The sequence below is a fragment of the Tabrizicola flagellatus genome (assembly GCF_046295235.1).
Classification (GTDB): Bacteria; Pseudomonadota; Alphaproteobacteria; order Rhodobacterales; family Rhodobacteraceae; genus Tabrizicola; species Tabrizicola flagellata_A.
Map to the genome: position 1 here is coordinate 36,936 of NZ_JBKBLV010000007.1, position 54,306 is coordinate 91,241.

A 54,306-nucleotide genomic window follows, 5' to 3' on the forward strand; every position below is an offset into this window, starting at 1 on the left:
TGTCGGCGATATAGGTTGGCACGCCCGCCGCCCGGCTCATCGCGTCCGATCCGACGAAGATCCCGGCCACGAAGATCGCCGTCAGCACCACGCCCAGAGGGTGCAGCAGCGCCAGCATGGCGACGATGATGCCCGTGTAGCCGAAGCCGGGCGACAGGTCGGACGACAGGTGCCCCTTCAGCCCCGCCACCTCGGACCAGCCGGCCAGCGCGGCCAGGCCCCCCGACAAGAGCGCGGTCTTGACCAGCACCGTATTGACCGGCATGCCCGTGAATCGCGCGGCCTCGGGGTTCTGGCCCACGGCGCGGATCTCGAATCCCAGCGTGGTGCGGGTCTGGATCACCCAGACCACGACCGCCGCGATGATCGCCAGCGCAAAACCCCAGTGCAGCCGCAGACCAGTCACGATGCGGGGCAGGCGGGCCTCGGGGAACAGGGCCGGGGACTTCGGCCAGCCCATCCCCATGGGATCCTTCATCGGCCCCTCCAGCAGGTAGCTGACGAAGAGGAGCATGATGAAGTTCAGCAGCAGCGTGGTAACCACCTCGTCCACCCCGAGCCGGGTTTTCAGAAGGACCGGACCCAGCAGCAGCGCCGCCCCGGCCAGCATTGCGGCGAGCGCCGACAAGGGCAGGACCAGCGGACTGCCGAGCGCCCCGGTGCCCAGAACGACCGCGACGATCGCCCCCGCATAAAGCTGCGCCTCGGCGCCGATGTTCCACAGCTTCGCCCGGAAGGCGACCGCGACGGCGAGGCCGGTGAAGATCAGGGGCGTCGCGCGGTTCAGCGTCTCGAGGATCGCGAGCTTCGACCCCAGCGCGCCCTTGGCGATCTGGCCGAGGACGGCGAAGGGGTTCGCCCCGGCGATCAGCGCAAGCGCCATGGCGACGCCCAGCGTGGCGACCAGCGCGAGCGCCGGCAGGCCGAGGCGCCGCGCGGCCGAGGGGTTGGGAATGGGTTCAAGCCGCATCCGCATCCCCGAACTTCTGCCCGGCCATCCAGAGACCCAACTCCGCCGCCGTCATCGTCCCGCGCGGGAATCCGGGCGACAGGCGACCTTGAGACATCACATGAATGATATCCGACAAGCCCATGATTTCGTCCAGGTCTTCGGAAATCAGCAGCACCGCCGCCCCCCGGTCGCGCGCGGCGATCAGCTGGCCCTGCACATAGGCGATCGCGCCCACGTCCAGCCCCCGCACCGGCTGGTTCGCGAGGATGATGTCAGGCCCCGGCGCCATGGCGCGGCCCAGGATCAGCTTCTGCATGTTCCCGCCCGACAGGAGACGGATGCGCGTCGATGGCCCCGGGCAGCGCACATCGTAGTCCTTGATGATCCCTTCCGCGAAGGCCCGTGCCGCGCGCCAGTCCATCCAGCCGCGCCGGGAAAAGCGGCTGCGATAGGCCTCCAGCACTGCGTTCTCGGTCAGGTCGAAATCGGCGATCGAGCCCTGGTGGTGCCGGTCCTCGGGGATCCGCGCCACGCCGCGTGCCAGCGCCTCGCCCGGCGACCAGGCCTTCGGCTCTTCCCCGTGCAGCGACAGGTGCCCCGCCGCAGGCACGGCCAGCCCGCCGACGATCTCGGCCAGCGCCGCTTGACCGTTGCCCGACACCCCGGCAAGCCCGGTGATCTGCCCCGCCCGCAGTTCCAGCGTCACCGCCTTCAGCCCCGGCGCTGCCCCGCGGTCGGGGGTCGAGACCCCCTCCAGCCGCATCAGCACCGGTCCCGGCGCCCGCGCATCGGCGCGCGGCAGGGACAACTCTCCCCCCACCATCAGCGCCGCGAGCGCCGCCTTGTCGGTGGCGTGCGTATCGACCTCGCCCACCACGCGGCCATGCCGCAAGACGACGCAGCGGTCGGCGATCGCCATGACCTCGTGCAGCTTGTGGCTGATGAAGATGACCGACAGCCCCAGCGCCGTCGCCTTGCGCAGGGTGGCGAAGAGCGCATCCGATTCCTGCGGCGTCAGCACGGCGGTCGGCTCGTCGAGGATCAGGATGCGCGCGTCGCGGTAAAGTGCCTTCAGGATCTCGACCCGCTGGCGTTCGCCGACCGACAGGCGGCCGACCTTGGCGTCAGGGTGGACGGCCAGCCCGAAATCGCGCGACAGACGCTCCACCTTCGCCCGCGCGCCGCCGTGCGAGCGCGACCAGAGGCTTTCGGTGCCGAGCGTGATGTTCTCCAGCACGGTCAGGTTGCCGGCCAGCGTGAAGTGCTGGTGCACCATGCCCACCCCCGCCGCCAGCGCCGCGCGCGGGGTGCCGGGCGGCAGCGGCTGGCCGAAGACCTCCACCGTCCCCTCGTCGGCCACATAGTGCCCGAAGAGAATGTTCATCAGCGTGGTCTTGCCGGCGCCGTTTTCCCCAAGCAGGGCCACGACCTCGCCGCGCCGCAGGGTCAGGCTTACCGCATCGTTCGCGGTCAGCGCGCCGAAGCGCTTGGTGATGCGGTCGAGGCGAAGGACGACCTCCGCCTCCGCTGGTCCGGTGGTCACGACGACTTCGGCTCGGTGTCGTCGATGGTCACGGTGAAGCTGCCGTCCCTGATCGCGGCTTCCTTCTCGGCCACCAGCGCCATGATCTCGGCCGGGACCTTGCCCTCGAAGGAGCCGAGCGGCGCCAGCGAGCAGCCGCCCGCCTTCATGTAGGAATAGACGCCGTAGTTGTCGGCCTTGAAGGTGCCCGCCTGCACTGCGGCCACGGCGGCGTTCAGCGTCGGCTCGAAGTGCCACAGCGCCGAGGTGACGACGGTTTCGGGGTAGTCGGCTTGGGTGTCGATCACGTTGCCGATGGCCAGCACGCCCCGTTCCTTGGCCGCGTCCGACACGCCGAAGCGTTCAGCATACATCAGGTCCGCGCCGCCATCGATCATCGCGAAGGCGGTTTCCTTGGCCTTGGGCGGATCGAACCAGGACCCGATGAACGAAACCTGGAACTTCGTGTCCGGCTTCACCTCGCGCACGCCCGCCATGAAGGCATTCATCAGCCGGTTGACCTCGGGGATCGGGAAGCCGCCGACCATGCCGATGTTGCCCTTGGTCATCCCGCCGGCGACGATGCCCGATAGGTAAGCCGCGTCCTGGATGTAGTTGTCGAAGACCGCGAGGTTCGGGTTCGCGGCCTCGTCCGGCATGAAGGAGGACCCCAGCAGGAAAGCCACGTCCGGGTATTCCGCGCAGACCTCGCGCGCCTCGGCCTCGGCGCCGAAGATCTCGCCCACGATCAGCTTGACGCCGGCCTCGCAGTATTCGCGCATGACGCGGGGATAGTCGGTGTTGGCCACATTCTCGGTGTAGGTGTAGTCCACCGTCCCGGCGGCCTTCAGCGCCTCGGCCGCGATGTGGATGCGGCTGACCCATTGCTGTTCGACCGGCACCGTGTAGATGCCCGCCATCCTTACCGGATCCTGCGCCATCGCCATGCGCGGCAGGTTCGCCGCGACCGAGGCCGCCGCCCCGCCCATCAAGAGCCCGCGACGCGAGACCGTGAAGCTTCCCTTGGTCATCTTGTTGCCCATCCCTGTTGCTGGTGTCCGGTTATATTTTTACCAAAAGGTAAAACTCTTTCCCGATTCGTTACAAGCAGCAGTTTAGCCGCGCTACGCCCGCCTGCGCGGCGCGGTGTGCAAAGCACCCGACTGGCGAAAATTGTTGCACCGCAAACCGTTGTCTGTCGTCCTGAAAGCAGTTTGTGAAACCGGCTTGCCTCGAAGGGAGGGCATCGACCTGCCCGATGCTCCGTGGCAGGGTCCGGGGAAGGAGACGACGCGATGACCATTCCCTTTGCCGGCCCGCAGATCCCCGCTCTGGTCCAGCGCATCCTGGAGCGGATCGACCTTGGCCAGCTGAACCCCGGCGATCTTCTGGACGAGGCCGAGTTGGCCGAGGCGCACCGGGTCTCCCGTACGCCGGTGCGCGAGGCGATCCTGTATCTGGAGGCGCTTGGCCTCGTCCGGCGCCTGCCGCGCAAGGGGGCGACGATCTTCCGCCCGACGCTGGAAGAGTTCCTGGCCATCCTCGAGGTCCATGCCAAACTGGAGGGCCAGGCGGCGGGCCTGGCCGCGCGGCGCCTGTCGCGGCAGGGGGCCGAGGATCTGGAGGCCGCCGTCCGCGCCTGCGAGGCGAAGGCCGAGGCCAACCCGGACAGCGACCCGGACGGCTATTACCAGCTGAACCTGCGTTTCCATGCCTGCGTCGCCACGGCCTCGGGCAATGGCGTGCTGCTGGAAAGCCTCAAGACCAATGCGCGGCGGCTGCTGGCCTACTACCGGGCGCGCTATCGCTTTGCCGGCGCGATCCCTGCCTCGGCGGCCGAGCATCGCCGGATCGCGCAGGCGATCTTCGACCGCGATGCCGCCGGGGCCGAGGCGCTGATGCAGGCCCATGTCCAGTTCGACCAGGTGACGGCGATGGACCTGCTGGCCGCCCTGTCCTAGCGGTTCGCCTGCTCGAAGAAACGCGCGATCCATTCGGCGAAGCGGGGGCCCTCGGTGCCCTGCGGCAGCGAGGCGCGCGCGTCCCGGCCGACCGGATCGGGAAATTTCGGGGCGAATTCCTCGACCAGCGCCGCAAGGAATCCGGGCGTCATTTCCGGGTGATACTGGGTGGCAAAGACCCGGTCGCCGATCCGGTAGCAGGCCGCGGGGCAACCGGGCGCGCGCCCGATGACCTCGGCCCCCGGAGGCAGGTCCGTCACCTGCTCGCCATGCGCGGCCGCAAGCCGGAATCGGTCCACCGGGTCCATCCAGGGGGCGGAGGCGATGACCTCGGTCTCGGCGGTTCCCAGCACGAAGGGGCCGGGATTCGGCCCCACGGTCCCGCCCAGGGCCTTGGCGATGGCCTGGTGTCCGAAACAGGCCCCGGCCATGGGCTTGCCCGCGGCAAAGGCATCACGGATCAGCTTCAGAAGCCGGTCGATCCAGGCCTCGTCATCATGGACCGATGAGGGGCTGCCGCCGATCAGGAACCCGTCAAAGCCCTGAATATCTGCGGGAAACTCGCCCTTCGGCAGATCGAAGGCCGTCACCGTCCATCCAGGCCGGACCGCATGGATCAGGCTGCGGAACTTCTCGACATCGCGCGGATGGCGGGCCGCGAAGGCGCTGTCGTCGGTGTTCGTGGCCAGCACAGCGATATGCATGAGATTTCCCTTTACATATTTAACATGCGTATCATTATGCAAAAGCAGGGGAGGGGCAAGCATGACGATCTGGGTGCCGAACGATGACGGCTATGCCGACCTGACCAGCCACGACACCTTCGTGCAGGGCGCGCCGCACAACACCTTCGCGCGCCTGCGGCGCGAGGACCCGATGCACTGGACCGACTATGCGCAAGGACAGGGCTTCTGGTCCGTGACCCGGCACGCGGACATCCTGCGCCTGAACGGCCAGCCCGACCTTCTGTCCTCGGCCCGCGGCATCCGGATGGAGGATCAGAGCTACGAGGAATACCTCGCGCGCCGCACCTTCCAGGAAACCGACCCGCCTGAACACATGCTGACGCGGGTGAAGGTGGCGAAGGCCTTCTCCAGGCCGGTGATCGCCGGGTTCGAACAGGCGATCCGCGACCTGTGCACGGCGATCCTCGATGCCGCGCTGGAGAAGGGCACCTTCGACGCCACCAGGGAGATCGCCCGCGAACTGCCGATGCGCATGCTGGGCCGCATCGTCGGCCTGCCGGACGAGGACCTGCCCTGGCTGGTGGAAAAGGGCGATGCGCTGATCGCCAACACCGATCCCGATTTCACCAGCCATGTGCTGGACAAGCTGACGACCGACGAATTCCGCATGATGCCCTTCAACTCTCCGGCGGGGGCGGAGCTTTACGCCTATGCGCGCGACCTGATGGCGCGGAAGGAGGCCGCGGGGGACACCTCGGGCGTGCTGCACATGATCCTGCAACCGGGTCACGACGGGTCGGTGATGCCCGAGCACGAGTTCCGCAACTTCTTCTGCCTGATCGTGGCGGCGGGCAACGATACTACGCGCTATTCCATCGCCGCCGGCATCCAGGCTCTGGCGCATCAGCCCGAGCTTCTGCCCTTGATCCGCTCGGGCGCCGTGGACGAGACCATGGCGGACGAGATCATCCGCTGGGCCAGCCCCACCGCCTATTTCCGCCGCACCGCCACCCGCGATTTCGAGATGCACGGGCGCCAGGTCCGGGCCGGCGACAAGGTCCTTTACTGGTTCGCCTCCGCCAACCGCGACGAGACGGTGTTCGACCAGCCCTTCCGCGTCGATCTGGCGCGCAGCCCGAACAAGCACCTCGCCTTCGGCCAGGGGGGGCCGCATCTCTGCCTCGGCATGTGGCTGGCGCGGCTGGAGGTGCGCGTGCTGTTCCAGGAACTGGCGAGGCGCATCAAGTCCGTCGAGCCGGCCGGAGAGCAGAAGTTCCTGCGCTCGAATTTCGTGGCCGGACTGAAAAGTCTGCCGGTGCGCGTGACGCTGCACTGACCAAGGGGGGATGACATGGCCGACCGCCTGCGCGCGATGTTCTGCGACCACCTCAGCCTGATGCGGGGCAAGTACCTGCCTGCGCACAAGCTGAAATCCGACGGCACGCGGCTGGCGCGGCCGACCTTTTCCGTCCATTGGGACAAGGATCTGATCCTCGACGCCCCCCATACGAAATGTCGCGAGGGCATCCCGGACATGGAACTGCGCTGGGTCGCCGAGGAAATCCGCGACGGCTGGGAGCCCGACACCAGGGTCGTCACCGGCGATCTTTACGACAGCGAGGGCCAGCGCATCCCGCTCTGCCCGCGCGGGGCGCTGAAACGCGCGGTGGCCGACTGGGCGGCGAAGGGTCTGACGCCGAAGGTCGGGATCGAGCTGGAAGCCTATGCCTTCGAGATCGCCGAGGACGGCAGCGTCGCGCCGATGCGCGCTCAGGGCGGCGTCGTCTATGGCACCGGCCCCTTCGCCGATCCAGCCGGCTTCACCGATGCGATTTGGCAGCGGGCCGAGGCGGCGGGCTTCCGGCTGGAGCTGATCACCGCCGAATACGACACGCCGCAGTTCGAATTCACCCTGGCCTATGACGAGGCGGTGCGTGCGGTGGACGAGATGGTCCTTTTCCGCCAGATGGCCCGCGAGGTGGCGCTGGACCACGGCATCCTGTTGACCTTCCTGCCGAAACCGATCCCGGAAAAGGGCGGCTCGGGGCTGCATTTCAATATTTCCTTCGCAGACAGGACCGGGGCGAACGCACTGATGACCGGGCCGAAGGGCGGGCCGGGGCACATGAACGATCTGGCCAGGGGCGTCGTCGCGGGCTGGCTGCATCACCACAAGGGGCTTGCGGGACTTCTGGCGCCCACGGTCGGCAGCTACCTGCGGCTGCAACCCGCATCGATGTCGGGCTACTGGTGCAACTGGGGCGGCGACCATCGCGGCGTCACGGTCCGCGTGTCGGAAGAGGGCGGCCCCAAGACGCGGCTGGAACACCGGATGGCCGATGCCAGCTGCAACCCCTATACCGCGCTGGCCGCGCTGTTGCAGGCCGGCCGGCTGGGGGTGGAGGCGGGCCACGCGCTTCCCGCGCCCGAGGCCGGCGACGGCTTCGACCGCACCGATGCCGGGCATGGCGTGGCCGGGTCCCTCTCCGAGGCGATGGACGATCTGGCCGCCGATACCGCCCTGGCACAGGCGCTGGGCCCCGAACTCGTGGAGCATCACCTGTTCATGAAGCGGATCGAGGTGGACAAGACCGCGGGCCTCGAAGGCGCGGCGCTGCGCGACTATTACATCTGGTATGTCTGAGGGCCCGCGATGCACGCCACCTGGAAACTGGCCGATGGCCGCGAGATCACCCTGGACGTGCCGGAGGGCGAAAGCCTGATGCAGGCGGCGACCCGGCACGGCGTGCCCGGCATCATCGGCGAATGCGGCGGCTCGCTGTCCTGCGCGACCTGCCACGTCGTCGTCGATCCCGCCTGGGCCGACCGCGCCGGCCCGCCCGGCGCCTTCGAGGAGGACATGCTGGACATCACCGAGGCCGGGCGCGAGCCGACCTCGCGCCTGTCCTGCCAGATCCGGATGAGCGCGGCGTTGGACGGGATCGTCGTTCGGGTGCCGCAGGGCTGACCCTTCCCCCGGCATCGCTCGTCGATGCCTTCGGCACTCCTCGCTGGTGCCCCCGACGAGAAGGCGAAGCCGCACGAGGAGGGCAGCTTGTCTTTCGCCGGTGATGTGGTCCAGCTAGCCTGACACGGCCAGCCAGAGGATGCGCCCATGACCGACCCGATCGACCTTGACCGCCTGTCCAAAATCCTGACCGAAGCGGGCACGCAGGCACTGGGCTTCTTCGACAGGCTCGCCGACCGTGCCGTCGCGGCCAAGGCGCCCGGCGACCTCGTGTCGGACGCCGACCGGGCGGTCGAGGCGACGCTCCGCCGCCTTCTGGCCCACGACTTCCCCGGCGACGGCATCCTGGGCGAAGAGATGGGCGGCACGTCGAAGGGTCGCTTCTGGGCCGTGGATCCGATCGACGGCACGGCGAACTTCCTCTCCGGCCTGCCGTTCTGGACCATCTCCATCGGCTTGATGGACGCGGGCCGCCCGCTTGCCGGCGGCATCATCGCCCCGGCGCTGGGATTGATGGCGGTGGGCAGCGCCGGTGGCCCTCTGCGCGAGACTGGCCTTGCCCCCGGCTCTCGCGCCGCGATGCCCGGCTGCATCGGACTTGGCCGCAACCCGCGCTGGCCGGTGGCCGACCGCCATGCCGTCGAGGCCGCCTGCGAGGCCGCGGGCCTTGCGCCGCGCGTGGTCGGCTCCTGCGCGCTGGGGCTGATGCTGGTCGCGAGCGGACGGCTGGCCGGCTATGTCGAGGCCCGGGTCGGCGGTCTCTGGGATTGCGTCGGGGGCCTTGCGCTGTGCAGGGCCGCCGGCCTGCCGACCGCCTTCCGGACCCTTGCAGACGGCACGGTGGACCTTTTGGCGGGCGAGGTGTTCGGGCTGGTCGAAGGCAGGCCCTGGGCCGCGGATCTGGTGCCGGGAGATCTCCAGACTTTTCAAGCTTGAAACATCTTGAGGCCGCCCGGCACTTCCCCTAACCTGCCGGGGCGCGAACCGGGCGGGAAGGACGGGATCACTTGGCCACGAACAGCACGGCGGGGGGCTATTTCCTCTATCATTCCATCGGCATCTATCCGGGCAAGGAGGACGACCTCGCCCGCGCGATGGCCGAGTTCTCGGCGGTCTGGTCTGCCCCGGATGACAGGCAATGGGGCTATGTGCTGCGCAAGCGGCAGGATTTCATCGACCGCTGGCGGCGGCTGATCAACGTCCCCAAGGGCAGCCTGACCACGGTGGACAACGTGACCGAGGGGTTGCAGAAGATCCTCCGCGCGCTGCCGGAAGGGATGCTGTGCGGGAAACGGGTGCTGGCGGCGGCGGACTGTTTCCCCTCGCTGCATTTCCTGTTGCAGGGTCTGGCGCCGAAGCTGGGGTTCACGCTGACCACGGTGCCGCTGTCCGAAGGCCGCGCCTGGGTGGAGACCGAGGACTTTATCGCCCACTGGGGCCCGGATGTGGGGCTGGCGCTGCTGACCTGGGTGACCTCGATCGGCTCGTCGAAGATGGATTATCCGGCGCTGGTCGCGCATGGCCGGGCCATGGGCAGCCTGATGGTCGCCGACATCACCCAAGGCGCTGGGCTGATGCCCTTCGATGCGATGAACCCGAAAGTGGATTTCGTCGTCTCGACCAGCCTGAAATGGCTGTGCGGCACGCCCGGCGCGGGGATCCTTTACGCCGACAAGGACCTGATCCCGATGCTGACGCCGGAAGGGCGGGGGTGGTTTTCGCAGAACAACCCCTTCTCCTGGGACCTCGACAGGTTCGACTACGCCCCCGACATCCGCCGCTTCGACACCGGCACGCCGGGGTCGGTGGCCGCGCTGGCCTCGCTGCCGGCGCTGGAATGGTTCTCGAAGCAGGACCTGACCGAGGTCGCCGCGCACAACCGCCGCCTGGTGGACCGGGTGATCGAAAGGGCAGACCGGTTGGATTTGCCGCTGCACTCTCCACGTGACGCCGACCGGCGCGGCGGCGCGGTGATGATCCGCATGCCCGACAAGGCCGAGGCCGCGGCCTGCGTGGGGGCCTTGGGGGTCGAGGGCTATTCCGTCGATTTCCGCGGCCCGATCCTGAGGATGTCGCCGGGCTTTGTGACCGAGGACCGCGCGGTGGATGCCGTCTTCGACCTGGTGGAAGAGGTGATGGCCCGCCGCCGCAGGCGGTTTGCGGGGCAGGGGGATAAGACGGGCAATCCGGCAGAGGTTCTGTCGGCCCTGACCGCCGGTCTTGCCGGCGGGGGCGTGCGGGTGGTTGACCTGACCGCCCAGCTTGGCCCCGAAACCCCGATCCTGCGCCTGCCCGAGGATCTCGCCCGGAACACGCCCAAGGTCGCCATCCACCGGATCAGCGCCTATGACAAGGACGGTCCGTTCTGGGCCTGGAACTGGCTGGAACTGGGCGAGCACTCGGGCACCCATTTCGACGCGCCGCATCACTGGCTGTCGGGGCGGGACCACCCGGACGGCTTCACCGACACGCTGTCGGTCCAGCGCCTGATCGCGCCGGCCAATGTCATCGACTGTTCGGCCGAGGCGGCGGCGGACCCGGACTTCCTGCTGACGGCCGCGCATGTGAAGGCCTGGGAGGCGCAGCATGGCGAGATCGGTCCCGGCGAATGGGTGCTGATGCGCACCGACTGGGACCGCCGCGCCCATGATGAGACGCTGTTCCTGAACGAGGACCCCGATCCTTACGAGGACGGATCGCATTCCCCCGGCCCTTCGACCGACTGTATCGACTATCTTCTGGGCAAGGGCATCGTCGGCTGGGGCAGCCAGTGCATCGGCACGGATGCGGGCATGGCCGGCAAGTTCAGCCCGCCCTTCCCGGCGCACAACTTCCTGCACCGCGACAACTGCTTCGGCCTGGCGAGCCTGTGCAACCTCGACCAGCTGCCGCCGAAGGGCGCGCTTCTGATAGCGGCGCCGCTGAAGATCCGGGCCGGCACCGGCTCGCCCATCCGCGCGCTGGCGCTGGTGCCCGGCTGAGGGCCGCGTCTTTCGACTGCGTCTCCTCCCCGGCGGTCCGCGAGGAGGGACGCAGTCGCCGACGAGCATTCGCGCTGCCGACCGATGCGCGGCATTGAGGCGCGCGGCAAAACAGGCAATAAGCGGAAGATGTCCGACGATCCCCCTTCCTTCCGCCAGACCCGCCGCTCTTTGCCGATCGCGCTGTTGCGCGCGCGGGAAACGGTGATGGGGCCCTTGCGGCAGATGCTGGCCACATCGGGCATCAACGAACAGAAATGGCGCGTGCTGCGCGTGCTTCAGGAACGCGGTCCGCTGGAACTCAGCCAGGTCGCGGCCGAGGCGGTGCTGCTCCTGTCCAGCCTGACCCGGATGATCGGACCGATGGTCGCGGAAGGGCTGATCACCCGCACCACCCCTCCCGAAGACCGCCGCAAGTCGATCGTCGCGATCACCCCGGCCGGGCTGGCCTTCGTCCAGGCCCATGCCGCGCAAAGCGCAGCGATCCTCGGTCGGATCGAGGCCGAGTTCGGCCATGAACGGCTGGAGCAGCTTCTCGAGCTCCTCGAGGATCTCCAGAAGCTCGACCTGCGCGGTCCATGACGGAAACGGCGCGCGAAACGGGCAAAACCGGTCTGCGTCCGGCCCGGATTGCGCTATCTTTTCCCGCCACGTTCCCAGCCCGGAGCCTCGGCCGATGATCCCGGACCCCGCCGCCTTCCTGCGCCAGCTTTTCGACCGCGCGGTCGAGGTGGCCGACCCGATGCGCTCGCTCGCGGGCTTCCTGCCGGAGAAGCCAGCGGGGCGCGTGGTCGTGGTCGGAGCGGGCAAGGCCAGCGCCCGGATGGCCGAGGCGGTCGAGGCCGTCTGGGGCCCCTGCGAGGGGCTGGTCATCACCCGCTACGGCTATGCGCGCCCCTGTCGCGGGATCGAGATCGTCGAGGCCGCGCATCCCGTGCCCGATGCGGCCGGGGTCGCGGCCACCGCCCGGATGCTCGAACTCCTGCGCGGGCTGGGAGAGGACGACTTTGTCCTGGCCCTGATCTCGGGCGGGGCCTCGGCCCTCCTTTGCGCCCCGGCAGAGGGGCTGTCGCTCACCGAAAAGCAGGCGGTCAACGCGGCACTTCTGGCCTCGGGCGCGCCGATTTCGGCAATGAACACGGTGCGCAAGCACCTCAGCCGCGTGAAGGGCGGCCAGCTGGCCGCCGCAGCCCATCCGGCGCGGATGCTGGCCCTGATGATCTCGGACGTGCCGGGGGACGATCCCGCCTTCATCGGCTCGGGCCCCACCGTGGGCGATGCCAGCACCCCCGACGAGGCGCGCGCGATCCTGGACCGCTGGCAGATCCCCGTGCCCCCGGCCGCGCTGGCCGCACTGGACCGGTCCGGCGTGGTGGCGCCGGGCGATCCGCGGCTGTCGCGCGTCACGAACGTGATCTATGCCGCCCCTGCCCAGTCGCTGGCCGCGGCGGCGGCACTGGCCGCGCCTCTCTCCGAGGTGCGGACGCTGGGCGACAGCCTCGAGGGCGAGGCGCGCGCGGTCGCCCGCGACCAGGCTGCCCTGGCGGTCGGCATCGCGGCGCACCTGCGCCCCGGCGACCGTCCGGTGCTGCTCCTCTCGGGTGGCGAGTTGACCGTGACTCGGCGCGGCGACGGTATCGGTGGGCCGAACGCCGAATTCTGTCTGGCGCTCGCGCTGACGCTGGAGGGCCACCCCCGCATCCATGCCCTTGCCTGCGACACCGACGGCGTGGATGGCGCGGCCGAGGTGGCGGGCGCGGTGATCGGGCCGGACACGCTGGCCACGCCCGGCGCGGCCGAGGCGCTTGCCCGCAACGATGCACACGGCTACTTCGCCCGCGCAGGGGCGCAGGTCGTCACCGGCCCGACCCTGACCAACGTCAACGATTTCCGCGCCCTCCTGATCCTGCCGCCGGGGTGAGTCCTGGTTGCGGGCATCGGCGACTGCCGGTAGGCGACCGGCGGGTCTGCGCCACTCTTCTCTCTGCTCCCGGACAGGCGGCAGCGGCGGGCCGGACCTCGTGCACGCGCGATCGCTTGCCGGCATGTCCTTGCCCAGTCCTGGAACGGGCAAGACAAGACACTTGATTCAAAGCGATTTCAAAGTCAGCCTTGCTCCAGATTTCCTATTGAAGGCATGCGGACCGAGTGGATCGAATGGCAGACGGCGGTAGGCGTGTTGTCCTGTTGCGGGCAAATTCCGGGGTGCGTCTGGTGCCTGATCTTGCGGTCTCGTTTCGGTCCTGCCCCAATCCGGCGGTTTCATGGGTGGAAAGACCGGGTCGGTCCGTCGTGCGTGATCCCCTGATGCGGGCGAGTTGAGGCGATGCTGCCGATCAAACGCGACAGTCTGCGGGACCTGTCCTGATGGCGATGCTATCCTGGATTCCAGCAGTCATTTCCGGCCAGCTGGCGGCAAAGCCCGCGCCGGGTCAGGAATGGGATGTCATCGTGATCGGAACCGGCATCGGTGGCGGTGTCGCCGGCCGCCGGCTGGCCGAAAGCGGCTTGTCGGTCCTGTTCGTCGAGAAGGGACCCCTCGGCTACCGCACGGAAAACCAGAACCTCCGCTCCGACGTGGACGACTATATCGCCCGGCAGATGCGGGGCTTCTGGCCGACCAGGATCGAGGCGCGGCTGGATGGCGGTCAGCCGCAACGCTTTTTCGCGCCGATCGGCAGCGGGGTTGGCGGCACCTCGGTGTTCTACGCCGCCGCGGCCGAGCGGCCCGCGCGGCACGACCTGGAAGGCACCGACAGCATGCCGCATCCGACAGGGGGCTGGCCGGTCGGCTATGATGCCTTCGCGCCCTATTTCGACGAGGCGGCAGAACTCTTGTCGATCCGGGGTGAGGCCGAACCCGCCTCGGGCCTGCCGGCGCCGCCTTTCGCCGCGCCGCCGCTGAGCCTTGCCGAGGCTGCGCTCTTTGAGGACCTGCGCGCGCTCGGCTTGCATCCCTACCGCGCGCACGAGGCGCTGCGCCGGGTGCCGGGCTGTGCGGACTGCCTCGGTCGCAAGTGCCCGTTGCCCTGCAAGATGGACGGTCGCTCGGCCGGGATCGAACCGGCGATGGAAACCGGACGCGCGACGCTGATGGCCAACGCATCAGTGGAGGAACTCATCGAAAGCGGTGGGCGGATCACCGAGGTCCGGGTGCGCCGATCGGGGCACGACATGGTCTTGTCGGCCCCGATCATCGTGCTGGCCGCGGGCGCGCTGCATTCGCCGCGGATCCTCTTGGGATCGACGGGGACGCATGCGGCGGGCTGTGCCAACTCCAGCGGCTGGGTTGGGCGCGGACTGATGTTCCACCTAAGCGAGATGGTCGCGTTGTGGCCCCGGCGCGGCCGGCCTGCCGTGGGCGCGACCCGCAGTCTGGCGTTCCGCGATCTGTATGCGGTTGGGGGCAAGCGGCTTGGACTGGTCCAGTCGATGGGGGTATCGGCAGACGCCGGGCAGATTGCCGCTTATCTGAAGGGTCTGATCGGGCGGTCCCGGCTGTCGCGGGTTCCCGGGATAGGTCGGGTGGCGACGCTGGCGGCCCGGGTGGGCGGCTTGCTGTTCGGCAAGGCCACGGTGCTGGTCGGTGTCCTGGAGGACCTGCCCTATTTCGAGAACCGGGTGCTGCGGCATCCCGAGGATCCCGAGGTGCCGCTGATCGAGTATCGGCTGCACGACGAGCTTCTGGAGCGGCGGGCTTTTTTCCGCCGGGTTATCCGCAGGACCCTTGGCCGGTGGCGGACGCTGCTGCTGGGTATCGGGCCGGATCTCAACTTCGGCCATCCCTGCGGCACCCTGCGCTTCGGTTCCGATCCGAAGACCTCGGTTCTGGATGCCAACTGCAAGGCGCATGATCTGGACAATCTCTACGTTGCGGATGCGTCCTTCCTGCCCACCTCGATGGGGGTCAACCCCAGCCTGACAATCGCTGCCAATGCCCTGCGGGTCGCCGACGTGATCGTGGCTCGCCTGAAAGCCGAAAGGCGGAAGGCGGTTTGATGCAGGACAGTCCGATCAGGCCGGATGCGCCCGACGCGGTGGCGGTGGTCACGGGTGCGGGCAGCGAACTGGGGCGGGCCCTTACCGCAACGCTTGCGTTGCGCGGCGTTGCGGTTGCCGGGATATCCGCCACGCCCTATCAGGCCGAGCATGCCGCGGTCCTGCCCGTCGTCGCCGATGTCCGCGACCCCGTCGCGGTGGCCGAGGCCTTCCGGACCATCCGCGAAACTCTGGGAGCGCCGACGATCCTCATCAACGGGGCCGAGGTCTATCCGCATCGCGACATCCTGGAAGAGACCCCGGACAGCTTCATGGACACGGTGCAGCTCAACCTCGGCGGGGCCTTCAACTGCTGCCACGCTGTCCTGCCGCAGATGGTGGCGTCGGGACGAGGCCGGATCATAAACATCGTGACCTTCGCCGATGTCCGGCCCGCGCCTCTGGCGGCCGGATATTCGGTCTCGAAGGGTGCGCTGCGCATCCTGACCCGGGCGCTGGTCGCCGATCTGGGCGACCGCTTTCCCGGCATCGTCATCAACGACTGGGTGCCCGGAAGCCATACCCCGCGCAAGGGCATCCCCGACGGGGTGGACCCGCGTCTTGCGGCGGAGTGGGGCGCCAATCTGGCGCTTCTGGACGACCGGTCGATCAATGGCCTCGTCTTCCTGCAGGACCGCGAGCACCTGCCGCCGCGCTCGCTGCGCGGCAGGGTCAAGGACCGCGTGCTGGGCCGGGGCAGGGTGCGGGTGCGCCTGAAGTAGCGCCTTCGACAGGACCGGGAGCGATTGCAGAACGGCGCCCATCGCGCTATCCCGGTCCCGACCGCGACAGGGGGAAACATGAGCCGCGCATTCGTCTTTCCGGGGCAGGGCGCCCAGACCATCGGCATGGGCAAGGCAGTCGCAGAGGCCTATCCGGCCGCGAAGGCCGTGTTCGACGAGGTGGATGCGGCGCTGGGAGAGAAGCTGTCCACCCTGATCTGGGAAGGCGACATCGCCGAGCTGACCCTGACGCAGAACGCCCAGCCCGCGCTGATGGCCACCTCGATCGCCGTGCTCCGCGCGCTGGAGTCCGAGGGCTTCGGCATCGACCAGGCCAGTTTCGTCGCCGGGCACAGCCTCGGCGAGTATTCCGCCCTCTGCGCGGCGGGATCGCTGACCCTGTCGGACACCGCGCGCCTGCTGCGCATCCGCGGCCAGGCGATGCAGGAGGCGGTTCCGGTCGGCGTCGGCGCCATGGCGGCACTTCTCGGCCTCGACTTCGAGACCGCGACCGCCGTCGCGCAGGAGGCCGCGCAGGGCGAGGTCTGCCAGGCCGCCAACGACAACGATCCGGCGCAGGTCGTGGTGTCCGGTCACAAGGGCGCCGTCGAACGCGCCGTGGAAATCGCCAAGGCGAGAGGCGCGAAACGTGCGCTGCTCCTGCCCGTCTCCGCCCCTTTCCACTGCGCGCTGATGCAGCCCGCCGCCCGAGTGATGGCCGAGGCGCTGGCGGCCGTCCCGATCCTGAAGCCCGCCGTGCCGGTCGTGGTCAACGTCCGCGCCGAGGCGGTGACGGAACCTGACCGGATCATGGACCTGCTGGTGGCCCAGGTCACCGGATCGGTCCGCTGGCGCGAAAGCGTACTGTGGATGGAGACCGCCGGCGTCACCGAGTTCTGGGAGATCGGTGCCGGCAAGGCCCTTTCGGGGATGATCAAGCGCATCGCCTCCGGCGCCACAACCCGGGCCATCGGCACGCCCGAAGACATCGTCGCCCTCAAGGCGTGAAGGAGAGCCCCATGTTTGATCTGACCGGAAAGACCGCACTTGTCACCGGGGCTTCGGGCGGCATCGGCGCCGAGATCGCCCGCGCTCTCCACGCCGCCGGGGCCACCCTGGGCCTGTCGGGCACGCGGGTCGAGCCGCTGGAGGCCCTGGCCGCTGAACTCGGCAGCCGCGCGCATGTGCTGCCCTGCAACCTGTCGAACCCCGAAGAGGTCGAGGGTCTGGTGAAACGCGCCGCCGAGGCGATGGGCGCGGTGGACATCCTGGTGAACAACGCGGGCATCACCCGCGACGGCCTCGTCATGCGCATGTCGGACGAGGACTGGCAGGCGGTGATCGACGTGAACCTGACCGCGACCTTCCGGCTCTGCCGGGCGGCGGTGCGCGGCATGATGAAGGCGCGCTGGGGCCGGATCGTCAACATCTCCTCGGTCGTCGGCACAACGGGCAATGCGGGCCAGGTGAACTATGCCGCCTCCAAGGCGGGCATGGTGGGTCTGTCCAAGTCGCTTGCGGCAGAGGTCGCAAGCCGCGGCATCACCGTGAACTGCGTGGCGCCCGGATTCATCGAGACGGCGATGACCGACAAGCTGAACGAGGCACAGCGCGGCGCGATCCTGGCCTCGGTGCCCGCGGGCCGGATGGGCACGCCGCAAGAGATCGCGGCCGCCGTCCTCTACCTTGCCTCGCCGGAAGCGGCCTACGTTACTGGGGCGACGCTGCACGTCAACGGCGGCATGGCCATGGTCTGAAACCGAAGCCGCGCAAGTCAGGTTAAAGCGTTTGCCATGCGCGCCGACCCTTGCTATAGGCGCGCAGGATTGAGGCCCGGGCGACCGGGTGGAACGGCAAAGGCCGGGAGTGAGCCCAGGCCAAGATAGAGGAACGGACATGAGCGACATCGCTGATCGCGTGAAGAAGATCGTCGTCGAGCATCTGGGCGTCGAAGCCGACAAGGTGACGGAATCGGCCTCGTTCATCGACGACCTGGGTGCGGACTCGCTCGATACGGTCGAGCTGGTCATGGCCTTCGAGGAAGAGTTCGGCATCGAGATCCCGGACGACGCCGCCGAGACCATCCAGACCTTCGGCGATGCGGTGAAGTTCATCTCGGAAGCCGCCTAAAGGCATTCGTCCTTTCGCGGGACAGCAGGGCACCCTTCGGGGTGCCTTTTGCTTTGGGGCTTGGCCCTTGCCCGCTGCTCGTCGAGCACTTCGTGCACTCCTCGCCGATGCCCTCCCGACGAGTGCACGAAGTGCTCGAGGAGGCGCTTGTTCAGGCGGACCGTCGCCGTCCTGCCCCTGCCGCCTTGCCAGTCCGCCTGACGCCCGCCAGTCTGGCTTGCAGCACGGGAGACCAACATGACCGGAAACTCCGCCCTTGGCACGATGTTCGGCGCGTCGAACGTGGACACCTTCATGGGCCTGCCACGCTGCCGCGACCTGTCGCGCCTCTCGGCAAGGATGGCGCTGATCGGGGCGGATGGCTGCACGCCCTATCCCAGCGTCGGCTTCTACTGCGCGGGCGGGCCGGCTGCAATCCGGGCGGCCGGGGCCCCTTACGCGGCGAACCTTGCGCACATGAACTTCGACCTCGGCGGGCCGGTGTTTCCCGGCGGCGTCTCGGCCGTGGATGCGGGCGACCTGCCGCAGGACATCGGGGACCCGGCGGGCAACCGGGCGCGGATCTTCGGGGCGGTCAGCCAGGTCCTTGACCGGGGCGGGGTGCCGATGCTGATCGGCGGCGACGACAGTCTGCCGACCCCGATGCTCGAGGCCTACGGCGCGCGGGGGCGGGGCTATACGATCCTCCAGATCGACGCCCATATCGACTGGCGCGACGAGGTGCAGGGCGAACGGCTGGGCCTGTCCTCGACCATGCGGCGGGCGTCGGAGATGGACCACATCGACGCGATCATCCAGGTCGGGCAACGCGGCATCGGCAGTGCGCGCGTGCAGGACGTGGCGGATGCGGAAGCCTGGGGCGTGGGCTTCGTTCCGGCGGGCGAGGTAGCGAGGTACGGCACAGCCCGGGCGCTGGACATGGTGGCCGAGGGGGCGGAAGTGATCGTCTGCCTCGACCTCGACGTGCTGGACCCATCGGTGATGCCGGCGGTGATCGGGCGGACGGCGGGGGGCCTTGGCTACTGGCAGGTGCTGGAGCTGATCGCGGGCGTGGCCGAGAAGGCGCGGATCGTGGGCTTCGACATGGTGGAGTTCATGCCCGACCGCGACATCGACGGACAGGGGGCTGCCGTGGCTGCGCAACTTCTGGCGGCCGTGATGGGCATCGTGGCGCGGCAGGGATGAACATGCCGGGCGCGTCAGACTGGGTGCTGCATTTTCTGGATGCTCGCGGCCGGATTGGTGCATTGCGGGCGGATGTCGAGGCCGCCGTCAACGAGGTTCGGGCGGCGCTTGGCTTGGAAGCGCCGTCCGCAGATATCGTAATCAAGGCGGCGGACTGGCCCATGCACCCTGAGTTGGCCGTCTTGGGTGCCAGTCAAGGACCTGGGCGCATCGATCTGCGTCTGGACACCGGGCAGATCGTTCAAGGCTCAGCGGAGCTTAATGCCCGGCTTCTTCGGATCCTTTTCCACGAGGCCCACCATCTGCTGCGCTAGGATGGACCGGGCTACGGGTGCAGTCTTGGTGAGGCGCTCGTGTCCGAAGGGCTGGCTCAAGTCTTCGTGCATGAAATGATGGACTGCCCGCCCGAACCAGGGGAGGTCGCGGTCTCTGCCGAAGGTTGCGAGGCATGGCGCGAACCGGCGCTGGTCGCCTTTGACGCGGAAGGCTATGACCACGAGGCGTGGTTCTTCGGCCGCGGCAACCAGCCTGACGCGCTTGGGTACGCGCTCGGGCGTCTGATGATCCTGCGTGTGCTGTCGCAGGCCCCAGGTGAGAGCGCACTGTCGCTGGCGACCCGGCCAGCCGTGTGGTTCAGGTCCAGCCTGGAGCGGCCGTTCTGAACGACGGCACACTTTTTCGGCGGCGCTCATGGGCATGGTGGACTGGCAAGCGGCAAGACGTTAAGAAACTCTGAATGTCAGAGTGTAAGTTACTGATTGCATTAAGATTGCAGTTTTTGTCCACTGTGGACACACCCGCGCGCCGCCGATCCCGCTCCCCCAAGGTTGCGCGGGTTCGGGGGGCCGTGTATCACCCTGAAAAAGCCTGGGTCCCTGGAGGAAGAGCATGCGTCGCGTCGTGGTCACTGGTCTTGGAATGGTCACCCCCCTGGCATGTGGGGTGGAGGAGACCTGGTCCCGCCTGATCGCCGGCCAGTCCGGGGCGAGCACCATCACCAAGTTCGACACCTCGAACGTCGTGACCCAGTACGCCTGCGAGATCCCGATGGGGGACGGCTCGGACGGGACCTTCAATCCCGACGACTGGATGGAGCCGAAAGAGCAGCGCAAGGTCGACGATTTCATCATATACGGCATGGCCGCCGCGGTGCAGGCTGTCCGGGACGCCGGGTGGGAGAACCCCTCGGAGGATGAGAAGCTGCGGACCGGGGTGATGATCGGATCGGGCATCGGCGGGCTGAACTCGATCGCCGAGACGGCGGTGCTGATCAAGGAGAAGGGGCCCAAGCGGGTCTCGCCCTTCTTCATCCCGGGGGCGCTCATCAACCTCGTCTCTGGGCAGGTCTCGATCCGGTTCGGCTTCAAGGGGCCGAACCATGCCGTCGTCACCGCCTGCTCGACGGGTGCGCATGCCATCGGCGACGCGGCGCGGCTGATCGCCTTCGGGGATGCTGACGTGATGATCGCGGGCGGGGCCGAGAGCCCGATCTCGGAAATCGGCATCGCGGGGTTCAATGCCTGCAAGGCCCTGTCCACGAAACGCGCCGATGAGCCGCAGAAGGCCAGCCGCCCCTATGACGCCGACCGCGACGGGTTCGTGATGGGCGAAGGCGCGGGGATCGTGGTCCTGGAGGAGTACGAACACGCCAAGGCCCGCGGCGCGAAGATCTATTGCGAGGTGCTGGGTTACGGCCTGTCGGGCGACGCCTACCACATCACCGCGCCCTCCGAGGACGGGGACGGCGGTCTCCGAAGCATGTCGGCGGCGCTGAAGCGGGCCGGGCTGGAGGCCCGGGACATCGACTACATCAACGCCCACGGGACCTCGACGATGGCCGATACCATCGAACTGGGCGCGGTTGAGCGGCTTTTGGGCGACCATGCGGCGCAGGCCACGATGTCCTCGACCAAGTCGTCCATCGGGCACCTGCTAGGGGCAGCCGGAGCGGTGGAGGCGATCTTCTGCGTGCTGGCGATCCGCGACCAGATTGCTCCGCCGACGATCAACCTGGACAACCCGGCGGTGGCACCCAAGCTCGACCTCGCGCCGAACAAGGCGGTCAAGCGCAGGATCGACGTGGCGTTGTCGAACAGCTTCGGCTTCGGAGGCACGAACGCGAGCCTCGTCCTGGGCAAGGTCCGCTAGGGATGTGGCGCTCCATCGCCTCGAACGCGCTGACGCTGTTCATCGTGATCCTGATCGCGGTGGCCGCCCTGGTCGCCTGGGGCCGCAATGAGTTTTTCGCAGCCGGCCCGCTGCAAAAGCCCATCTGCCTGGAGGTGGAGCGCGGCGCAACGCTTTCGGCGGTCAGCAGGACGCTGGAGCAGCGCGGGGCGATCACCGATGCAAGGATCTTCCGGATCGGCGCCGAATATGCCGACCGCGCTGATGACCTGAAGTTCGGCAGCTACACGGTACCGGCGGGCGCGAGCATGTCGCAGGTTCTTGAGGCGATCACGGCGGGTGGCAGGTCGACTTGCGGCCGCGATCTGAACTTCCGGATCGGGATCTCGAAGGCTGATGTGGTCCTGAGCGAACTCGATCTGGCGACCAATGCCTATTCCGAGGTGGCTCGGTTCGATGCCGGCGCCACGCCCCTGCCGCCGGAGTATCTGGAAGTCTCGGACGACCCGGCGCTGGTCTTCCGCATCACGGTGGCCGAGGGCGTGACCAGCTGGCAGATCGTGGACGCGCTGAAGAAGGCGGACTTCCTGCAAGGCGCGTTGGAGACCGTCCCACCGGAAGGCAGCCTCGCGCCTGGCGGCTATGAGGTCGAGCGGGGCACGCAACGCGCGGCGCTGATCGCCAGCATGACCGCAAAGCAGGAAGCGATCCTGGCGCAGGCCTGGGAAACGCGGGCCGCAGACCTGCCCTATGATACGCCCGAAGAGGCGCTCATCATGGCCTCGATCATCGAGAAGGAGACCGGCATCGCAGAGGAGCGCGGCCGGGTGGCCAGCGTCTTCATCAACCGCCTGCGGCAAGGGATGCGCCTGCAGACCGATCCCACGGTGATCTACGGCATCACCAAGGGCGAGGGCGTGCTGGGCCGGGGCCTGCGGCAGAGCGAGTTGCGGCGTGAGACGCCCTATAACACCTATGTCATTGATGGCTTGCCGCCGACCCCGATCGCGAACCCGGGGGCCGAGGCGATCAAGGCTGCGATGAACCCCGATGAAACGGACTATCTGTTCTTCGTGGCCGACGGCTCGGGGGGACATGCCTTCGCCGCGACGCTGGAAGAGCACAATCGGAACGTAGCCGCCTGGCGCAAGATCGAAGCGGCACAGGGGGTGACCGAAGAAAGCGGTGTACAGGGGGAGTAAGGTTAACAAAGCCTGAACATGGCGTACGGCAAGCCATTGATATGGCTGCGTTTTGTCTTGACTTTGCGGACGGTCTGATGTAACTGTTCCGGCATGCTGGAAGAAGTGTCGAAGCGGCCCGGGGGCAACCCCGTAGGCCGCTTTTCCATTTCTCTCGTGCGGGGGGCAGCATGAGGGGTGTCGGAACTAGATGACAGTGCGGTTCACGGGGGACGGGCCCACGCCAGAAGAGGTTCTGGGGAGCGCGGAACGGCTTTACGGCATGGCGGTGATGGAGCTGGAGCGCACCATCGACGCGATCCGTGCCGGCGAATTCAACGAGGTAAAGGCAGCGCAGGCAGCCATCCGCGATCTCCGCGCGACGGCCCTCGCCGTGTTGCAGGAAAGGGGAAAAGTTGACCAACTCCGCAAGCAGATCGCCGGCCATGTCGGAGCCGGAGGGGCGCTCGACCTTGACGAGGCCCGAGCTGAGATCGGGCGCCGCCTGGCTTGCCTCCGCGGTGCCGGAGGAGGTGGATGAGTTCCTGTCGGGGTTGAGCCGGAACGCGCTTCTGGCCCTGCCCTGGGTGTTCGAGTTCTGGGCCTTGCCGCACCAGTTGCCGCCGAGGGGGGCCTGGAAGACCTGGGTCATCATGGGCGGGCGCGGTGCCGGCAAGACCCGGGCGGGGGCGGAATGGGTGCGGGCGCAGGTGGAAGGTGCGGGACCTGCGGACCCCGGCAAGTGCAGGCGGGTGGCGCTGGTCGGTGAGACGGTCGATCAGGTGCGCGACGTGATGGTGCTGGGGGAAAGCGGGATCGTGGCCTGTTCTCCGCCCGACCGGAAGCCGGAGTGGCTGGCCTCGAAGAACCAGCTTCTGTGGCCGAACGGGGCGATGGCGCAGGTGTTCTCGGCCCATGAGCCCGAGGCGATGCGGGGGCCGCAGTTCGATGCGGCCTGGGCCGATGAGCTGGGCAAGTGGAAGAAGGGGGCGGAAGCCTGGGACCAGTTGCAGTTCGCCTTGCGGCTGGGCAGGAACCCGCAGCAGGTGGTGACGACGACGCCGCGCAATGTGGCGGTGCTGAAGGCGATCCTGAAGAACCCCTCGACGGTCATCACCCATGCGCCGACCGAGGCCAACCGGGCCTACCTGGCGGAAAGTTTCCTGGCCGAGGTGCAGGCGCGCTATGGGGGCACGCGGTTCGGGCGGCAGGAGCTGATGGGGGAGCTTATAGAAGAGGCCGAGGGGGCCTTGTGGACCGCCGCGATGCTTGAGGCGGCGCGGGTGGACGAGGTGCCTGTGGTCAATCGGATCGTGGTGGCGGTGGACCCTCCAGTCACGTCGATGAAGTCGAGCGACGAATGCGGGATCGTGGTGGTCGGCGCGGACACGCGCGGCGAGCCGAAGGATTGGCGCGCGGTGGTGCTGGAGGATGCCTCGGTCAAGGGCGCCACGCCCGAGGGCTGGGCAAGGGCGGCGCTGGCGGCGATGGAGCGGCATGGGGCGGATCGCCTCGTGGCCGAGGTGAACCAGGGTGGCGATCTGGTGGAGCGGCTGGTCAGGATGATCGACCCGCTGGTGCCCTTCCGGGCGGTCCATGCGACACGGTCGAAGATGCTCCGGGCCGAGCCGGTGGCGGCTTTGTATGAGCAGGGCCGGGTCCAGCATGTGCCGGGCCTCGGCGCGCTGGAAGAGCAGATGGGCAGGATGACGGCGGTGGGCTGGCAGGGCGCGGGGTCTCCGGACCGGCTGGATGCGCTCGTGTGGGCGCTGACCGACCTGATGCTGGCCCCGTTGCATGACGGCCGCCCCAGCGTTCGGTCGCTTTAGCGGATTTAGGGAATTGGCGGGTCATATGGCCGGGCGCATCAGGCAGCCCGGGTCAGTCGGGCACGGTCCCGGGGCATGAAGGAGCACGAGATGTTCGATTTTCTGCGGAAGGCGCCGGTAGAGGCGGTTCCGGAACGCAAGGCAAGTGCCGTGGGTCGGGTGATCGCCTGGGGCAATGCGGGCCGCGTGGCCTGGAGCCCGCGGGATACCGCCAGCCTGACGCGGACGGGCTTTCAGGGCAACCCGGTGGGCTTTCGCGTCGTGCGGCTGATCGCCGAGGCGGCGGCGGCGCTGCCGCTGGTCTGCCAGACGACGGAGCAGCGGTTCGATACGCATCCAGTGCTGGAACTGATCTCGCGGCCCAATGGCGCGCAGGGCAGGGCGGAGTTCCTGGAAGCGGTCTATGGCTATCTGCTCCTGTCCGGGAACGCCTATGTCGAGGCGGTGCCGGGGGCCGGCGCGGTCCCGGGCGAGCTGCATGTGCTGCGGTCGGACCGGATGAACCTGGTCCCCGGCGCGGATGGCTGGCCGGTGGCCTACGACTATACGGTCAGCGGGCGGACGCATCGCTATGACGTGACCGGCGAGATGAGCCCGATCTGCCATCTGAAGACCTTCCACCCGCAGGACGACCATTACGGCTTTTCGCCGATGCAGGCGGCAGCGGTGGCGGTGGATGTGCATAACAGCGCGTCCAGCTGGTCCAAGGCGCTGTTGGACAACGCGGCGCGGCCCTCGGGGGCAATCGTCTACAAGGGCGCGGACGGAGCGGCGAGCCTGTCGCAGGAGCAGTACGACCGGCTGGTGTCAGAAATGGAGGCGCACCACCAAGGGGCGCGGAATGCCGGGCGGCCGATGCTGCTGGAGGGGGGGCTCGACTGGAAGCCGATGGGCTTCAGCCCCAGCGACATGGAGTTCCAGAAGACCAAGGAAGCCGCAGCGCGGGAGATCGCGATTGCCTTCGGGGTGCCGCCGATGCTGCTGGGGATCCCCGGGGATGCGACCTATTCGAATTACCAGGAGGCGAACCGGGCTTTCTACCGGCTGACCGTGCTGCCGCTGGCGACGAAGGTCATGGCGGACCTGGCGCACTGGCTTTCGGGCTTCGCCGGGGAAGCGGTGGATCTGAAGCCTGACCTCGATCACGTCCCGGCCCTGGCCAGCGAGCGGGACCAGCTTTGGTCGCGGGTGGCTGCGGCCGATTTCCTGACGGTGGCGGAGAAGCGGATGCTGCTGGGTCTGCCGAAGCTGGCGGAGGAGGAATGACGACGCGGCGGGGCGAGGGCGGCTCGCGGTTTGTCTACGACAGCTTCGATGCCGCGGCAGCGCGGATCGAGGCGAACGAAAGGGTCGCGAATGAACGCTGGGCGGGGCTGGAGTATCGGCTGGGGCTGATCGAGGCGACGCTGGAGCGGCTGGAGAAACGGATCTGGGTCGGCGTCTACGGTGTGGCGGCGTTCCTGTTGGCGCAGATGGCCGAGACGGTCATCAGGGCAGCGATGAGGTGAGGCGATGACGGAATTCGGGGCTCCTGAACGGAAGTTCCAGCAGGCCGAGGCGGGCCTGGTGGTGACCGAGGGCCATGTGGTCGAGGGCTATGCCTCGCTGTTCGGCAAGACCGACCAGGGCGGCGATATCGTGCAGAAGGGTGCCTATGCGGCGAGCCTCAAGCGGCTGGCGGCCAAGGGAGGGCGGGTCAAGATGCTGTGGCAGCATGACCCCGGCCAACCCATCGGCGTCTGGGACGAGGTGCGCGAGGATGCCACGGGCCTATGGGTCAAGGGGCGCATCCTGACCGAGGTGGAGAAGGGCCGCGAAGTGGCGGCGCTGGTCCAGGCGGGGGCGATCGACGGGCTGTCCATCGGCTACCGGACAGTAAAGGCGGAACGCGACGGCAAGGGCAAGCGCCTGTTGTCGGAGCTGGAGCTCTGGGAGGTCTCGCTGGTGACCTTCCCGATGCTTCCCGAGGCGCGGGTCGCGGCCAAGGCGAGCGCCTCGGACGACGACTGGCGCGACATGGCGGCGGTCTTCGAGGACGCGCGCCGCAGTCTGGCCGGGCGATAGCGCGGGCCGTCCCAACTGAAGAGAAGGATGATGAGATGACCGAGACGAAGGCTCGGGCCGGGGAAGGTTTGTCCCAGGCCCAGACTCTGACCAACCAGTCTCCGGCCGCCGAGGCGAAGGCGGCCATGACCGGGTTCCTGAACGAATTCAACCGCTTTCAGGACGAAGTGAAATCCACGCTGAAACATCAGGAAGAGCGACTGACCATGCTGAACGCAAAGACGATGTCCTATGGCCGCCCGGCGCTTTCGCACCGCGCGGAAACGGAGGCCCCGCATCAGAAGGCGTTCAACGCCTATCTGCGCACGGGCGACGATGACGGCCTGCGCGGCCTGACCCTGGAAGGCAAGGCGATGTCCACCGCCGTGGCCGCCGATGGTGGCTATCTGATCGATCCGCAGACGGCCGACCGCATCCGGTCAATGCTGTTCGCGACCTCGTCGCTGCGGTCGATCGCCAATGTCGTGCAGGTCGAGGCCTCGTCCTTCGACGTGATCGTGGATCGATCGGAAGTCGGTTCGGGCTGGGCCACGGAAGCGGCAGCGACCACCGAGACCGCGACCCCGATCATCGAGCGCATCTCGATCAAGCTGCACGAGCTGGCGGCGATGCCGAAGGCCAGCCAGCGCCTGCTGGACGACAGCGCCTTTGACGTGGAAGGCTGGCTGGCCGAGAAGATCGCCACCCGCTTCATCCGCGCCGAAGCGGCGGCCTTCATCAACGGCGACGGTGTCGACAAGCCGAAGGGTATCCTGCTGCCGACCAAGGTGGCGAACGCGTCCTGGACCTGGGGCCAGATCGGCTATATCCCGACCGGCGCGGCGGCGGATTTCGCGGCGACGAACTCGGTCGACTGCATCGTGAACCTGGTCTACGCGCTGGGCGCCGACTACCGGGCCAATGCGACCTTCGTGATGAACTCGAAGACCGTGGGCGCGGTGCGCAAGATGAAGGACGCCGATGGCCGCTTCATGTGGTCGGATGGCCTTGCGGCGAACGAGCCTGCGCGTCTGATGGGCTATCCGGTGCTGGTGTCGGAAGACATGCCGGACGTGGGGGCGAACACCTATCCCATCGCCTTCGGCGACTTCCGCGCGGCCTACACCATCGCGGAACGCCCGGACCTGCGCATCCTGCGCGACCCGTTCTCGGCCAAGCCGAATGTCCTGTTCTACGCCAACAAGCGCGTCGGCGGCGACATCACCGACTACTCGGCGATCAAGCTGCTGAAGGTCGCGGTTTCCTGACGAGCCTGGCCCGGTCCCCATCCGGGGGCCGGGCCGCACCTGCCTCAATATCCCGGCCGCTGGCGGAGATCAGATCATGATGTTGACCGAAGAAACTCCGGTGCCGTCGCTGGCGCTGCCGGTGGAAGAGATGAAGGACCATCTGCGGATGGGGTCCGGGTTTGCCGATGACGGGATGCAGGACGGGCTGATCGAGACCTACCTTCGCGCCGCGATTGCGGCGATTGAGGGGCGGATCGGCAAGGTGCTGTTTCAGCGCCGGTTCCTGTGGGTGCTTGAGGGATGGCGCGACGACGAGCAGGCGCTGCCGGTCGCTCCGGTAGCTGGCATCGCGAGCCTGACCTTGGTCGATGCGGAGGGAGGGGAGAGCATCGCCCCGCCGTCGAGCTATCGCCTGGTCAAGGACACGCATCGGCCCCGGCTGGCGGGGAGGGGGACGGCGCTGCCCACGATCCCGACCGACGGTGCGGTGAAAGTCGTTTTCGACGCAGGCTTCGGGGCTGCCTGGACCGACATTCCGGTGGATCTGCGGCAGGCGGTGCTGCTGCTGGCCGGCGAGTATTACGAGCATCGCCATGACGACGGCGCCCAGACTGCCGGATTGCCCTTCGGAGTGGTGACGCTGATCGAACGCTGGCGCACGGTGCGGATCCTCGGCGGGGGCAGGACATGAACGCGCCACACCTGAACCGCGCGCTGGTGCTGGAGGGTGTCGTCAGAACCCCGGACGGCGCGGGCGGCTTCACCGAAGCCTGGACGGTCCTGGGCACGCTCTGGGCGGAGGTCCTGCCCGGTTCCGGCAGCGACACGTTGGGCGAGGAGCGGATGCTGTCGGCGGTGCCCTACCGCATCACAGTGCGGGCCGTCCCGGCAGGGTCTCCGTCACGCCCGAAGGCCGGGCAGCGGTTCCGCGAGGGAATCCGGCTGTTCCTGATCCAGGCGGTGACCGAGCGGGACCAGTTCGGCCGCTACTTGACCTGCTTTGCCCGCGAGGAGGTGCCGAAATGAGCTATGGAGCAGCCCCCGCCTTGCAGACGGCCGTATTCCAGCGGCTGTCGGGCTGGCCCGCGCTGGTCGGAGTTCCGATCCACGACGCGGTGCCGCCGAACGTCACCGGGACCTTCGTGCTGATCGGCCCGGAAGAGACACGCGACCAGTCCGACAAGTCGGGCGCGGGCGCCGAGCATCAGCTGGTCATCAGCGTCATCACCGATGCGACGGGCTTTCTGTCGATCAAGACGATCGCCGCCGACATTTCGGACGCGCTGGTCGGGGCTCCGCTGACTCTGAGCCGCGGCGCGCTGGTCAGCATGTTTTTCCTGCGGGCCTCGGCGCGACGGATCGAAGAGGGCGAAACCCGACGCATCGACCTGACCTTCCGGGCGCGGGTCCAACTCTGACGCCCCTGAACCTTTCTAGTGGAGAGCGAACATGGCTGTGCAAAGCGGCAAGGATCTGCTGATCAAGATCGACCAGACGGGGGACGGCCAGTTCGTCACCATCGCGGGGCTGAGGGCCACGCGGATCAGCTTCAACACGGAGTCGGTGGACGTCACGAGCCTGGAAAGTCAGGGCGGCTGGCGCGAGCTTCTCGCCGGGGCGGGTGTCAAGTCGGCCGTCATATCGGGCTCGGGCGTGTTCCGGGACGAGGCGACCGACGAACGTGCCCGGCAGGTGTTCTTCAATGGCGAGATCCCGGATTTCCAGGTGGTGATCCCGAGCTTCGGCGTGATCGAGGGGCCTTTCCAGATCACCTCGATCGAATATTCGGGCAGCCATAACGACGAGGCCAGCTACGAGATGGCGATGGCCTCGGCCGGCGCCCTGACCTTCACGGCGCTCTGACATGGCGAACCCCTGGGCAGGCGAAGTCGCGATTGTCCTGGATGGGCAACGTCATCTGGCCAAGCTCACGCTGGGAGCCCTGGCCGAGCTGGAAGGGGCACTGGAGGCTGGCTCGCTGCTGGACCTGGTGCAGCGGTTCGAGGAGCGGCGGTTTTCCACACGAGACGTCCTTGCGTTGATCGTGGCGGGGCTGCGCGGCGGCGGTTGGCAGGGCACGGCGGCCGACCTCCTGCGGGTCGAGATCGGCGGCGGTCCGGTCGAGGCGGCACGGGCGGCGGCCGAGTTGCTGGCGCGGGCCTTTGCGCTGCCGGAAGAGCCATGAGCGCCGGCGCGCGCAGGATCGACTGGCGCGGGCTGCTTCAGGCCGGCCTCCACGGGCTGAGGCTGGAGCCTGCGGTGTTCTGGCGTCTGACGCCGGTGGAGTTGCGGATCATGCTGGGGCGGGAAGGTCTGGTCCCGCCCCTGACACGCGCGCGGTTGGCCGAACTGGCCGCCGCGTTCCCGGATGTGAGGAAGGAAGAACGCGATGGCGGATATCGGAACGATGCAGGAGCAGCTCCAGGCGCTTGAGGCGCAGCTGGGGTCATCGGTGTCGATGGTGGCGGCATTCGATGGCGAGCTTGCGCGGATGCGGGAGACGATGACCTTCACCGGCCGCGAGGTGAATACCCTGTCGAGCGGGATCAGTGGCGGCCTGCGGAAAGCCTTCGACGGGCTGGTCTTCGACGGCATGAAGCTGAACGACGCCCTGAAGAGCGTCGCCAGCACCATCTTGGACACGGTGTATACCATTGCGATGAGGCCGGTGACTGGCGCCCTTGGCGGATTCCTCGCGCAGGGCGTGGCTGGCCTGATGGGGGCAGGGATGCCCTTTGCCAAGGGCGGAGCCTTCAGCCAGGGCAAGGTGATGCCCTTTGCCAAGGGAGGGATCGTCGGCGCCCCGACCACATTTCCAATGCGCAGCGGCATCGGACTGATGGGGGAGGCCGGTCCCGAGGCGATCATGCCGCTGGCGCGGGGGCCGGATGGTCGGCTTGGCGTGCAATCCGCCGGCGGACGGGCGGTCAATGTCGTGATGAACATCACGACGCCTGACGTCCAGGGCTTTCAGCGCAGTCAGGCCCAGGTCGCGGCGCAGGTGAACCGGGCGCTGACGCGCGGACAACGGAACCGGTGAGGTAGAGACATGGCCTTTCATGAAATACGCTTTCCAGCGAACCTGAGCTTCGGCTCGGTCGGGGGGCCGGAGCGCCGCACCGAAATCGTCACGCTGGCCAACGGCTTCGAGGAGCGCAACACGCCCTGGCAGCATTCCCGCCGGCGCTACGATGCAGGGGTCGGCCTGCGGTCGCTGAACGATGTCGAGACCCTGATTGCGTTTTTCGAGGCGCGGGCCGGACAGTTGCACGGGTTCCGCTGGAAGGACTGGTCCGACTACAAGTCTTGCGCCCCTCTCTCGACCCCGGCGCCGGACGACCAGCTTGTCGGCATCGGTGACGGCGCGACGACGGTCTTCCGGTTGTCGAAGACCTATGTGTCGGGCCTGCAAAGCTACACGCGACCGCTCCTGAAGCCCGTTGAAGGGACCGTTCTGGTCGCAATCGAGGGCGACCAGAAGATCGAGGGCCTCGAGTTTTCGGTGAATTCTGCTACCGGCGAGGTCACCTTTGCTCTTCCGCCCGACATCGGCACCCGGATCACCGCGGGCTTCGAATTCGACGTGCCCGTTCGTTTCGACACGGACACGATCCAGACTTCGGTTGCGTCGTTTCAGGCGGGTGATGTGCCCACCGTTCCCGTGGTGGAGATCCGGCTATGACGCGGGAAGCCTTGCTGGAGCATCTGGCCGGCGGCACGACGACCGTCTGCCGCGCCTGGACCCTCCGGCGCCGTGACGGCACCATTCTCGGGTTTACCGACCACGACCGCGAAATCGTGGTTGATGGCGTCTTGTGCCGCGCCGATACCGGGATAACGGCCCGGGTGCTGCAACAGACCACCGGCCTGTCGGTCGACAACACCGAAGCCTTCGGCGCGCTGAGTGCCGCTTCGATCTCGGAAGCGGATCTGCTGGCCGGTCGCTTCGACGGGGCAGAGGTTCGCGCCTATCTGGTCAACTGGCAGCACCCGGATGATTTCATCGAGCAGTTCCGCGGCTATCTGGGGGAAATCACCCGGTCCGGTGGTGCCTTCAAGGCTGAACTGCGCGGTCTGAGCGAGCGGCTGAACCGGCCGCACGGCATGGCCTATACGCCGCTCTGCTCTGCCGTGCTGGGCGACAGCAGATGCCGGTTCGACCTGGACCAGCCTGGCTTTACCGTCACCGCAACCGTGGAGAGCGTGCATGACGGCATCGGATTTGTTCTTTCCGGTGTCACCGCGTTCGACGACCACTGGTTCGAGGGCGGACGGTTCGAGGTCCGTTCGGGTGCGGCTTCCGGCCTGGTCGGCGTTGTCAAGAATGACCGGCAGGACAGCACCGGGCGCAGGATCGACATTTGGCAGTCGATTTCGGCCGAAGTCATCACAGGGGACATGGTCACCTTGCGCGCCGGCTGCGACAAGCGGCCTGCGACCTGCCGCCTCAAGTTCTCCAATTTCCTGAATTTCCGAGGTTTTCCGCATATTCCCGGAGAAGACTGGCTGGCTTCCTATCCAGTTCCCGACCGACCTGCCGGCGGGCCCCGCAGCGTTGGCGGGGGTGGCCCATGACCGTCTCGCAGACTGTTCTGGCCGAGGCCAGGCTCTGGATGGGAACACCCTATCAGCATCAGGCAAGCGTCCGCGGCGCCGGAACCGATTGCCTTGGTCTGCTTCGGGGAATCTGGCGAAGACTCTATGGCGAAGAGCCCGAACCGGTCCCTCCCTATACCGAGGATTGGGCGGAGCCGGACCACCGGGAGCTCTTGCTGGCTGCTGCAAGCAGGTGGCTGCGGGCCAAGGATCCTGCAGACGCCGCAGAGGGCGACGTTCTGCTGTTCCGGATGCGGGAGGGGAGCATCGCCAAGCACCTGGGCGTGCAATCCGCTGTCGGGGCGCATCCGAAGTTCATTCACTCTTACACGGGTCACGGCGTGGTCGAAAGTTCGCTTTCCATGCCGTGGCAGCGCCGGATCGTGGCGCGGTTCTGCTTTCCAGAAGGAGCCAGATGAATGGCGACGCTGCTTCTTTCCGCCGCCGGGGCTGCGGTTGGTGCCGGTTTTGGCGGATCCGTCCTTGGACTGTCGGGGGCGGTAATCGGACGGGCGATCGGCGCAACCATCGGCCGTGCAATCGACCAGCGCGTCCTTGGCGTCGGGTCGGAACCGGTCGATGTGGGACGGATCGAGCGGCTGCGCCTGACCGGGGCAGGGGAAGGAGCTCCGATTGGCCGGATCTGGGGAAGGATGCGGGTCGCGGGGCAGGTGATCTGGGCAACCGAATTCGTCGAGACCGTGCGCCGCCGCCGGACGGGGAAGGGGGCTCCGAAGCCCAAGGTGAACGAATACAGCTACTCGGTCAGCCTCGCTATCGGACTGTGCGAGGGCGAGATCCTGCGTGTTGGCCGCATCTGGGCGGACGGGAACGAAATCTCGGCGCTGGACCTGAACATGCGCGTCTATCCGGGAAGCGAAACGCAATTGCCCGATCCGTTGATCGAGGCGGTGGAGGGCGCGGGGCTGGCTCCTGCCTATCGTGGACTGGCCTATGTCGTGATCGAGGGGCTGGAGCTTTCGTCCTATGGCAACCGGGTGCCACAATTCAGTTTCGAAGTGGTCCGGGCCGCGCAGGGGGCTGCCGAGACCCTCGATCAGATCATTCGTGGCGTGGCGCTGATCCCCGGCACCGGGGAATACGGGCTGGCCACGACGCCGGTTCATTATGCCGAAGGTCCCGGGCGCAACCGGAGCGCGAACGTCCATTCGCCTTCGGGCAAGACCGACTTTGCGACCAGCTTCGAGCAACTGAAGCAGGAACTGCCGGCGGCCAATGCCGTATCCCTGGTCGTTTCCTGGTTTGGTGACGACCTGCGATGCGCATCCTGCACCATACGGCCGAAGGTTGAGCAAACCCTGCTGGACGGTGTCGGCATGCCGTGGCGGTCCGGCGGCATTTCGCGCGCGCAGGCACAAGTGGTGCCAAAGGTCGAAGGGGTGTCGATCTATGGTGGGACACCGTCGGATGCATCAGTGATCGAAGCGATCCGCGCGATGCGGACTGCCGGCAAGGATGTCATGTTCTATCCGTTCATCCTGATGGATCAGGTTTCCGGCAATACCCTGCCTGATCCCTGGACGGGTGCCCTGACCCAGCCAGCATTGCCATGGCGGGGAAGAGTGACGCTTTCGACGGCCCCCGGACGCCCCGGATCGCCGGATCGCACGACTGCCGCTGAAGCGGAGGTTGCTGCCTTCTTCGGGACAGCCCTGCCGTCACACTTCACGGTCAACGGCGAGACCGTGATATATTCCGGCCCGAATGAATGGGGCCTTCGTCGGTTCATTCTGCACTACGCGCATCTCTGCGTTGCAGCCGGCGGAGTCGAGTCTTTCTGCATCGGCTCCGAAATGCGTTCGCTGACCCAGATCCGTGGTGCGGGCGATTCCTTCCCTGCCGTCGCGGCGCTTCGTGCGCTTGCGGCAGATGTCAGGTCGATCCTGGGACCCGGGGTCAAGATCAGCTATGCGGCAGACTGGTCAGAGTACTTCGGCTATCATGCCGACGGCAGCGTCTACTTCCATCTTGACCCGCTTTGGGCCGACCCGAACATCGATTTCATCGGCATCGACAATTACATGCCCATGTCGGATTGGCGTGATGGCGAAGATCATGCGGATGCAGATTTCGGATCGATCTACAATCCGCTCTACTTGACGGCAAACATTGCCGGCGGAGAGGGGTTCGACTGGTATTACGCCGGCGCAGAGGGGGCGCAGGCCCAGCGCAGGCTGCCGATCAGGGATGACGCATACGGAGAGCCTTGGGTCTTCAGGTACAAGGATATCCGGTCCTGGTGGTCGAACCTTCACCATGATCGGCTGGATGGCGTCCGATCTTCTGTTCCGTCGAGCTGGATTCCCGAAATGAAGCCGATCCGGTTCACGGAATATGGCTGCGCGGCGGTTGACAAGGGCAGCAACCAGCCAAACAAGTTCGTGGACACCAAGTCCTCGGAATCCGGTCTGCCTGCCTGGTCAAACGGGCGGCGGGACGACCTGATCCAGATGCAATATCTGATCGCGATGTCGTCTTTCTGGTCCGATGAGGGCAACAACCCGGTGTCCTCGATCTACGCCGGTCCGATGATCGACACAGAGCATGCCTACGCCTGGGCTTGGGACTCTCGCCCTTTCCCCGAGTTCCCGGGACAGGTCGATGTCTGGAGTGACGGAGCGAACTACACCCGCGGTCACTGGCTGAATGGTAGGGCATCAAACCAGCCGCTTTCGGCGGTCGTAGCCGAAGTCTGCCGGGGCTCAGGCGTCGAGGCAATTGATGTCCGATCGCTCTTTGGGCTGGTACGTGGCTACCAGCAGGCCGATCTAACAACAGGACGAGCAACGCTGCAGCCCTTGATGCTGGCCCTTGGGTTCGATGCTTTCGAGCGCGAGGGTCGCATTGTCTTTCGCAATCGGACCGCCCGGATACAAGCCAAGGTCACGGAGGACGACCTCGCCCTTTCGTCCGACGTGGACGGTCGCATTGAGGCAACGCGGCTTGGGGAATCCGATACCGCAGGCCTGATCCGACTGGGGTATGTGGACGCGCAATCGAGCTACGAAGTCCGTGCCGTCGAGACTCGATACCCCCAGGATGAATCGGCTTCGGTTTCGCAGAGCGACCTGCCCTTGGCCCTGACCAGACTTGAGGCCCTGGGGGTGGTGGAACGCTGGATGGCCGAAGCGCGGGTCGCTCGCGACACTCTTCGCTTTGCCTTGCCGAAATCTCGGCTCGCCCTCGGGGCTGGCGATGTCTTCGGCTATTCGGGGCGCCGGTTCCGGGTCGATCGGGTCGAGCAGGCGGAAGGTCAGATCCTCGAGGCTGTGCGCGTCGAGCCCGGAACATTGCTGCCGTCCAGCCGAGCGGATGAGACGATTTCCGTCCGGCCCTATGTGGCACCTGTGCCGGTCCTTCCTGTGTTCCTGGACTTGCCGCTGCTGACAGGAGAGGAAGTGCCGCACGCCCCGCATGTTGCTGTGGCGGCCCAACCGTGGCCTGGATCGGTCGCCGCCTGGTCCTCGAACGAGGATGCCGGTTATGAGATCAACCGTCTGATCGGTGCGTCGGCTATCGTTGGGGTAACCGAGTCACCCTTGACCGCCCACCGACCAGGTCTGTGGGACTACGGTCCGCCGCTGCGCGTCAGGATTATTGGCGGCGAGCTCTCCTCTGTTTCCGCTACTTCGGTTTTGAATGGGGCAAATGCCTTGGCGATTGGCGACGGTAGCGTCGCCAACTGGGAGATCATCCAGTTCAGGGACGCCCAACTTGTCGCTCCGGACACTTACGAACTCTCATGCCGACTTCGCGGACAACTCGGGACTGACGGAACGGTGCCAGAAGTCTGGCCGGTCGGAAGCACGGTCGTGCTCCTCGACATGGCGGTCGCTCAGATCGACCTGGCAACCTCGGCGAGGGGTCTTGCCAGGTTCTATCGTGTCGGCCTCGCAGCGCGCGGTTACGATGACCCCAACGTGGTCACGCGTGTGGAAGCATTCAGCGGTATTGGCCTGCGACCGTATCCTGTCGCGCATCTGCGGTATTCGGATCAGTCAGGAGACCTCAAGTTTACCTGGAAGCGAAGGACCCGGATCGACGGAGATAGCTGGCAGTCCGCAGAAGTTCCTTTGGGAGAAGAGTTGGAAGCCTACCTCGTGCGGATCACCCTGGGGGCGGCAAACGTTGCCGAGTATGGCGTCAGTTCTCCCGAGTTCACCTATACGTCCACCATGCGGGCTCTGGACGGAGTCACCGGCGCGTTCGACGTCTCGGTCGCCCAGGTGTCGCAGCGTTTCGGCGCAGGACCTTTCCGGAAAATCGGCGTCGCCATGTGACATGGCGCAGCGGCAACGATAATGGTGCCGTGTTTGCCACACTCCGGCCCTCGCAAGGGCTGCCTGGGCCGGAAGCCAACTTCGCGAACCAAGAACTGGCTTGCCGTCATTACCGCCGTTGATCGGTAGTACCACAGAAATGCGTCTCGTCAGTCGTGTCCGATGTGGTATGAAAGTACTACATCGGAGGTTATGGCGATGCTTGAGACCAAGACCAGAGTTACGGCCGTCGATCCCGTTTGGCGCCGCGTCTGCGAAGAAGCGGTAGAAGCCATACGCAACGAGCCGCTGCTCGGTGGTCTCATCCATTCTGGCCTCCTGCACCACTCCTCGATGGAGCGCGCGCTTGCCTACCGCTTTTCCCTCAAGCTCGCCTCGGGAGAGATGAGCGAACAGATCCTGCGGGAGATTGCCGATCAGGCCTATGACAGTGACCCCGAAATTGGCGCGGCGGCGCGTTCGGACCTGATGGCTGTCTACGAACGCGATCCGGCGTGCCACCGGTTCCTCCAGCCGATCCTTTTCTTCAAGGGATATCAGGCTGTTCAAGCCTATCGGATTGGCCACTGGCTCTGGCAGGCCGGGCGTATTGACCTAGCCTACTTTGTCCAGATGCGGGTGTCAGAGGTTTTCGGCGTGGATATCCACCCCGCTGCCCGTGTCGGCAAGGGGATCATGATCGACCATGCCCATTCGATCGTCATCGGCGAAACGGCCGTCGTAGGCGACAATGTCTCGATGCTTCATTCCGTCACTCTGGGCGGCACCGGCAAGGAAGACGGCGACCGGCACCCGAAGATCGGAGACGGCGTTCTGATCGGCGCCGGAGCCAAGGTGCTGGGCAACATCCGCGTCGGTCATTGCTCACGCATTGCTGCAGGGTCCGTTGTTCTTGAGGATGTGCCACACAACACGACTGTTGCCGGCGTGCCGGCACGAGTTGTCGGCAAGGCGGGATGCGCCCAACCTGCGCTGACCATGGACCAGATCCTGAAGTCGGAATGACCAACCTAGCATGATCCCCGTCCTCAAGGCTTTCGCTGCCCGCGTGACGGGGATGGCGATCTCGACCTTCGCGCGATTCATGACCGCCCCGCGCGCCGTGTGGCAGGGGATCGAACCGGCACCGCGTCTGCGTGTGTATTTCGCCAACCATTCCTCGAACGGCGATTTCGTCCTGCTGTGGACTGCCTTGCCGACACCGCTCAGACGGCAGACCCGTCCCGTCGCAGCGCTCGACTACTGGCTCAGCTCACCCCTCCGCGCCTTCATAGGGCGCGAGGTGTTCAACGCCGTTCTCATCGATCGCCGTCCCGAGGCGAGGACCGAGGATCCTGTGGCCCAGATGGTTGCGGCCCTCGATCAGGGATCATCGCTCATCCTCTTCCCCGAAGGCCAGCGCAACAGTTCTGACGCGCCACTTCTTCCCTTCAAGTCCGGGCTTTACCACCTTGCCAAGGCACGGCCCTCCGTCGACCTTGTCCCTGTCTGGATCGCAAACCTGAACCGCGTGATGCCGAAGGGCGAAGTCATCCCCGTGCCTCTTATCTGCACCCTGACCTTCGGCGCACCGCTCCACGTCGAACCCGACGAAACGAAAGAGGCCTTCCTCGTCCGCGCCAGTGAGGCGCTGCTCGCGCTGAAGGGGCCCGCATGACCTCCCCGCACCTCCTGTGGCTCCTCGCCGGCGTCGGCACGATCCTTGTCGTCGCCTCTGTCATCGGCGAGATCCTTCGTGCCCGCCTCTCGCCCGCGGGCGAGAATCCGGTGATCGAGAACCTCAACGCCCGCATCAATGCCTGGTGGGTGATGGTGATCTGCCTCGCGCTGGCGTTCATCGCCGGCAAGCCGGGTGTCGTCCTCCTCTTCGCGCTCTGCTCCTTCGCGGCACTTCGGGAGTTCCTCACCCTCACGACTCACAACCGCGCCGATCACTGGTCACTCCTCGCCTGCTTCTTCCTGATCCTTCCCCTGCAATACTGGTTCCTCGCCACCGACTGGTACGGGATGTATTCGATCTTCATCCCGGTATACGCCTTCCTTCTCCTGCCAGTCGCCTCCGCGCTCCGCGGCTCCACGAAGGATTTCCTGATCCGCGTATCGGAAACCCAGTGGGCGCTTATGATCTGCGTCTATTGCGCCAGCCACGTCCCTGCGCTCCTCTACCTCCAGATCCCCGGATTCGAGGGCCGCAACGTCATCCTCATCGCCTACCTCATCTTCGTTGTGCAGCTTTCCGACGTTCTGCAATACGTCTGGGGCAAGCTGATCGGCCGCACCCGCGTCGCCCCCAATCTCTCGCCATCGAAAACCTGGGAAGGCCTGGTCGGAGGTACCCTCTCCGCCACCGCCATCGGCACAGCGCTCTACTGGATGACCCCGTTCACGCCGCTCCAGGCCGCGGGAATGTGCCTCCTCATTACCCTGATGGGCTTCTTCGGCGGCCTCGTCATGTCAGCGATCAAGCGCGACCGGGGGATCAAGGACTGGGGCCATCTCATCGCAGGCCATGGTGGCTTCCTCGACCGGCTCGACAGCGTGATCTTCGCCGCACCCATCTTCTTCCACGTCACCCGCTGGGCCTGGTCCACCACATGAGCCCCCCGGAACCCTCGGAAAACCGCCGCCCCCTCACCTCGCGCAACTCCGCCTGGGCCGCGCGCCTTGCCTCCTGGGCCGTGGCGCGCGAGATCACGCCGAACCAGATCTCGCAGGCCTCGATGGGCTTCGCCACGGCTGGCTTCTTCCTTTATGCGCTCTCCACCCAGGGCAACGGCTTCGCCCAGTTCCTCTGCCTCCTCCTCGCCGCCGCCACGATTCAGGCACGCCTCGTCTGCAACCTGATCGACGGCATGGTGGCAATCGAGGGCGGCCGTGGCGCCAAGGACGGCCCCTTCTGGAACGAGGCCCCCGACCGCGTCTCCGACGTCCTCTTCCTCGCCGGAGCCGGCCTCGCCGCAGGAAGCCCCGCCTTGGGCCTCCTCGCCGCAGCCCTTGCCATCGCGACCGCCTACATCCGCGAGCTTGGTCGGGCCGAGGGCTTCCCCTCGGACTTCTCCGGCCCCCTCGCCAAGCCGCAGCGCATGGCCGTCCTGACGGCTGGCACCGTCCTCGCGGCCCTCTACGCGACGCATTGGACCCTGACCCTCACCCTCTGGATCATCGTCGCAGGCACCGCCGCTACGGTCCTCCGCCGGTCCTGGACCATCATCGACAAACTGAAGTCCCGATAGAAAAGGGGGACCGAACCCCCCCAATTTCATCTGTCCAGAAATATCCCGCAGGGGGTGTGGGGGACGCGAAGTCCCCCACCTCAACAAGATCACGCCAGCATCACCATCGGGTTTTCCAGCGCCTCGATCACGGCCTTCAGGAACTCTGCCCCCAGGGCCCCGTCGATCACCCGGTGATCCACCGACAGGGTCATCGACATCACCGTCGCCACCCCGATCGTCCCGTCCGCCATCACCACCGGCTTCTTGATCCCCGCGCCCACCGCCAGGATCGACCCATGCGGCGGGTTGATGACCGCGTCGAAGTTCTCGATCCCCATCATCCCAAGGTTCGAGATCGCGAAGGACCCGCCCTGATACTCGTGCGGCGCGAGCTTCTTGGTCTTCGCGCGCGCCGCCAGGTCCTTCATCTCCGCCGACAGGGCCGACAGCGACTTCTTCTCCGCATCGCGCAGGACGGGGGTAAACAGCCCACCCTCCACCGCCACGGCCACCGCCACGTCCGACGGCTTCAGCCGCAGCATACGGTCGCCCGCCCAGACCGCGTTCGCGTTCGGCACCGCCTGCAAGGCCATCGCGCAGGCCTTGATGATGAAGTCGTTCACCGACAGCTTCACCCCGCGCCCCTCAAGCTGCCTGTTCAGCTGCTCGCGGAACGCCATCAGCGCATCCAGCCGCACTTCGCGGCGCAGATAGAAATGCGGGATCGTCTGTTTCGCCTCGGTCAGACGTGCCGCGATGGTGCGGCGCATGCCGTCGAGCGGCATTTCCTCGTAGGCGCGATCCGCATACATCTTCAGCACCGTCTCGGCCGCCATGCCCGTCGGCATCGCCGCAGCCGGAGCAGGGGCAGGGGCAGGGGCTGCCGCCTTCGCGGCCTCGGCCACCGGAGCAGCCTCGGGCTTCGCCGCACCCGGCAGCGCGGCTTCCACATCCGCACGCACGATCCGCCCATGCGGACCCGAACCCTTCAGGGCTGAAAGGTCCAGGCCCCTCTCCTTGGCGATCCGACGCGCCAGCGGCGAGGCGAACACCCGGGCGCCACCCGCCGCCGGGGCAGGGGCCGCGGCAGGTGCAGGTGCCACCGACGAGCCGCCCGACGCGGCGACAGCCGAGGAGGCGGACGAGGAGGCAGCAGCGGAGGCTTTCGGCGCTGCGGCCGCCGAGGCATCCTCCCCTTCCTCCAGCAGCACCGCGATGGGCGTGTTGACCTTCACGCCCGCCGTGCCTTCGGCCACCAGGATACGGCCCACCACACCCTCGTCGACCGCCTCGAACTCCATCGTCGCCTTGTCGGTCTCGATCTCGGCCAGGATCTGGCCCGACTTCACCGCATCGCCTTCCTTCACCAGCCACTTGGCCAGCGTGCCCTCTTCCATCGTCGGGGACAGGGCCGGCATCAGAATTTCGGTCGCCATGGCCTCACCTCTACCTGTAGCAGACGGACTTGACGGCGGTGACAACCTCCGCCGGGGTGATCAGCGCGAACTTTTCCAGGTTCGCGGCATAGGGCATCGGCACGTCCTTGCCCGTGCAGGTCACGACAGGGGCGTCCAGATAGTCGAACGCCCGCTGCATGATCGTCGAGGCAAGGTGGTCGCCGATCGAGCCCACCGGGAAGCCTTCCTCGACCGTGACGCAGCGGTTGGTCTTCATCACCGAAGCCAGCACCGTGTCATAGTCGATGGGGCGCAACGTCCGCAGGTTCACCACCTCGGCGCTGATCCCCTCCTTCGCCAGCTCCTCCGCCGCCGCCAGGGCGTGCGAACAGCCGATCCCGAAGGACACCACCGTCACATCCGTCCCCGGCCGCAGGATACTGGCCTTGCCGAACGGAATGGTGAAATCTCCATCCGTCGGCACCTCGAAGGACCGCCCGTACAGGATCTCGTTCTCCAGGAAGACCACCGGGTTCGGGTCCCGGATCGCGGTCTTCAAGAGACCCTTCGCATCCGCCGCCGAATAGGGCATGCAGACCTTCAGCCCCGGGATCGCCGCATACCAGGCCGCGAAGTCCTGGCTGTGCTGCGCCCCCACCCGCGCCGCCGCGCCATTCGGGCCGCGGAACACCATCGGGCTGCCCATCTGGCCCCCCGACATGTACAGCGTCTTGGCCGCCGAGTTGATGATGTGGTCGATGGCCTGCATCGAGAAGTTGAAGGTCATGAACTCGACGATCGGCTTCAGGCCCCCCCAGGAGGCGCCAACCCCGATCCCGGCAAAGCCCATCTCGGTGATCGGCGTATCGACAACCCGGCGCGCGCCGAACTCGTCCAGGAGGCCCTGCGAAATCTTGTAGGCCCCCTGATACTCGCCGACCTCTTCCCCCATCAGGAAGACCGTCGGATCGGCCCGCATCTCCTCGGCCATCGCCTCGCGCAGCGCCTCGCGCACCGTCATCGTCTTGGTCGGACCTTCGGGCAGGTCGGTATGCGGCCAACCCGCCGCCGCAACCGGGGCAGGGGGCGCAGCCACGGGGGCAGCCGCCACAGTCTTCGGCACTTCAGCAGGTGCCGCCACTGCCGCCGCCGGAGTCGCCTTGGGAGCGTCCGACACGGTTTCCCCGTCCTCGATCAGCACCGCGATCGGCGTGTTCACCTTCACGCCCGCCGTGCCCTCGGCCACCAGGATCTTGCCGACGATCCCTTCGTCGACCGCCTCGAACTCCATCGTCGCCTTGTCGGTCTCGATCTCGGCGATGATCTGGCCGGACTTGACCGTGTCACCCTCCTTGACCAGCCATTTCGCCAGCGTCCCTTCCTCCATGGTCGGGGACAGCGCGGGCATCAGTACTTCGGTTGCCATCTCACATCCCCCCTTACGCGTAGATATCCGTCCAGAGCTCGTCCATCGGCGGCTCCGGGCTGTCCTTGGCGAATTCCGCGCTTTCGTTCACGATCGCCTTGATCTCCTTGTCGATGGCCTTCAGCTCCTCGTCCGAGGCCAGCCCCCCCTGCGTCAGCAGATCGCGCACATGCTCGATGCAGTCCTTCTCGGTCTTGATCTTCTCGACCTCTTCCCGCGTGCGGTATTTCGCGGGGTCCGACATCGAGTGCCCGCGGTAGCGGTAGGTCATCATCTCCAGGATATACGGGCCATTCCCCGCCCGGCAATGCGCCACCGCCTTCTCGCCCGCGGCCTTCACTGCCAGCACGTCCATCCCGTCGACCTGCTCGCCCGGAATGCCATAGGCGAGGCCCCGGCCATACAGCGTGGTGGACTTGGTGGACCGCTTCACGCTCGTCCCCATCGCATACTGGTTGTTCTCGATCACGAAGATCACCGGCAGCGCCCAGAGCTCGGCCATGTTGTAGGTCTCGTAGACCTGCCCCTGGTTCGCCGCGCCGTCGCCGAAATAGGTGAAGGTCACGCTGTCATTGCCAAGATACTTGTCGGCGAAGGCCAGCCCGGCCCCCAGCGGCACCTGCGCGCCGACAATCCCGTGCCCGCCGTAGAAATGTTTCTCTTTCGAGAACATGTGCATCGAGCCGCCCTTGCCCTTGGAATAGCCCCCGATGCGCCCGGTCAGTTCCGCCATCACGCCCTTGGCGTCCATCCCGCAGGCCAGCATGTGCCCGTGGTCGCGGTAGCTGGTGATCCGCTTGTCGCCCGCCTTCGCGGCCGCCTCCAGGCCCACGACCACCGCTTCCTGCCCGATGTACAGGTGGCAGAACCCCCCGATCAGGCCCATGCCGTACAGCTGGCCCGCCTTTTCCTCGAACCGGCGGATCAACAGCATCTCGCGGTAATATTTCAGCAGCTCTTCCTTCGAGACGTTCGGTCTCGCTTCGGGCTTCTTCGCCATCGGGCTCCTCCCAGGCAGTTTGCAGGTGCAGAATATGGTTTAGTATTAAACCATCCATACAGCATCGGTGTTTATTGGGTCAAAGGGAATCTCCCCCGCCGCGCAGGGCTGCGCGGCATGGCACCTATGCGCCCAGGTCAAGGCTGGGAGCGGGCCCCTTCAGCGGATGGCGATCTCGTCGGCGCGCATGTAGCCCAGCACGTCGCGCGCCTGCTGGTCCAGCAGGTCGAGGTCCAGATAGGTGTCCGACAGGCGGTGCGTCAGGTTCTCCATCTCGGCCAGTTCCGCCGAAAGCCGGTCGCGTTCGGCCCGCAGGCCCTCCGCCTCGGCATGGATCGCGACGCGGGCGAACATGCCGTAGTCGCCCTGCACGGCGTTGAAGGTGAAATAGACCCCCAGCGCCGAGACGAAGGCCAGATAGGCCAGTCCCCCAAGTCCCCGTTGCGATTGTGCTGCCGACATGCGCCCTTCTCCGGCCCGTCTCATGCGGGCCTTTGGCGAATCATGACATAAGCCGAATCGCTTGTGAATCCCGAAAACGCGCCGTCCTCAAAGACTTGAACGCAAACGGGGGGCCGCCGGCCCCCCCCGTGCGCGCCGAAGCTGCGGCGTCTCAGGTGATCGAGGCCGCGTAGATCCCGTCCACCGCGCCCTGCAGCACCGCGTCGAACTCGGCATCGGACTGCTGCGCGCTCAGCCCCTCGCTCAGCGCGCGGCTGAAACTCGCGATGATCCCGTGGTTCTGCGCCAGGATCCGGTTCGCCTCGTCCCGGCTATAGCCGCCCGAAAGCGCCACCACCTTCAGCACCTTGGGATGCTTCACCAGCGGCTGATAGAAATCCGGCACCGTGGGCAGCGACAGCTTCAGCATGACCTGGCCGTCCACACCCTCCAGCGCCTTCAGGATCTCCTCCTGCAGGATCGCCTCGGCCTCGGCCTTGTCGGGGATCGAGATGGTGACCTCGGGCTCCAGGATCGGCATCAGCCCGTGGGCGGCCACCTGCCGGCCGATCTCGAACTGCTGCGCGACGATGGCGGCGATGCCCTTGCGGTTGGCCGCATTGATGACCGACCGCTCCTTGGTGCCGAAGATCCCGGCCTTCTTCGCCCGCTCAAGAAGCGCATCCAGCCCCGGGATCGGCTTCATCAGCTGCACGCCGTCGGCTTCCGCCTCCAGCCCCTTGTCGATCTTCAGGAAGGGCACGACCCCGCGCTTTTCCCACAGATAGGTCGCGGTCGGGATGCCGTCGATCTTGCGGTCCATGGTCTGCTCGAACAGGATCGCCCCCACCACCTTGTCGCCGGTGAAGGCGGGCGACTTGATGATCCGCGCCCGCATCGCGTGGATCAGGTCGAACATCTGCTCCTCGCCCGAGTAGTCGCTTTCGGAAATCCCGTACAGCTTCAAGGCCTTGGGGGTCGATCCGCCCGACTGGTCCAGGGCCGCGATGAATCCGCGCCCGTTCCGCACCTGTTCGGTCATCTTCGCGTTGGTCATGTCCGTCTCCCGAATGTCACCGCAGGCATAGCCGGCGCGGCCCCGTCCCTCAACCCATCAGCGCCATCACGCCCGGCAATTCCTTGCCCTCCATCCATTCCAGGAAGGCGCCCCCGGCGGTGGAGATGAAGGTGAAATCCTCCGCCGCCCCCGCCGCGTTCAGCGCGGCCACCGTATCGCCGCCGCCCGCGACCGAGATCAGCTTGCCGGCCTTGGTCAGCCGCGCCACCGCCTGCGCGGCCGCATTGGTCGCGGCATCGAAGGGCTCGATCTCGAAGGCCCCCAGCGGCCCGTTCCAGATCAGCGTCTTGGCCTCGGCAAAGACCTGCTCCAGCCGCCGAACCGTCTCGGGCCCGGCATCCAGGATCATCGCGTCGGGCGGGCAATGGTGAACGCCCACCGTCTGGCTCTCCGCCCCGGCCTTGAACTCGCGCGCCACCACCACATCGACGGGCAGATGGATCTGGCACCCCGCGTTCTGCGCCCGGTGCCGGATCTCGCGCGCGGTCTCGGCCATCTCGCGCTCGGCCAGCGACCGGCCGACCTCGATCCCCTCGGCCACGAGGAAGGTGTTCGCCATCCCCCCGCCGATCACCAGGTGATCGACCTTGGTGACCAGGTTCGCCAGCAACTCGATCTTGGTCGAGACCTTGGCACCCCCGACCACCGCCACCACCGGCCGCTCGGGCGACCCCAGCGCCGCCTCCAGCGCTTTCAGCTCCGCTTCCATCAGCCGGCCCGCCGCCGCCGGCAACAGCCGCGCCAGCCCCTCGGTCGAGGCATGCGCCCGGTGCGCGGCGGAAAAGGCGTCGTTCACATAGACCTGGCCCAGTTTCGCCATCTCGGCGGCAAGCGCGGGATCGTTCTTCTCCTCGCCCGGATGGAAGCGGGTATTCTCCAGAAGCACGACCTCGCCCGGCACGGCCTTGGCGATGGCCTCTGCGGCAGGTGCGCCGACGCAATCAGTCCCGAAGACCACCTTCCGCCCCAGCGATCCGGCCAGCGCCTCGACGACATGGGACAGGCTCATCTCGGGCACCACCTTGCCCTTCGGCCGGTCGAAATGCGCCAGCAGCACCACCTTGCCGCCCTTGGCCATGATGTCGTCCACCGTGGGCCGGATCTTGTCGATCCGGGTCATGTCGGTGACACGACCGGCCTCCATCGGCACGTTGATGTCCACCCGCACCAGCACCACCTTGCCGTCAAGGTCCATCTCGTCCAGCGTTTTCCAGGGCATCGTGTCATCCTCCGTGAAAGCCTGCCTGCACATGCCCCCGATATCACGCGCCCGTCAACCGCTTGCGACGCTTTGCGCTTCCCTTGGCCGGATGCCGCCGCTACGGTCGCGCCCGACCGCAATCCCGAAGGAGACTCCGATGGCCGAGATAAAGGACCCGGAAAACACCATCATCATCACGCTGAAGGACGGCGAGGTGGTGATCGAGCTGCTGGCCGACGTGGCCCCCAAGCATGCCGAGCGCATGAAGCAGCTGGCCCGCGACAAGGCCTATGACAACGTGGCCTTCCACCGGGTGATCGAGGGCTTCATGGCCCAGACCGGCGACGTGGAAAACGCCAACATGGCCTCGCCCGGCTACAACCCGCGCCGGGCGGGGACGGGCGGGTCGCAGTATCCGGACCTGCCGGCCGAGTTCTCGAAACTCCCGCACGACCGGGGGACCCTCGGGGCCGCGCGCTCGCAGAACCCGAACTCTGCGAACAGCCAGTTCTTCATCAACTTCCGCGACAACCATTTCCTGAACGGACAATACACCGTCTATGGCCGCGTGATCTCGGGGATGGAGCACGTGGACAAGATCGCCCGGGGCGAACCGCCGGCGAATCCCGACCGCATGATCTCTGTCCGGGTGGCCGCCGATGTCGCGTAAGCTGATCCTTGCCGCGGCGCTGGCCACCGTCACCGCCCCCGCCTTCGCCCAGGAAGCCGATGGCCCCGGCCCGAACCTGGTGATCGAGATCGCCGGCCAGGCCAACGGCACAGTGGTCATCGACCTCCTGCCCGATGTCGCGCCAAAGCATGTCGAACAGATCGTCGCGCTGGCGAAGGAGGGCGCCTATGACAACGTGGTCTTTCACCGCGTGATCGACGGTTTCATGGCCCAGACCGGCGACGTGCAGTTCGGCAAGGCCGGGGGCGATATGTCCATGGCCGGGCGTGGCGGCTCGTCGAAGCCCGACATCCCGGCCGAGTTCACCGACACGCTCAGCTTCCAGCGCGGCGTGGTCGGCATGGCCCGCGCCCAGGACCCGAACAGCGCCAACAGCCAGTTCTTCATCACCTTCGGCGATGCCAGCTTCCTCGATGGCCAGTATACCATCTTCGGCAAGGTCATCTCGGGGATGGAGGTCGTGGACGCGATCAAGCGCGGCGAGGGCCAGAACGGCGAGGTCTCGGCCCCGGCCGACGTGATGGTCAGGGTCACCGTTCAGGACTGAGGACGGGGCAGGGCGGTCGCACCCGCCCTGCCGCTATCAGGCCAGTACCACCAGGGCATGGCGCTTCTTGCCGGCGGTCAGCTTCAGAGGCTCGACCAGGTGACTCGCGCCATAGCGCAGGCCGGGGTCGGTGATGAGTTCGTCGTTCACCCGAGCGCCGCCCTCGGCGATCAGCCGCTTCGCCTCCTTGCCGCTCGCCGCCAGCCCGGCCCGCACGAACAGCTGCACGATCCCCACACCCTCGGCGATCTCGGTCACGTCCAGCGTGACCGTCGGCAGGTCGTCGCCGATCCCGCCCTTCTCGAACACTTCCCGCGCCGTGGCTTCCGCCGCCGCCGCCGCCTCGGCCCCGTGCAGAAGGCCCGTCGCCAGGTTCGCCAGGAGGATCTTCGCCTGGTTGATCTCTGCCCCGCCAAGGCTGCCCAGCCGGTCGCATTCCTCGACCGGCAGCTCGGTGAAGATCTTCAGGAACCGGCCCACATCGGCATCGGTCGTGTTGCGCCAGAACTGCCAGAATTCGTAGGGCGACAGCATGTCGCCGTTCAGCCAGACCGCGCCGCTTGCCGACTTGCCCATCTTGCGCCCGTCGCTCGTGGTCAGAAGCGGCGTCGTAAGCCCAAAGATCTCCTTGTCGATCACCCGGCGCGTCAGGTCGATCCCGTTGATGATATTGCCCCACTGGTCCGACCCGCCCATCTGCAACAGGCAGCCATAGCGCCGATGGATTTCAAGGAAATCATAGGCTTGCAGGATCATGTAGTTGAATTCCAGGAAGGACAGCGACTGCTCGCGGTCCAGCCGGGATTTCACGCTCTCGAACGACAGCATCCGGTTGACGCTGAAATGCCGCCCGATGTCGCGCAGGAAATCCAGATAGTTCAGATTGTCCAGCCATTCGGCATTGTTCAGCATGATGGCGTCGGTCGGGCCATCGCCATAGGTCAGGTAATTTGCAAAGACCTTCTTCAGCCCCGCGATGTTGGCGTCGATCGCCTCGGGCGTCAGCAACGGCCGCTCCTCCGACCGGAACGAGGGGTCGCCCACCTTGGTCGTCCCCCCGCCCATCAGCGTGATCGGCTTGTGCCCGGTCTTCTGCAACCAGCGCAGCACCATGATGTTCATCAGATGCCCGACATGCAGGCTGGGGGCGGTCGCGTCATAGCCGATGTAGGCCGGCACCACACCCTTCAACAATGCCTCGTCAAGCGCCTGATAATCCGTGCAATCGGCAACAAAGCCCCGCTCGAACATCACACGCATGAAGTCAGATTTCGGATGGTAGAGCATGGCCGCCTCGGTCTAGGATGTCGCGCGGTATAGCTTCGCGTGAGGCGCAAGGGAAGATGCGGAAGTACGGGGCCTTGTGGGCGCTGGGGGCGATGTCGGGCACATCGCTCGACGGCGTCGATGCGGCGATGATCAAGACCGACGGGCACGCGGTCTTCGCCTTCGGCCCCTCCGCCTATCGCCCCTATTCGGACGAAGAGCGGGCAGTGCTCCGCGCCGCGCTCGGCCACTGGCCGGGCGATCCCGAAACCGCCGCCGCCGCCGAGGTGGTCGAGACCGCCCATGCCGAGGTCCTCTCCCGCTTTACCGGGGCCGAGGTGCTGGGCTTCCACGGCCAGACCCTCGCGCACGAGCCCGCCGGGCGCGGCACGCATCAATGCGGCAACGGCGCAATCTTCGCCCAGCTGCTCGGCCTGCCCACTGTCTGGGACTTCCGCAGCGCCGACGTGACCATCGGCGGGCAGGGGGCGCCGCTCGCGCCCTTCTACCATTTCGCGCTGGCCCGCCACCTCGGCGCGACCGAGCCGCTCGCCTTCCTCAACCTCGGCGGCGTCGGCAACATCACCTGGATCGACCCCACCGCGCCCGGCCCGGAAAACCCCGGCGCGCTTCTCGCATTCGACACCGGCCCGGCCAATGCGCCCCTGAACGACCTGATGCAGGTCCGGCTCGGCAAGGCGCTGGACGAGGACGGCGCGCTCGCCGCCCGGGGCGAGGTGGACGAGGACTTCCTGGCGCGCTTCCTGCGCCATCCCTGGTTCGACCTTGCGCCGCCCAAGTCGCTGGACCGCAATGCCTTTGCCGATCTGGTCGCGCGGCTGGACCTCCTGTCCGACGCCGATGCCGCCGCCACGCTGACCGCCCTTGCCGCCGCCTGCGTGGCCCAGGCGCAGATCCACTTTCCGGCCCCCGTGACGCGAATCCTCGTCACCGGCGGCGGGCGGCTCAACCCGGTGATGCTGGGCGAACTGCGCCGCCGCATCCCCTGCACGATCCTGCCGGTCGAGGACGTGGGTCTCGACGGCGACATGCTGGAAGCCCAGGCCTTTGCCTTCCTCGCGGTCCGCGTCCTGCGCAAGATGGCGACCTCTGGCCCCGACACCACCGGCGCGCCCGCGCTGGTCGGCGGCGGGCAGATCAGCCGGCCCGACTGATGCGTGCGGCGAGGATCGGCAGCGAATAGATCGCCAGCGCCGCCCAGATCAGGCTGAAGGCCAAAAGCTTCACGCCGCTGAACGGCTCGCCGAAGATGAAGACCGCGGTCAGGAAGATCATGGTCGGCGCGATGTATTGCATGATGGCGATGGTGGACAGGGTCAGCCCCTTGGCGCCGTTGGCATAGATCATCAGCGGCACCGCCGTCACGATCCCACAGCCCAGAAGCAGCGCATTGTCCCAGGCCACTCCTTGCAGGAAATGCCCGGTGCCCTGCGCCTGCAACCAGCCGACATAGGCCAGCGCCGGGGCCAGCAGGATCAGCACCTCCAGCGTGAAGCCCTGGTTCGGCCCGATCGGCAACCGCCGCTTGAGATAGGCATAGGCCCCCCAGGTCAGCGTCAGCCCCAGCGCCACCACCGGCAGCCGCCCGGCCTCCCAGGTCAGGATGCCGACCGCCGCCACCGCCAGCGCGATCGCCGCCATCTGCATCCGCGCCATCCGCTCGCCCAGCAGGACCGCGCCAAGGAAGATGGAAAACAGCGGATTGATGTAATAGCCGAGTGCGGCATCCAGCGCATGGCCGGATCCGATGGCCCAGACATAGATCCCCCAGTTCACGCTGATCAGCGCCGCCGTCATCGCGGCCATGCCCAGCATCCGGGGGCTGCGCAAGGCGGCCTTCAGGTCCGCCGTCCGGCCCAGCCAGACCAGGACCAGGATCGCGATCGGCACCGACCAGATCACCCGGTGCGCGATCACCTCGACCGGCGGGATATGCGCCAGCGCCTTCATGTAGATCGGCAGGAACCCCCACAGCAGATAGGCCGTCAGCGCGTACAGGAAACCGGGCAGGGTATCGCCGCCGGGAACGGCCGCGCGGGGCAGGGCAGGGGTATCGCTCATGCCCCAGACCTAGCGAAACCCGCCGCCGCCGGCCACCCCGATCTTGTGCCCGGCACAATCCGGCAAACCCGACCCTGCGCTTGCCCTTTTGCCAAATACTCCCGCCGGAGGCATCCGCCCTCTGCCCCCGGGCGCGCCATCAGGGTTGACAGATCCTGAATGTCCACGGCCAAGCTCTTGATTTCATTTGGCCCGCTCCCCTGCCCAGCGTGGACGCCGCGCCAGGTAGTCGCGCGTGAAGGCCGCATAGCCCTCGGCCGTGACCTTGAGGTCCTCCCGCATCATCCCATGCAGCGCGGGCAGGCGATGGAAGGGCACTGTCGGCCAGACATGATGCTCCACATGGTATGGCATGTTCCAGGCCAGCCAGCGCACCGCCCGGGTCGTGAAGGTGGTCCGGGTGTTCTCGAACATGTTCGCCACCTCCGGGCAGTCGCCATGCTCGGCCAGAAGGTAGAGGCGCAGGAAAGGCTGGCCCAGAAGGACCGGCACCAGCCAGACCCAGAGCAGAAGGTCCGTCCAGACCAGCGACAGCCCGGCCAGCCCATAGACCACCGCCATCCCCCGCGCCTCGGCCACCACCCGTGCCTTGGCGCCTTCGGCCACGAAACCGTCGTCCACCCGCCCCGCGACCAGCCGCGCCATCAGCCGGACCTCGGCGATCCAGTAGGACAGGCCCGAGACATGCCACGCCCACGCCCCCCGCGTCGCGGGCTTCGGCCCCGCCAATTCCGGGTCCTTGCCGGGAAGGTTGGTCCAGCGGTGGTGCGCCATGTGAAAGGCGCGGAACCATTCGAAGGGCAGCACCAGCAGAAGCCCGCAAAGCCGCCCCACCCAGTCGTTCAGCCAGAACGACCGGAACGGCGTCCGGTGCGTCGCCTCGTGCTCCAGCGTGAACAGGAACACGATCAGCACCCCATGCACCGGCAGAAGCAGGCCCCAGCCCGGCACCCCAGCCGCAATCAGCGCACCGACGACGAGGATCAGCCCCAGATGCCCCGCCAAATGCCGAAGACCCGGCTCGTCCCGCCGCTCTGTCATCGCCTCGCGCAGGTCGGCGGGAACCGCGGCAAGAAAGGCGCGGTGGTCCCTCACAGGCTCCACCCCGGCGGGGCCAGCTCGAACCCCTCGAAGCGGAAACCGGGGCTCACCGTGCAGCTGACCAGCGTCCAGTCGCCGGTGGACCGTGCCGCCTGCCACCAGCCCGCCGGCACCACCGCCTGCACGACCTCGCCGCCCAGCACGTCCGGCCCCAGCCGCATCTCCTCGGCGCGCGCCACGCCCATCGACAGGACCAGCGGCGCCCCGGCATGCCAGAGCCAGAGCTCGTCCGCATCCACCCGGTGCCAATGCGACCGCTCGCCCGCCTTCAGCAGGAACAGGATCGCCGTCCCGCAGGCCCGGCCGCCCACCTCCGGCCCCTTCCAGGTCTCGCGGTACCACCCACCCTCCGGGTGCGGCATCAGCCCCAGCTTCGCGATGATCGCTTCGGCCGTCATGCGTCTCTCCACTCCCCCGGCGCCAGCCCCTCCAGCGTCCAGTCCCCCACCCGCCACCTTATCAGCCGCAGGCACGGGAGGCCCACCGCCGCACACATCCGCCGCACCTGCCGGTTCCGCCCCTCGCGGATCGTCAGTTCGATCCACCCGTCCGGCACCGTCTTGCGCACCCGGATCGGCGGAACCCGGGGCCAGAGCCAGCCGGGCTCATCCACCGCCCGCGCCCGTGCCGGCAGCGTCGGCCCATCGTTCAACTCCACACCCCGCCGCAACCGCTCCAGCGCGGCCTCGGTCACCACCCCCTCGACCTGCGCAAGATAGGTCTTCTCCAGCTTGAACTTCGGATCCGCGATCCGCGCCTGCAGCTTCCCGTCATCGGTCAGCACCACCAGCCCCTCGCTGTCGCGGTCCAGCCGCCCCGCCGGATAGACCCCCTTCACCGGGACGTAATCCGCCAGCACCGCCCGCTCGCCTTCGCGGCTGAACTGGCAGAGCACGTCATAGGGCTTGTTCAGCAGGATCAGGGTCATGTCCGATACCTACAGGAGGACTCTCGAACCGGGAAGCCGGTTGCCAACCTGCCCGCTCCATGCCAGCCTTCCCCCATGCCCCGAACCCTCATCATCGGCGCAGGCATCACCGGCGCGGCGCTGGCCTTCCAGCTTTCCCGTCGCGGAGAGCATGTAACCATCGTCGCCACCCATACGCACGGCGGCCTCGCCTCGGTCGCCAGCTTCGGCTGGCTCAACGCCTCCTACTACCTCAGCCCCGCCCATTACCACTTGCGCCACGAAGGCCTTGCCGCGCACCGCCGCCTGACAAAGGCCCTGCCGGACCTGCCAACCCGCTGGCCCGGCTGCCTCTGGTACGAGGCGACAGGCGAGGCGCAGGACGAAACCGCCGCCGACCTCGCCGCACTCGGCTACCGGGTGGACAAGCTGACCCGCGCGCAAGTGGCCGAACGCCTGCCCGCCCTCGGCCCTGTCCCGGACACCGCGCTGTACTTCCCCGAGGAAGGCGTCGCCGACCCCGGCATCCTCGCCCGCGCGCTGATCGAGGCCTTGGGCGCAAAGGTCGTCACCGCCACCATGCACCAACTGACCGAGGCGCAGGGCAGGGTGACCGGAGTCCTGACTGACCTCGGTCCGATGCCCGCCGACCGGGTCATCCTCGCCACCGGCACCGGCACGCCCGCGCTCCTTCAGCCCCTCGGCTACAGGCTGCCCATGCTGACACGCCCCGGCCTGATGATCCGCACCAACCCATTGCCGCCCATCTGCCCGCTGGTCCTCGCCACGCCCGAGCAGGAGGTCCGGCAGGACCGCGAGGGCCGCCTGACGGCCCCAGCCTCGGCCGGCCACCAGTCCGACCATGCCGAGGCGCTGGGGGCCTTCCCGGTGGTGGTCAACGCGACACTGGCACGGCTCCGGACCCTGTTTCCGGGTCTCGACATCCACTTCGCCCGGCAGGCCATGGCCCTGCGCCCCGTCCCCGAGGATGGATTGCCGGTCGCGGGGCAGGGGCCGATTGCGGGGCTCTGGATCGCCGTGATGCATTCGGGGGCGACGCTCGCACCCGTGGTGGCCGAATGTCTTGCCGACGAGATCCTGGGCGGGCCCGACAGCCCGCTGTTGGCCGATTTCCGGCCCGGCCGCTTCCAGTAAGAACGGGGCGCTCCCCGCGGAACGCCCCGATTTCATGCGGAAATCGGACCGGAATTCGCAGGAATTCCGGCCCCGGCCTCAGCCCTTCAGGATCGACCGACCGGCATATTCCGCCGTCTCGCCCAGCATCTCCTCGATGCGGATCAGCTGGTTGTACTTGGCCAGCCGGTCCGACCGCGACAGCGACCCGGTCTTGATCTGCCCGCAGTTCGTCGCCACGGCCAGGTCGGCAATCGTCGAATCCTCGGTCTCGCCCGAACGGTGGCTCATCACGTTCGTGTAGCGCGCGCGATGCGCCATCTCGACGGCCTGCAGCGTCTCGGTCAG

58 protein-coding genes and 1 pseudogene (1 of these 59 cut by a window edge) are annotated in these 54,306 nt (G+C 67.2%); 43 read left to right on the top strand and 16 right to left on the bottom strand.

The window, feature by feature from the left end:
* From ACK4IU_RS04245 to ACK4IU_RS04255, 3 genes are all read right to left on the bottom strand, one after another.
* Positions 1-970: ABC transporter permease (locus tag ACK4IU_RS04245; protein WP_409731989.1), on the bottom strand; the 970-nt coding region annotated here is incomplete at its 3' end.
* Positions 960-2,495: an ABC transporter ATP-binding protein gene (locus tag ACK4IU_RS04250; RefSeq protein WP_409731991.1), complete on the bottom strand. Its 1,536-nt coding sequence runs from the start codon at positions 2,493-2,495 to the stop codon at positions 960-962. The genes ACK4IU_RS04250 and ACK4IU_RS04245, both read right to left, overlap by 11 nt.
* Positions 2,492-3,505 (bottom strand): BMP family protein, encoded by a 1,014-nt coding sequence (locus ACK4IU_RS04255; protein WP_409731993.1) that lies wholly within the window; start codon positions 3,503-3,505, stop codon positions 2,492-2,494. The genes ACK4IU_RS04250 and ACK4IU_RS04255 overlap by 4 nt, the downstream gene beginning before the upstream one ends.
* Before the next feature lie 264 nt (positions 3,506-3,769).
* Between ACK4IU_RS04255 and ACK4IU_RS04260 the strand changes: the two genes are divergently transcribed.
* Positions 3,770-4,435 (top strand): GntR family transcriptional regulator, encoded by a 666-nt coding sequence (locus ACK4IU_RS04260; RefSeq protein ID WP_409731995.1) that lies wholly within the window; start codon positions 3,770-3,772, stop codon positions 4,433-4,435.
* Here ACK4IU_RS04260 and ACK4IU_RS04265 read toward each other — a convergent pair.
* Entirely contained in the window at positions 4,432-5,139 is a 708-nt protein-coding gene (locus ACK4IU_RS04265) for a type 1 glutamine amidotransferase (RefSeq protein WP_409731997.1), read from the bottom strand. The two genes, ACK4IU_RS04260 and ACK4IU_RS04265, sit on opposite strands and share 4 nt — an antisense overlap.
* 61 nt (positions 5,140-5,200) lie before the next feature.
* Between ACK4IU_RS04265 and ACK4IU_RS04270 the strand changes: the two genes are divergently transcribed.
* The 38 genes and pseudogenes from ACK4IU_RS04270 to ACK4IU_RS04455 all read left to right on the top strand — a co-directional run bounded on the left by ACK4IU_RS04270 (position 5,201) and on the right by ACK4IU_RS04455 (position 39,705).
* Positions 5,201-6,457 (top strand): cytochrome P450, encoded by a 1,257-nt coding sequence (locus tag ACK4IU_RS04270; protein WP_409731999.1) that lies wholly within the window; start codon positions 5,201-5,203, stop codon positions 6,455-6,457.
* Positions 6,458-6,472: 15 nt separating this feature from the next.
* The gene (locus tag ACK4IU_RS04275) at positions 6,473-7,765 is read left to right on the top strand and encodes a glutamine synthetase (RefSeq protein WP_409732001.1); all 1,293 of its coding nucleotides are present in this window, start codon (positions 6,473-6,475) and stop codon (positions 7,763-7,765) included.
* A gap of 9 nt (positions 7,766-7,774) precedes the next feature.
* Positions 7,775-8,089 (top strand): 2Fe-2S iron-sulfur cluster-binding protein, encoded by a 315-nt coding sequence (locus ACK4IU_RS04280; protein ID WP_149589625.1) that lies wholly within the window; start codon positions 7,775-7,777, stop codon positions 8,087-8,089.
* Positions 8,090-8,236: 147 nt separating this feature from the next.
* Positions 8,237-9,025 carry an inositol monophosphatase family protein gene (locus ACK4IU_RS04285; protein WP_409732003.1) on the top strand — a complete coding sequence of 263 codons (789 nt, stop codon included), beginning with the start codon at positions 8,237-8,239 and terminating at the stop codon, positions 9,023-9,025.
* Positions 9,026-9,096: 71 nt separating this feature from the next.
* The gene (locus ACK4IU_RS04290; protein WP_409732005.1) at positions 9,097-11,070 is read left to right on the top strand and encodes an aminotransferase class V-fold PLP-dependent enzyme; all 1,974 of its coding nucleotides are present in this window, start codon (positions 9,097-9,099) and stop codon (positions 11,068-11,070) included.
* A 129-nt stretch (positions 11,071-11,199) separates the two neighbouring features.
* Positions 11,200-11,652 (top strand): homoprotocatechuate degradation operon regulator HpaR, encoded by a 453-nt coding sequence (gene hpaR, locus ACK4IU_RS04295; protein WP_409732007.1) that lies wholly within the window; start codon positions 11,200-11,202, stop codon positions 11,650-11,652.
* Between the two features lie 94 nt (positions 11,653-11,746).
* Entirely contained in the window at positions 11,747-12,991 is a 1,245-nt protein-coding gene (locus ACK4IU_RS04300; RefSeq protein WP_409732009.1) for a glycerate kinase, read from the top strand.
* A gap of 446 nt (positions 12,992-13,437) precedes the next feature.
* Positions 13,438-15,069 carry a GMC oxidoreductase gene (locus ACK4IU_RS04305; RefSeq protein ID WP_409732011.1) on the top strand — a complete coding sequence of 544 codons (1,632 nt, stop codon included), beginning with the start codon at positions 13,438-13,440 and terminating at the stop codon, positions 15,067-15,069.
* Positions 15,069-15,830 carry an SDR family NAD(P)-dependent oxidoreductase gene (locus tag ACK4IU_RS04310; protein ID WP_409732013.1) on the top strand — a complete coding sequence of 254 codons (762 nt, stop codon included), beginning with the start codon at positions 15,069-15,071 and terminating at the stop codon, positions 15,828-15,830. The genes ACK4IU_RS04305 and ACK4IU_RS04310 overlap by 1 nt, the downstream gene beginning before the upstream one ends.
* Positions 15,831-15,908: 78 nt before the next feature.
* The gene (fabD, locus tag ACK4IU_RS04315) at positions 15,909-16,838 is read left to right on the top strand and encodes an ACP S-malonyltransferase (RefSeq protein WP_409732015.1); all 930 of its coding nucleotides are present in this window, start codon (positions 15,909-15,911) and stop codon (positions 16,836-16,838) included.
* Between the two features lie 11 nt (positions 16,839-16,849).
* Positions 16,850-17,587, top strand: coding sequence for a 3-oxoacyl-[acyl-carrier-protein] reductase (gene fabG / locus ACK4IU_RS04320; protein ID WP_409732017.1), 738 nt, complete (start codon positions 16,850-16,852; stop codon positions 17,585-17,587).
* 139 nt (positions 17,588-17,726) lie between these two features.
* On the top strand, positions 17,727-17,960 hold the full coding sequence (locus ACK4IU_RS04325) for an acyl carrier protein (RefSeq protein WP_128515501.1): 234 nt from the start codon (positions 17,727-17,729) through the stop codon (positions 17,958-17,960).
* Between the two features lie 237 nt (positions 17,961-18,197).
* A complete protein-coding gene (locus tag ACK4IU_RS04330; RefSeq protein WP_409732020.1) occupies positions 18,198-19,145 on the top strand; it encodes an arginase family protein in 948 nt (315 codons plus the stop codon).
* Positions 19,142-19,459 (top strand): hypothetical protein, encoded by a 318-nt coding sequence (locus ACK4IU_RS04335; protein ID WP_409732022.1) that lies wholly within the window; start codon positions 19,142-19,144, stop codon positions 19,457-19,459. The genes ACK4IU_RS04330 and ACK4IU_RS04335 overlap by 4 nt, the downstream gene beginning before the upstream one ends.
* A 27-nt stretch (positions 19,460-19,486) precedes the next feature.
* Positions 19,487-19,807 (top strand): annotated as a pseudogene (locus tag ACK4IU_RS04340) (DUF2268 domain-containing putative Zn-dependent protease); the annotation flags it as partial.
* 226 nt (positions 19,808-20,033) lie between these two features.
* Positions 20,034-21,293, top strand: coding sequence for a beta-ketoacyl-ACP synthase II (gene fabF / locus ACK4IU_RS04345; RefSeq protein WP_409732024.1), 1,260 nt, complete (start codon positions 20,034-20,036; stop codon positions 21,291-21,293).
* 2 nt (positions 21,294-21,295) lie between these two features.
* The gene (gene mltG, locus ACK4IU_RS04350; protein WP_409732026.1) at positions 21,296-22,474 is read left to right on the top strand and encodes an endolytic transglycosylase MltG; all 1,179 of its coding nucleotides are present in this window, start codon (positions 21,296-21,298) and stop codon (positions 22,472-22,474) included.
* 190 nt (positions 22,475-22,664) lie between these two features.
* Positions 22,665-22,994 (top strand): hypothetical protein, encoded by a 330-nt coding sequence (locus ACK4IU_RS04355; protein ID WP_409732028.1) that lies wholly within the window; start codon positions 22,665-22,667, stop codon positions 22,992-22,994.
* Complete coding sequence (locus tag ACK4IU_RS04360) at positions 22,987-24,282, top strand: DNA-packaging protein (RefSeq protein ID WP_409732136.1); 1,296 nt, start codon at positions 22,987-22,989, stop codon at positions 24,280-24,282. The genes ACK4IU_RS04355 and ACK4IU_RS04360 overlap by 8 nt, the downstream gene beginning before the upstream one ends.
* Before the next feature lie 90 nt (positions 24,283-24,372).
* Positions 24,373-25,548, top strand: a complete 1,176-nt coding sequence (locus tag ACK4IU_RS04365) for a phage portal protein (RefSeq protein WP_409732030.1) — start codon at positions 24,373-24,375, stop codon at positions 25,546-25,548.
* Positions 25,545-25,790 carry a hypothetical protein gene (locus tag ACK4IU_RS04370; protein WP_409732032.1) on the top strand — a complete coding sequence of 82 codons (246 nt, stop codon included), beginning with the start codon at positions 25,545-25,547 and terminating at the stop codon, positions 25,788-25,790. The genes ACK4IU_RS04365 and ACK4IU_RS04370 overlap by 4 nt, the downstream gene beginning before the upstream one ends.
* Positions 25,791-25,794: 4 nt before the next feature.
* A complete protein-coding gene (locus tag ACK4IU_RS04375) occupies positions 25,795-26,346 on the top strand; it encodes an HK97 family phage prohead protease (RefSeq protein WP_409732034.1) in 552 nt (183 codons plus the stop codon).
* A 35-nt stretch (positions 26,347-26,381) separates the two neighbouring features.
* Positions 26,382-27,593, top strand: a complete 1,212-nt coding sequence (locus ACK4IU_RS04380) for a phage major capsid protein (protein ID WP_409732036.1) — start codon at positions 26,382-26,384, stop codon at positions 27,591-27,593.
* Positions 27,594-27,669: 76 nt separating this feature from the next.
* Positions 27,670-28,266: a head-tail connector protein gene (locus tag ACK4IU_RS04385; protein ID WP_409732038.1), complete on the top strand. Its 597-nt coding sequence runs from the start codon at positions 27,670-27,672 to the stop codon at positions 28,264-28,266.
* The gene (locus ACK4IU_RS04390; RefSeq protein ID WP_409732040.1) at positions 28,263-28,601 is read left to right on the top strand and encodes a head-tail adaptor protein; all 339 of its coding nucleotides are present in this window, start codon (positions 28,263-28,265) and stop codon (positions 28,599-28,601) included. Before ACK4IU_RS04385 ends, ACK4IU_RS04390 begins: the two co-directional genes overlap by 4 nt.
* Positions 28,598-28,993 (top strand): DUF3168 domain-containing protein, encoded by a 396-nt coding sequence (locus tag ACK4IU_RS04395; RefSeq protein ID WP_409732042.1) that lies wholly within the window; start codon positions 28,598-28,600, stop codon positions 28,991-28,993. The genes ACK4IU_RS04390 and ACK4IU_RS04395 overlap by 4 nt, the downstream gene beginning before the upstream one ends.
* A gap of 31 nt (positions 28,994-29,024) precedes the next feature.
* Complete coding sequence (locus tag ACK4IU_RS04400) at positions 29,025-29,438, top strand: phage major tail protein, TP901-1 family (RefSeq protein WP_409732044.1); 414 nt, start codon at positions 29,025-29,027, stop codon at positions 29,436-29,438.
* 1 nt (position 29,439) lies between these two features.
* The gene (locus ACK4IU_RS04405; RefSeq protein WP_409732046.1) at positions 29,440-29,760 is read left to right on the top strand and encodes a gene transfer agent family protein; all 321 of its coding nucleotides are present in this window, start codon (positions 29,440-29,442) and stop codon (positions 29,758-29,760) included.
* Positions 29,757-30,008, top strand: a complete 252-nt coding sequence (locus tag ACK4IU_RS04410) for a rcc01693 family protein (protein ID WP_409732048.1) — start codon at positions 29,757-29,759, stop codon at positions 30,006-30,008. The genes ACK4IU_RS04405 and ACK4IU_RS04410 overlap by 4 nt, the downstream gene beginning before the upstream one ends.
* Entirely contained in the window at positions 29,965-30,615 is a 651-nt protein-coding gene (locus ACK4IU_RS04415) for a phage tail tape measure protein (protein WP_409732050.1), read from the top strand. The genes ACK4IU_RS04410 and ACK4IU_RS04415 overlap by 44 nt, the downstream gene beginning before the upstream one ends.
* A 9-nt stretch (positions 30,616-30,624) precedes the next feature.
* A complete protein-coding gene (locus ACK4IU_RS04420) occupies positions 30,625-31,257 on the top strand; it encodes a TIGR02217 family protein (RefSeq protein WP_409732052.1) in 633 nt (210 codons plus the stop codon).
* A complete protein-coding gene (locus ACK4IU_RS04425; protein WP_409732054.1) occupies positions 31,254-32,150 on the top strand; it encodes a DUF2163 domain-containing protein in 897 nt (298 codons plus the stop codon). Before ACK4IU_RS04420 ends, ACK4IU_RS04425 begins: the two co-directional genes overlap by 4 nt.
* Complete coding sequence (locus ACK4IU_RS04430) at positions 32,147-32,590, top strand: NlpC/P60 family protein (RefSeq protein WP_409732056.1); 444 nt, start codon at positions 32,147-32,149, stop codon at positions 32,588-32,590. Before ACK4IU_RS04425 ends, ACK4IU_RS04430 begins: the two co-directional genes overlap by 4 nt.
* Positions 32,591-36,472 carry a glycoside hydrolase/phage tail family protein gene (locus ACK4IU_RS04435; RefSeq protein WP_409732058.1) on the top strand — a complete coding sequence of 1,294 codons (3,882 nt, stop codon included), beginning with the start codon at positions 32,591-32,593 and terminating at the stop codon, positions 36,470-36,472.
* 198 nt (positions 36,473-36,670) lie between these two features.
* Entirely contained in the window at positions 36,671-37,477 is an 807-nt protein-coding gene (gene cysE, locus ACK4IU_RS04440) for a serine O-acetyltransferase (protein WP_149589910.1), read from the top strand.
* A gap of 10 nt (positions 37,478-37,487) precedes the next feature.
* Complete coding sequence (locus tag ACK4IU_RS04445) at positions 37,488-38,129, top strand: lysophospholipid acyltransferase family protein (RefSeq protein ID WP_409732060.1); 642 nt, start codon at positions 37,488-37,490, stop codon at positions 38,127-38,129.
* Positions 38,126-39,070: a phosphatidate cytidylyltransferase gene (locus ACK4IU_RS04450; protein ID WP_409732062.1), complete on the top strand. Its 945-nt coding sequence runs from the start codon at positions 38,126-38,128 to the stop codon at positions 39,068-39,070. Before ACK4IU_RS04445 ends, ACK4IU_RS04450 begins: the two co-directional genes overlap by 4 nt.
* A complete protein-coding gene (locus tag ACK4IU_RS04455) occupies positions 39,067-39,705 on the top strand; it encodes a CDP-alcohol phosphatidyltransferase family protein (RefSeq protein ID WP_409732064.1) in 639 nt (212 codons plus the stop codon). Before ACK4IU_RS04450 ends, ACK4IU_RS04455 begins: the two co-directional genes overlap by 4 nt.
* An 89-nt stretch (positions 39,706-39,794) precedes the next feature.
* Here the strand turns inward: ACK4IU_RS04455 and ACK4IU_RS04460 are convergent, their stop codons facing one another.
* From ACK4IU_RS04460 to ACK4IU_RS04485, 6 genes are all read right to left on the bottom strand, one after another.
* Positions 39,795-41,123: a pyruvate dehydrogenase complex dihydrolipoamide acetyltransferase gene (locus tag ACK4IU_RS04460; RefSeq protein WP_409732066.1), complete on the bottom strand. Its 1,329-nt coding sequence runs from the start codon at positions 41,121-41,123 to the stop codon at positions 39,795-39,797.
* Between the two features lie 10 nt (positions 41,124-41,133).
* Positions 41,134-42,510: a pyruvate dehydrogenase complex E1 component subunit beta gene (locus ACK4IU_RS04465; RefSeq protein WP_409732068.1), complete on the bottom strand. Its 1,377-nt coding sequence runs from the start codon at positions 42,508-42,510 to the stop codon at positions 41,134-41,136.
* A 13-nt stretch (positions 42,511-42,523) separates the two neighbouring features.
* The gene (pdhA, locus tag ACK4IU_RS04470; RefSeq protein ID WP_409732070.1) at positions 42,524-43,510 is read right to left on the bottom strand and encodes a pyruvate dehydrogenase (acetyl-transferring) E1 component subunit alpha; all 987 of its coding nucleotides are present in this window, start codon (positions 43,508-43,510) and stop codon (positions 42,524-42,526) included.
* Between the two features lie 159 nt (positions 43,511-43,669).
* A complete protein-coding gene (locus ACK4IU_RS04475) occupies positions 43,670-43,972 on the bottom strand; it encodes an FtsB family cell division protein (RefSeq protein ID WP_409732072.1) in 303 nt (100 codons plus the stop codon).
* Positions 43,973-44,123: 151 nt separating this feature from the next.
* Positions 44,124-45,008 (bottom strand): fructose bisphosphate aldolase, encoded by an 885-nt coding sequence (locus ACK4IU_RS04480; protein WP_409732074.1) that lies wholly within the window; start codon positions 45,006-45,008, stop codon positions 44,124-44,126.
* Positions 45,009-45,057: 49 nt separating this feature from the next.
* A complete protein-coding gene (locus tag ACK4IU_RS04485) occupies positions 45,058-46,248 on the bottom strand; it encodes a phosphoglycerate kinase (protein WP_409732076.1) in 1,191 nt (396 codons plus the stop codon).
* 139 nt (positions 46,249-46,387) lie between these two features.
* Between ACK4IU_RS04485 and ACK4IU_RS04490 the strand changes: the two genes are divergently transcribed.
* Together ACK4IU_RS04490 and ACK4IU_RS04495 are read left to right on the top strand one after the other, a co-directional pair.
* A complete protein-coding gene (locus ACK4IU_RS04490) occupies positions 46,388-46,900 on the top strand; it encodes a peptidylprolyl isomerase (RefSeq protein ID WP_409732078.1) in 513 nt (170 codons plus the stop codon).
* A complete protein-coding gene (locus ACK4IU_RS04495) occupies positions 46,890-47,468 on the top strand; it encodes a peptidylprolyl isomerase (RefSeq protein ID WP_409732080.1) in 579 nt (192 codons plus the stop codon). Before ACK4IU_RS04490 ends, ACK4IU_RS04495 begins: the two co-directional genes overlap by 11 nt.
* A gap of 36 nt (positions 47,469-47,504) precedes the next feature.
* Here ACK4IU_RS04495 and tyrS read toward each other — a convergent pair whose 3' ends face one another.
* On the bottom strand, positions 47,505-48,755 hold the full coding sequence (gene tyrS, locus ACK4IU_RS04500; RefSeq protein WP_409732082.1) for a tyrosine--tRNA ligase: 1,251 nt from the start codon (positions 48,753-48,755) through the stop codon (positions 47,505-47,507).
* 56 nt (positions 48,756-48,811) lie between these two features.
* Between tyrS and ACK4IU_RS04505 the strand changes: the two genes are divergently transcribed.
* Positions 48,812-49,909, top strand: a complete 1,098-nt coding sequence (locus ACK4IU_RS04505) for an anhydro-N-acetylmuramic acid kinase (RefSeq protein WP_409732084.1) — start codon at positions 48,812-48,814, stop codon at positions 49,907-49,909.
* On the opposite strand, the gene rarD is transcribed toward ACK4IU_RS04505, so the two are convergent.
* From rarD to ACK4IU_RS04525, 4 genes are all read right to left on the bottom strand, one after another.
* On the bottom strand, positions 49,893-50,816 hold the full coding sequence (rarD, locus tag ACK4IU_RS04510; protein ID WP_409732086.1) for an EamA family transporter RarD: 924 nt from the start codon (positions 50,814-50,816) through the stop codon (positions 49,893-49,895). The two genes, ACK4IU_RS04505 and rarD, sit on opposite strands and share 17 nt — an antisense overlap.
* Before the next feature lie 183 nt (positions 50,817-50,999).
* A complete protein-coding gene (locus ACK4IU_RS04515; RefSeq protein ID WP_409732088.1) occupies positions 51,000-51,911 on the bottom strand; it encodes a fatty acid desaturase in 912 nt (303 codons plus the stop codon).
* Entirely contained in the window at positions 51,908-52,315 is a 408-nt protein-coding gene (locus tag ACK4IU_RS04520; protein ID WP_409732090.1) for a cupin domain-containing protein, read from the bottom strand. The genes ACK4IU_RS04515 and ACK4IU_RS04520 overlap by 4 nt, the downstream gene beginning before the upstream one ends.
* A complete protein-coding gene (locus ACK4IU_RS04525) occupies positions 52,312-52,845 on the bottom strand; it encodes a pseudouridine synthase (protein ID WP_409732092.1) in 534 nt (177 codons plus the stop codon). Before ACK4IU_RS04525 ends, ACK4IU_RS04520 begins: the two co-directional genes overlap by 4 nt.
* A gap of 75 nt (positions 52,846-52,920) precedes the next feature.
* Between ACK4IU_RS04525 and ACK4IU_RS04530 the strand changes: the two genes are divergently transcribed.
* The gene (locus tag ACK4IU_RS04530; protein WP_409732094.1) at positions 52,921-53,979 is read left to right on the top strand and encodes an NAD(P)/FAD-dependent oxidoreductase; all 1,059 of its coding nucleotides are present in this window, start codon (positions 52,921-52,923) and stop codon (positions 53,977-53,979) included.
* 78 nt (positions 53,980-54,057) lie between these two features.
* Here ACK4IU_RS04530 and eno read toward each other — a convergent pair whose 3' ends face one another.
* On the bottom strand, positions 54,058-54,306 hold the end of the coding sequence (eno, locus tag ACK4IU_RS04535; protein ID WP_409732096.1) for a phosphopyruvate hydratase. The gene runs 1,029 nt beyond the window's last position; the window shows 249 of its 1,278 coding nt (coding positions 1,030-1,278); the start codon falls outside the window, past its right edge — the gene reads right to left on this strand; the stop codon is at positions 54,058-54,060.

Bases quoted from the DNA above. Each gene is read 5' to 3' on its own strand.
- fabD (WP_409732015.1), top strand. From the start codon at position 15,909: ATGAGCCGCGCATTCGTCTTTCCGGGGCAGGGCGCCCAGACCATCGGC.
- ACK4IU_RS04370 (WP_409732032.1), top strand. From the start codon at position 25,545: ATGACGACGCGGCGGGGCGAGGGCGGCTCGCGGTTTGTCTACGACAGC.
- ACK4IU_RS04300 (WP_409732009.1), top strand. From the start codon at position 11,747: ATGATCCCGGACCCCGCCGCCTTCCTGCGCCAGCTTTTCGACCGCGCG.
- ACK4IU_RS04365 (WP_409732030.1), top strand. From the start codon at position 24,373: ATGTTCGATTTTCTGCGGAAGGCGCCGGTAGAGGCGGTTCCGGAACGC.
- ACK4IU_RS04270 (WP_409731999.1), top strand. From the start codon at position 5,201: ATGACGATCTGGGTGCCGAACGATGACGGCTATGCCGACCTGACCAGC.
- ACK4IU_RS04395 (WP_409732042.1), top strand. From the start codon at position 28,598: ATGAGCTATGGAGCAGCCCCCGCCTTGCAGACGGCCGTATTCCAGCGG.
- ACK4IU_RS04385 (WP_409732038.1), top strand. From the start codon at position 27,670: ATGATGTTGACCGAAGAAACTCCGGTGCCGTCGCTGGCGCTGCCGGTG.
- ACK4IU_RS04530 (WP_409732094.1), top strand. From the start codon at position 52,921: ATGCCCCGAACCCTCATCATCGGCGCAGGCATCACCGGCGCGGCGCTG.
- hpaR (WP_409732007.1), top strand. From the start codon at position 11,200: ATGTCCGACGATCCCCCTTCCTTCCGCCAGACCCGCCGCTCTTTGCCG.
- pdhA (WP_409732070.1), bottom strand. From the start codon at position 43,510: ATGGCGAAGAAGCCCGAAGCGAGACCGAACGTCTCGAAGGAAGAGCTG.
- ACK4IU_RS04305 (WP_409732011.1), top strand. From the start codon at position 13,438: ATGGCGATGCTATCCTGGATTCCAGCAGTCATTTCCGGCCAGCTGGCG.
- ACK4IU_RS04390 (WP_409732040.1), top strand. From the start codon at position 28,263: ATGAACGCGCCACACCTGAACCGCGCGCTGGTGCTGGAGGGTGTCGTC.
- ACK4IU_RS04330 (WP_409732020.1), top strand. From the start codon at position 18,198: ATGACCGGAAACTCCGCCCTTGGCACGATGTTCGGCGCGTCGAACGTG.
- ACK4IU_RS04410 (WP_409732048.1), top strand. From the start codon at position 29,757: ATGAGCGCCGGCGCGCGCAGGATCGACTGGCGCGGGCTGCTTCAGGCC.
- ACK4IU_RS04490 (WP_409732078.1), top strand. From the start codon at position 46,388: ATGGCCGAGATAAAGGACCCGGAAAACACCATCATCATCACGCTGAAG.
- ACK4IU_RS04505 (WP_409732084.1), top strand. From the start codon at position 48,812: ATGCGGAAGTACGGGGCCTTGTGGGCGCTGGGGGCGATGTCGGGCACA.
- ACK4IU_RS04255 (WP_409731993.1), bottom strand. From the start codon at position 3,505: ATGACCAAGGGAAGCTTCACGGTCTCGCGTCGCGGGCTCTTGATGGGC.
- ACK4IU_RS04405 (WP_409732046.1), top strand. From the start codon at position 29,440: ATGGCGAACCCCTGGGCAGGCGAAGTCGCGATTGTCCTGGATGGGCAA.
- ACK4IU_RS04260 (WP_409731995.1), top strand. From the start codon at position 3,770: ATGACCATTCCCTTTGCCGGCCCGCAGATCCCCGCTCTGGTCCAGCGC.
- ACK4IU_RS04380 (WP_409732036.1), top strand. From the start codon at position 26,382: ATGACCGAGACGAAGGCTCGGGCCGGGGAAGGTTTGTCCCAGGCCCAG.
- ACK4IU_RS04525 (WP_409732092.1), bottom strand. From the start codon at position 52,845: ATGACCCTGATCCTGCTGAACAAGCCCTATGACGTGCTCTGCCAGTTC.
- fabF (WP_409732024.1), top strand. From the start codon at position 20,034: ATGCGTCGCGTCGTGGTCACTGGTCTTGGAATGGTCACCCCCCTGGCA.
- cysE (WP_149589910.1), top strand. From the start codon at position 36,671: ATGCTTGAGACCAAGACCAGAGTTACGGCCGTCGATCCCGTTTGGCGC.
- ACK4IU_RS04420 (WP_409732052.1), top strand. From the start codon at position 30,625: ATGGCCTTTCATGAAATACGCTTTCCAGCGAACCTGAGCTTCGGCTCG.
- fabG (WP_409732017.1), top strand. From the start codon at position 16,850: ATGTTTGATCTGACCGGAAAGACCGCACTTGTCACCGGGGCTTCGGGC.
- ACK4IU_RS04520 (WP_409732090.1), bottom strand. From the start codon at position 52,315: ATGACGGCCGAAGCGATCATCGCGAAGCTGGGGCTGATGCCGCACCCG.
- ACK4IU_RS04445 (WP_409732060.1), top strand. From the start codon at position 37,488: ATGATCCCCGTCCTCAAGGCTTTCGCTGCCCGCGTGACGGGGATGGCG.
- ACK4IU_RS04310 (WP_409732013.1), top strand. From the start codon at position 15,069: ATGCAGGACAGTCCGATCAGGCCGGATGCGCCCGACGCGGTGGCGGTG.
- ACK4IU_RS04435 (WP_409732058.1), top strand. From the start codon at position 32,591: ATGGCGACGCTGCTTCTTTCCGCCGCCGGGGCTGCGGTTGGTGCCGGT.
- ACK4IU_RS04450 (WP_409732062.1), top strand. From the start codon at position 38,126: ATGACCTCCCCGCACCTCCTGTGGCTCCTCGCCGGCGTCGGCACGATC.
- ACK4IU_RS04465 (WP_409732068.1), bottom strand. From the start codon at position 42,510: ATGGCAACCGAAGTACTGATGCCCGCGCTGTCCCCGACCATGGAGGAA.
- ACK4IU_RS04460 (WP_409732066.1), bottom strand. From the start codon at position 41,123: ATGGCGACCGAAATTCTGATGCCGGCCCTGTCCCCGACGATGGAAGAG.
- ACK4IU_RS04335 (WP_409732022.1), top strand. From the start codon at position 19,142: ATGAACATGCCGGGCGCGTCAGACTGGGTGCTGCATTTTCTGGATGCT.
- ACK4IU_RS04425 (WP_409732054.1), top strand. From the start codon at position 31,254: ATGACGCGGGAAGCCTTGCTGGAGCATCTGGCCGGCGGCACGACGACC.
- rarD (WP_409732086.1), bottom strand. From the start codon at position 50,816: ATGAGCGATACCCCTGCCCTGCCCCGCGCGGCCGTTCCCGGCGGCGAT.
- ACK4IU_RS04415 (WP_409732050.1), top strand. From the start codon at position 29,965: ATGGCGGATATCGGAACGATGCAGGAGCAGCTCCAGGCGCTTGAGGCG.
- ACK4IU_RS04325 (WP_128515501.1), top strand. From the start codon at position 17,727: ATGAGCGACATCGCTGATCGCGTGAAGAAGATCGTCGTCGAGCATCTG.
- ACK4IU_RS04355 (WP_409732028.1), top strand. From the start codon at position 22,665: ATGACAGTGCGGTTCACGGGGGACGGGCCCACGCCAGAAGAGGTTCTG.
- mltG (WP_409732026.1), top strand. From the start codon at position 21,296: ATGTGGCGCTCCATCGCCTCGAACGCGCTGACGCTGTTCATCGTGATC.
- ACK4IU_RS04400 (WP_409732044.1), top strand. From the start codon at position 29,025: ATGGCTGTGCAAAGCGGCAAGGATCTGCTGATCAAGATCGACCAGACG.
- tyrS (WP_409732082.1), bottom strand. From the start codon at position 48,755: ATGCTCTACCATCCGAAATCTGACTTCATGCGTGTGATGTTCGAGCGG.
- ACK4IU_RS04495 (WP_409732080.1), top strand. From the start codon at position 46,890: ATGTCGCGTAAGCTGATCCTTGCCGCGGCGCTGGCCACCGTCACCGCC.
- ACK4IU_RS04275 (WP_409732001.1), top strand. From the start codon at position 6,473: ATGGCCGACCGCCTGCGCGCGATGTTCTGCGACCACCTCAGCCTGATG.
- ACK4IU_RS04265 (WP_409731997.1), bottom strand. From the start codon at position 5,139: ATGCATATCGCTGTGCTGGCCACGAACACCGACGACAGCGCCTTCGCG.
- ACK4IU_RS04485 (WP_409732076.1), bottom strand. From the start codon at position 46,248: ATGCCCTGGAAAACGCTGGACGAGATGGACCTTGACGGCAAGGTGGTG.
- ACK4IU_RS04375 (WP_409732034.1), top strand. From the start codon at position 25,795: ATGACGGAATTCGGGGCTCCTGAACGGAAGTTCCAGCAGGCCGAGGCG.
- ACK4IU_RS04285 (WP_409732003.1), top strand. From the start codon at position 8,237: ATGACCGACCCGATCGACCTTGACCGCCTGTCCAAAATCCTGACCGAA.
- ACK4IU_RS04280 (WP_149589625.1), top strand. From the start codon at position 7,775: ATGCACGCCACCTGGAAACTGGCCGATGGCCGCGAGATCACCCTGGAC.
- ACK4IU_RS04455 (WP_409732064.1), top strand. From the start codon at position 39,067: ATGAGCCCCCCGGAACCCTCGGAAAACCGCCGCCCCCTCACCTCGCGC.
- ACK4IU_RS04430 (WP_409732056.1), top strand. From the start codon at position 32,147: ATGACCGTCTCGCAGACTGTTCTGGCCGAGGCCAGGCTCTGGATGGGA.
- ACK4IU_RS04475 (WP_409732072.1), bottom strand. From the start codon at position 43,972: ATGTCGGCAGCACAATCGCAACGGGGACTTGGGGGACTGGCCTATCTG.
- ACK4IU_RS04480 (WP_409732074.1), bottom strand. From the start codon at position 45,008: ATGACCAACGCGAAGATGACCGAACAGGTGCGGAACGGGCGCGGATTC.